This window comes from Thiogranum sp., from assembly GCF_058323355.1.
Genome location: NZ_JBTTIO010000059.1, coordinates 1 through 57,671 on the forward strand (window position 1 = coordinate 1; position 57,671 = coordinate 57,671).

The 57,671-nt window shown below is 58.2% G+C and carries 54 protein-coding genes and 1 other RNA gene (1 of these 55 running past the window's edge); 34 read left to right on the forward strand and 21 right to left on the reverse strand.

All coding sequences use genetic code 11. The annotated features are described in order from the left end of the window. Positions 1-20: 20 nt before the first annotated feature. A complete protein-coding gene (locus ACW81B_RS08295) occupies positions 21-122 on the forward strand; it encodes a VPLPA-CTERM sorting domain-containing protein (RefSeq protein ID WP_491579865.1) in 102 nt (33 codons plus the stop codon). 309 nt (positions 123-431) lie between these two features. On the opposite strand, the gene metE is transcribed toward ACW81B_RS08295, so the two are convergent. Continuing rightward, complete coding sequence (metE, locus tag ACW81B_RS08300; protein WP_491579752.1) at positions 432-2,714, reverse strand: 5-methyltetrahydropteroyltriglutamate--homocysteine S-methyltransferase; 2,283 nt, start codon at positions 2,712-2,714, stop codon at positions 432-434. A gap of 109 nt (positions 2,715-2,823) precedes the next feature. Here metE and ACW81B_RS08305 point away from each other — a divergent pair, with 109 nt between their 5' ends. The 3 genes from ACW81B_RS08305 (at position 2,824) to ACW81B_RS08315 (ending at position 6,306) form a co-directional block, all read left to right on the forward strand. Further along, entirely contained in the window at positions 2,824-3,735 is a 912-nt protein-coding gene (locus ACW81B_RS08305; RefSeq protein WP_491579753.1) for a LysR family transcriptional regulator, read from the forward strand. 172 nt (positions 3,736-3,907) lie between these two features. Beyond that, complete coding sequence (locus ACW81B_RS08310) at positions 3,908-5,515, forward strand: alkaline phosphatase family protein (protein ID WP_491579754.1); 1,608 nt, start codon at positions 3,908-3,910, stop codon at positions 5,513-5,515. Between the two features lie 92 nt (positions 5,516-5,607). Next, complete coding sequence (locus ACW81B_RS08315) at positions 5,608-6,306, forward strand: hypothetical protein (RefSeq protein WP_491579755.1); 699 nt, start codon at positions 5,608-5,610, stop codon at positions 6,304-6,306. Between the two features lie 51 nt (positions 6,307-6,357). Here ACW81B_RS08315 and ACW81B_RS08320 read toward each other — a convergent pair whose 3' ends face one another. After that, on the reverse strand, positions 6,358-7,620 hold the full coding sequence (locus ACW81B_RS08320) for a hypothetical protein (RefSeq protein ID WP_491579756.1): 1,263 nt from the start codon (positions 7,618-7,620) through the stop codon (positions 6,358-6,360). A 701-nt stretch (positions 7,621-8,321) separates the two neighbouring features. Here ACW81B_RS08320 and ACW81B_RS08325 point away from each other — a divergent pair. Together ACW81B_RS08325 and ACW81B_RS08330 are read left to right on the forward strand one after the other, a co-directional pair. Beyond that, positions 8,322-9,314, forward strand: coding sequence for a multicopper oxidase domain-containing protein (locus ACW81B_RS08325; protein WP_491579757.1), 993 nt, complete (start codon positions 8,322-8,324; stop codon positions 9,312-9,314). A 16-nt stretch (positions 9,315-9,330) separates the two neighbouring features. Next, the gene (locus tag ACW81B_RS08330) at positions 9,331-10,335 is read left to right on the forward strand and encodes a multicopper oxidase domain-containing protein (RefSeq protein ID WP_491579758.1); all 1,005 of its coding nucleotides are present in this window, start codon (positions 9,331-9,333) and stop codon (positions 10,333-10,335) included. A gap of 34 nt (positions 10,336-10,369) precedes the next feature. On the opposite strand, the gene ACW81B_RS08335 is transcribed toward ACW81B_RS08330, so the two are convergent. Next, entirely contained in the window at positions 10,370-10,663 is a 294-nt protein-coding gene (locus ACW81B_RS08335; protein ID WP_491579759.1) for a hypothetical protein, read from the reverse strand. Positions 10,664-11,119: 456 nt separating this feature from the next. Between ACW81B_RS08335 and ACW81B_RS08340 the strand changes: the two genes are divergently transcribed. Continuing rightward, on the forward strand, positions 11,120-11,764 hold the full coding sequence (locus ACW81B_RS08340; protein ID WP_491579760.1) for a hypothetical protein: 645 nt from the start codon (positions 11,120-11,122) through the stop codon (positions 11,762-11,764). Between the two features lie 68 nt (positions 11,765-11,832). Here ACW81B_RS08340 and ACW81B_RS08345 read toward each other — a convergent pair whose 3' ends face one another. From ACW81B_RS08345 to msrB, 3 genes are all read right to left on the reverse strand, one after another. Then, positions 11,833-12,672, reverse strand: coding sequence for a hypothetical protein (locus ACW81B_RS08345; protein WP_491579761.1), 840 nt, complete (start codon positions 12,670-12,672; stop codon positions 11,833-11,835). A 234-nt stretch (positions 12,673-12,906) separates the two neighbouring features. Next, positions 12,907-13,428, reverse strand: coding sequence for a peptide-methionine (S)-S-oxide reductase MsrA (gene msrA, locus ACW81B_RS08350; RefSeq protein WP_491579762.1), 522 nt, complete (start codon positions 13,426-13,428; stop codon positions 12,907-12,909). Further along, positions 13,425-13,880, reverse strand: coding sequence for a peptide-methionine (R)-S-oxide reductase MsrB (gene msrB / locus ACW81B_RS08355; RefSeq protein WP_491579763.1), 456 nt, complete (start codon positions 13,878-13,880; stop codon positions 13,425-13,427). The genes msrA and msrB overlap by 4 nt, the downstream gene beginning before the upstream one ends. 209 nt (positions 13,881-14,089) lie before the next feature. Here msrB and tadA point away from each other — a divergent pair, with 209 nt between their 5' ends. From tadA to ACW81B_RS08370, 3 genes are all read left to right on the forward strand, one after another. Then, the gene (gene tadA, locus ACW81B_RS08360; protein WP_491579764.1) at positions 14,090-14,551 is read left to right on the forward strand and encodes a tRNA adenosine(34) deaminase TadA; all 462 of its coding nucleotides are present in this window, start codon (positions 14,090-14,092) and stop codon (positions 14,549-14,551) included. A gap of 64 nt (positions 14,552-14,615) precedes the next feature. After that, positions 14,616-15,053: a DUF4124 domain-containing protein gene (locus ACW81B_RS08365; protein WP_491579765.1), complete on the forward strand. Its 438-nt coding sequence runs from the start codon at positions 14,616-14,618 to the stop codon at positions 15,051-15,053. 78 nt (positions 15,054-15,131) lie between these two features. Beyond that, positions 15,132-16,112, forward strand: coding sequence for an MBL fold metallo-hydrolase (locus tag ACW81B_RS08370; protein ID WP_491579766.1), 981 nt, complete (start codon positions 15,132-15,134; stop codon positions 16,110-16,112). Here the strand turns inward: ACW81B_RS08370 and ppc are convergent. Then, complete coding sequence (gene ppc, locus ACW81B_RS08375; protein ID WP_491579767.1) at positions 16,109-18,934, reverse strand: phosphoenolpyruvate carboxylase; 2,826 nt, start codon at positions 18,932-18,934, stop codon at positions 16,109-16,111. The two genes, ACW81B_RS08370 and ppc, sit on opposite strands and share 4 nt — an antisense overlap. Before the next feature lie 195 nt (positions 18,935-19,129). Here ppc and ACW81B_RS08380 point away from each other — a divergent pair, with 195 nt between their 5' ends. Beyond that, positions 19,130-20,023 (forward strand): class I SAM-dependent methyltransferase, encoded by an 894-nt coding sequence (locus tag ACW81B_RS08380; RefSeq protein WP_491579768.1) that lies wholly within the window; start codon positions 19,130-19,132, stop codon positions 20,021-20,023. On the opposite strand, the gene glgA is transcribed toward ACW81B_RS08380, so the two are convergent. Then, a complete protein-coding gene (glgA, locus tag ACW81B_RS08385; protein ID WP_491579769.1) occupies positions 19,981-21,447 on the reverse strand; it encodes a glycogen synthase GlgA in 1,467 nt (488 codons plus the stop codon). The two genes, ACW81B_RS08380 and glgA, sit on opposite strands and share 43 nt — an antisense overlap. 179 nt (positions 21,448-21,626) lie before the next feature. On the opposite strand from glgA, the gene zwf reads away from it, so the two are divergent. From zwf to lnt, 10 genes are all read left to right on the forward strand, one after another. Further along, on the forward strand, positions 21,627-23,129 hold the full coding sequence (gene zwf, locus ACW81B_RS08390) for a glucose-6-phosphate dehydrogenase (RefSeq protein ID WP_491579770.1): 1,503 nt from the start codon (positions 21,627-21,629) through the stop codon (positions 23,127-23,129). 42 nt (positions 23,130-23,171) lie between these two features. Next, entirely contained in the window at positions 23,172-24,818 is a 1,647-nt protein-coding gene (gene pgi, locus ACW81B_RS08395; RefSeq protein ID WP_491579866.1) for a glucose-6-phosphate isomerase, read from the forward strand. Between the two features lie 62 nt (positions 24,819-24,880). After that, entirely contained in the window at positions 24,881-25,366 is a 486-nt protein-coding gene (locus ACW81B_RS08400) for a hypothetical protein (RefSeq protein WP_491579771.1), read from the forward strand. Between the two features lie 36 nt (positions 25,367-25,402). Next, positions 25,403-26,110: a hypothetical protein gene (locus ACW81B_RS08405; RefSeq protein WP_491579772.1), complete on the forward strand. Its 708-nt coding sequence runs from the start codon at positions 25,403-25,405 to the stop codon at positions 26,108-26,110. Between the two features lie 63 nt (positions 26,111-26,173). Continuing rightward, positions 26,174-26,533: RNase P RNA component class A (gene rnpB, locus ACW81B_RS08410), an RNA gene on the forward strand. 29 nt (positions 26,534-26,562) lie between these two features. Continuing rightward, the gene (gene miaB, locus ACW81B_RS08415; protein WP_491579773.1) at positions 26,563-27,930 is read left to right on the forward strand and encodes a tRNA (N6-isopentenyl adenosine(37)-C2)-methylthiotransferase MiaB; all 1,368 of its coding nucleotides are present in this window, start codon (positions 26,563-26,565) and stop codon (positions 27,928-27,930) included. 23 nt (positions 27,931-27,953) lie between these two features. Next, positions 27,954-28,937 (forward strand): PhoH family protein, encoded by a 984-nt coding sequence (locus ACW81B_RS08420; RefSeq protein WP_491579774.1) that lies wholly within the window; start codon positions 27,954-27,956, stop codon positions 28,935-28,937. After that, a complete protein-coding gene (gene ybeY, locus ACW81B_RS08425; RefSeq protein WP_491579775.1) occupies positions 28,930-29,412 on the forward strand; it encodes an rRNA maturation RNase YbeY in 483 nt (160 codons plus the stop codon). The genes ACW81B_RS08420 and ybeY overlap by 8 nt, the downstream gene beginning before the upstream one ends. 3 nt (positions 29,413-29,415) lie before the next feature. Beyond that, the gene (locus tag ACW81B_RS08430; RefSeq protein WP_491579776.1) at positions 29,416-30,288 is read left to right on the forward strand and encodes a CorC family transporter; all 873 of its coding nucleotides are present in this window, start codon (positions 29,416-29,418) and stop codon (positions 30,286-30,288) included. Between the two features lie 5 nt (positions 30,289-30,293). Next, entirely contained in the window at positions 30,294-31,790 is a 1,497-nt protein-coding gene (gene lnt / locus ACW81B_RS08435) for an apolipoprotein N-acyltransferase (RefSeq protein ID WP_491579777.1), read from the forward strand. Here the strand turns inward: lnt and ACW81B_RS08440 are convergent. Then, positions 31,734-33,353, reverse strand: a complete 1,620-nt coding sequence (locus ACW81B_RS08440; protein ID WP_491579778.1) for a bifunctional aminoglycoside phosphotransferase/ATP-binding protein — start codon at positions 33,351-33,353, stop codon at positions 31,734-31,736. The genes lnt and ACW81B_RS08440 overlap by 57 nt on opposite strands. Before the next feature lie 180 nt (positions 33,354-33,533). On the opposite strand from ACW81B_RS08440, the gene leuS reads away from it, so the two are divergent. The 12 genes from leuS to ACW81B_RS08500 all read left to right on the forward strand — a co-directional run bounded on the left by leuS (position 33,534) and on the right by ACW81B_RS08500 (position 47,515). Beyond that, positions 33,534-35,993, forward strand: coding sequence for a leucine--tRNA ligase (leuS, locus tag ACW81B_RS08445; RefSeq protein WP_491579779.1), 2,460 nt, complete (start codon positions 33,534-33,536; stop codon positions 35,991-35,993). 5 nt (positions 35,994-35,998) lie between these two features. Then, positions 35,999-36,517 carry an LPS-assembly lipoprotein LptE gene (locus ACW81B_RS08450; protein ID WP_491579780.1) on the forward strand — a complete coding sequence of 173 codons (519 nt, stop codon included), beginning with the start codon at positions 35,999-36,001 and terminating at the stop codon, positions 36,515-36,517. Next, positions 36,498-37,541, forward strand: a complete 1,044-nt coding sequence (holA, locus tag ACW81B_RS08455; protein ID WP_491579781.1) for a DNA polymerase III subunit delta — start codon at positions 36,498-36,500, stop codon at positions 37,539-37,541. Before ACW81B_RS08450 ends, holA begins: the two co-directional genes overlap by 20 nt. Continuing rightward, complete coding sequence (locus ACW81B_RS08460) at positions 37,534-38,817, forward strand: glutamate-5-semialdehyde dehydrogenase (protein ID WP_491579782.1); 1,284 nt, start codon at positions 37,534-37,536, stop codon at positions 38,815-38,817. Before holA ends, ACW81B_RS08460 begins: the two co-directional genes overlap by 8 nt. A gap of 24 nt (positions 38,818-38,841) precedes the next feature. Next, positions 38,842-39,474, forward strand: coding sequence for a nicotinate-nucleotide adenylyltransferase (nadD, locus tag ACW81B_RS08465; protein WP_491579783.1), 633 nt, complete (start codon positions 38,842-38,844; stop codon positions 39,472-39,474). Beyond that, the gene (gene rsfS / locus ACW81B_RS08470; RefSeq protein WP_491579784.1) at positions 39,464-39,829 is read left to right on the forward strand and encodes a ribosome silencing factor; all 366 of its coding nucleotides are present in this window, start codon (positions 39,464-39,466) and stop codon (positions 39,827-39,829) included. Before nadD ends, rsfS begins: the two co-directional genes overlap by 11 nt. 56 nt (positions 39,830-39,885) lie before the next feature. After that, the gene (rlmH, locus tag ACW81B_RS08475) at positions 39,886-40,356 is read left to right on the forward strand and encodes a 23S rRNA (pseudouridine(1915)-N(3))-methyltransferase RlmH (RefSeq protein ID WP_491579785.1); all 471 of its coding nucleotides are present in this window, start codon (positions 39,886-39,888) and stop codon (positions 40,354-40,356) included. Further along, positions 40,328-40,948, forward strand: a complete 621-nt coding sequence (locus ACW81B_RS08480) for a Maf family protein (protein ID WP_491579786.1) — start codon at positions 40,328-40,330, stop codon at positions 40,946-40,948. The genes rlmH and ACW81B_RS08480 overlap by 29 nt, the downstream gene beginning before the upstream one ends. Continuing rightward, complete coding sequence (gene rng / locus ACW81B_RS08485; RefSeq protein ID WP_491579787.1) at positions 40,938-42,401, forward strand: ribonuclease G; 1,464 nt, start codon at positions 40,938-40,940, stop codon at positions 42,399-42,401. The genes ACW81B_RS08480 and rng overlap by 11 nt, the downstream gene beginning before the upstream one ends. 63 nt (positions 42,402-42,464) lie before the next feature. Beyond that, positions 42,465-46,298, forward strand: coding sequence for a YhdP family protein (locus ACW81B_RS08490; protein WP_491579788.1), 3,834 nt, complete (start codon positions 42,465-42,467; stop codon positions 46,296-46,298). A 49-nt stretch (positions 46,299-46,347) separates the two neighbouring features. Next, positions 46,348-46,686, forward strand: coding sequence for a hypothetical protein (locus ACW81B_RS08495; protein ID WP_491579789.1), 339 nt, complete (start codon positions 46,348-46,350; stop codon positions 46,684-46,686). Between the two features lie 7 nt (positions 46,687-46,693). Then, entirely contained in the window at positions 46,694-47,515 is an 822-nt protein-coding gene (locus ACW81B_RS08500; RefSeq protein WP_491579790.1) for a carbon-nitrogen hydrolase family protein, read from the forward strand. Between the two features lie 11 nt (positions 47,516-47,526). On the opposite strand, the gene yjgA is transcribed toward ACW81B_RS08500, so the two are convergent. Continuing rightward, on the reverse strand, positions 47,527-48,045 hold the full coding sequence (yjgA, locus tag ACW81B_RS08505) for a ribosome biogenesis factor YjgA (RefSeq protein WP_491579791.1): 519 nt from the start codon (positions 48,043-48,045) through the stop codon (positions 47,527-47,529). 59 nt (positions 48,046-48,104) lie between these two features. Here yjgA and ACW81B_RS08510 point away from each other — a divergent pair, with 59 nt between their 5' ends. After that, positions 48,105-48,665, forward strand: coding sequence for a 2OG-Fe(II) oxygenase (locus tag ACW81B_RS08510; protein ID WP_491579792.1), 561 nt, complete (start codon positions 48,105-48,107; stop codon positions 48,663-48,665). Between the two features lie 13 nt (positions 48,666-48,678). Here ACW81B_RS08510 and mgtE read toward each other — a convergent pair whose 3' ends face one another. The 11 genes from mgtE to lptA form a co-directional block, all read right to left on the reverse strand. Further along, positions 48,679-50,034 (reverse strand): magnesium transporter, encoded by a 1,356-nt coding sequence (mgtE, locus tag ACW81B_RS08515; protein WP_491579793.1) that lies wholly within the window; start codon positions 50,032-50,034, stop codon positions 48,679-48,681. Between the two features lie 105 nt (positions 50,035-50,139). Next, entirely contained in the window at positions 50,140-51,876 is a 1,737-nt protein-coding gene (gene ptsP / locus ACW81B_RS08520) for a phosphoenolpyruvate--protein phosphotransferase (RefSeq protein WP_491579794.1), read from the reverse strand. After that, on the reverse strand, positions 51,873-52,142 hold the full coding sequence (locus ACW81B_RS08525; RefSeq protein WP_491579795.1) for an HPr family phosphocarrier protein: 270 nt from the start codon (positions 52,140-52,142) through the stop codon (positions 51,873-51,875). Before ACW81B_RS08525 ends, ptsP begins: the two co-directional genes overlap by 4 nt. Next, positions 52,132-52,542, reverse strand: a complete 411-nt coding sequence (locus ACW81B_RS08530) for a PTS sugar transporter subunit IIA (RefSeq protein ID WP_491579796.1) — start codon at positions 52,540-52,542, stop codon at positions 52,132-52,134. The genes ACW81B_RS08525 and ACW81B_RS08530 overlap by 11 nt, the downstream gene beginning before the upstream one ends. Next, positions 52,539-53,393: an RNase adapter RapZ gene (rapZ, locus tag ACW81B_RS08535; protein ID WP_491579797.1), complete on the reverse strand. Its 855-nt coding sequence runs from the start codon at positions 53,391-53,393 to the stop codon at positions 52,539-52,541. The genes ACW81B_RS08530 and rapZ overlap by 4 nt, the downstream gene beginning before the upstream one ends. Next, positions 53,390-54,340, reverse strand: a complete 951-nt coding sequence (gene hprK, locus ACW81B_RS08540; RefSeq protein ID WP_491579798.1) for an HPr(Ser) kinase/phosphatase — start codon at positions 54,338-54,340, stop codon at positions 53,390-53,392. The genes rapZ and hprK overlap by 4 nt, the downstream gene beginning before the upstream one ends. Further along, the gene (locus ACW81B_RS08545; protein WP_491579799.1) at positions 54,337-54,810 is read right to left on the reverse strand and encodes a PTS sugar transporter subunit IIA; all 474 of its coding nucleotides are present in this window, start codon (positions 54,808-54,810) and stop codon (positions 54,337-54,339) included. Before ACW81B_RS08545 ends, hprK begins: the two co-directional genes overlap by 4 nt. 49 nt (positions 54,811-54,859) lie before the next feature. Continuing rightward, positions 54,860-55,186, reverse strand: a complete 327-nt coding sequence (gene hpf / locus ACW81B_RS08550) for a ribosome hibernation-promoting factor, HPF/YfiA family (RefSeq protein ID WP_491579800.1) — start codon at positions 55,184-55,186, stop codon at positions 54,860-54,862. A 23-nt stretch (positions 55,187-55,209) separates the two neighbouring features. Then, the gene (locus ACW81B_RS08555; protein ID WP_491579801.1) at positions 55,210-56,706 is read right to left on the reverse strand and encodes an RNA polymerase factor sigma-54; all 1,497 of its coding nucleotides are present in this window, start codon (positions 56,704-56,706) and stop codon (positions 55,210-55,212) included. Positions 56,707-56,825: 119 nt separating this feature from the next. Beyond that, positions 56,826-57,551, reverse strand: coding sequence for an LPS export ABC transporter ATP-binding protein (lptB, locus tag ACW81B_RS08560; RefSeq protein WP_491579802.1), 726 nt, complete (start codon positions 57,549-57,551; stop codon positions 56,826-56,828). Further along, positions 57,548-57,671, reverse strand: the 3' portion of a protein-coding gene (gene lptA / locus ACW81B_RS08565) for a lipopolysaccharide transport periplasmic protein LptA (protein WP_491579803.1). 395 nt of this gene lie beyond the right edge of the window; only the last 124 of its 519 coding nucleotides appear in the window; its start codon lies beyond the right edge, outside the window; it ends in the stop codon at positions 57,548-57,550. The genes lptB and lptA overlap by 4 nt, the downstream gene beginning before the upstream one ends.

Below are 57,671 nucleotides of genomic sequence, written 5' to 3' on the forward strand. Positions count from 1 at the left end.
ACCTCACCTCCCCGGATGCCGTGGCCTTCCGGCCCCTGGCGGCGGTTCCCTTGCCGGCCAGCCTGCCGCTGCTTCTGAGTGGTCTGCTGGGGTTGTGCGCCATCGCCAGTCGCCGTACCTGATTCTTCGACAAGTCTAGCAAGAGTCTCATGCGCATGTCTGGGCCGAAAGGGAATCTCCAGGCGAGTAATCTGTGAAAAAACCGGGCAGGTTGCTGTACGAATCGTGGAGCCCCAGGTACAGGCGGGTCGTATTGGTCGGGATATTGAACAGCTGGATGTCGCCGGAACCGGTGCCGATGATCCCGCGCCGACAACTTATCCAGTTGCACGAGACCCCCTGGACAATAAGGTGAACCGCCGCTGTTGGTTTCCCACAGTGCTGTGCAACAGTCCCCCTTGCCGTGGGGAACCGGGGAAAGTCCTGCGGTTTCAGGCAGAAGCCAGTTGTCTCAACGTCGAGGCCGCCTGAACCATGTTTCGGATCGCCTGTTCGACTTCCGGCCAGGCGCGTGTCTTGAGTCCGCAGTCCGGGTTGATCCACAATCGTTCGACGGGGATGCGCCGGGCGGCCTTGTGCATGAGGTCGACCATCTGCGCCACGTCCGGGATATTGGGTGAGTGGATGTCATAGACGCCCGGGCCAATCTCGTTCGGGTAGCTGAAATCGTCGAAGACATCCAGCAGTTCCATGTCGGAACGCGAGGTCTCAATGGTAATGACATCCGCGTCCATATGGGCGATGGCTTCGATGATGTCATTGAACTCGGAATAACACATATGGGTGTGTATCTGGGTTTCATCGCTAACCCCGTTGGCGGCGATACGAAAGGATTCCACTGCCCAGTCGAGGTAGTCCTGCCATTCGGATTTTCGCAGTGGCAGGCCTTCGCGCAGCGCGGCTTCATCGATCTGAATCACGTTCAGGCCGGCGGCCTCCAGATCCAGTACTTCCTGGCGCACAGCGAGAGCCAGTTGCAGGCAGGTTTCGCTGCGCGGCTGATCGTCGCGCACGAAGGACCAGTTGAGGATCGTCACCGGGCCGGTCAGCATGCCTTTCATCGGCTTGTCGGTGAGGGACTGGGCGTATTTTATCCACTCGACGGTCATGGGCCGGGGGCGGCTGATATCGCCGTACAGGATGGGTGGCTTGACGCAGCGTGAGCCGTAGGACTGCACCCAGCCAAACTGACTGAACGCGTAGCCGTCGAGTTGTTCGCCAAAGTATTCCACCATGTCGTTGCGCTCGGCCTCACCATGCACCAGCACGTCGAGTCCGAGTTTTTCCTGTTCACGCACGGCATGTTCAATCTCGGCCTTGATTTTCGACGTGTATTCGTCGGCGGAAATCTCCTGTTTTTTGAAGGCCAGGCGGGTATTGCGGATATCCGGTGTCTGCGGGAACGAGCCGATGGTGGTGGTCGGATACAACGGCAGATTCAGGCGGGTGCGTTGCCGGGTGTGCCGTTCAGCGTAGGGACGCTGGCGCTTGCCCATGTCGGGGGTAATATTTTTTACCGCGTCTTTCACTGCCGGATGATGAACGCGAGGGGAGTTGTTGCGGCTTTCGATGGCAGCCTTGTTGGCAGCGAGTTCGTCGGCCACGGTTGCCCGGCCTTCGTTGATGGCCTTGCCCAGCACCGCCAGTTCCGCCAGTTTCTGTTTGGCGAAGGCCAGCCAGTTCCGGATATCGGCGTCCAGTTGTTCTTCACTGTCCAGATCCACCGGCACATGCAGCAGCGAGCACGACGGCGCAATCCACAGACGCTCCCGCCGTTTCCTGGCGATCGGCTCCAGCCAGTCCAGAGTTACATTCAGATCGGTTTTCCAGATATTGCGTCCGTCGATGACACCGATTGACAGCACTTTGTGCGCAGGCAGCCAGTCCATGACCCTGCCGAGTTCCTCGCGGCCACGCACCGCATCCACGTGCAGACCCGCGACCGGCAGATTGCAGGCCAGTTGCAGGTTGTCCTGCAGGGTGCCGAAGTAGGTTGTCAGCAGCAACTTGACCCGGCTTCCCTTGAGTTCATGGTAGGCATGGTTGAAGGCACGCTGCCAGTCGGCATCCAGTTCGGTGACCAGGGCAGGTTCGTCAATCTGCATCCACTCAGCGCCGGCGCCGGCGATTGTCTCCAGCAGTTCCCGGTATACCGGTAACAGCCTGGCCAGCAGGTCCAGGCGGCTGGATGTGTCTTTTGCCTTGGACAACCACAGGTATGTCACGGGGCCGATAATGACAGGCCTGGCGTTGATACCGGCGTCCCGTGCTTCAGCCAGCTGATCCAGCAGGCGTTGCGCATTCAGCGAGAAGGTCGTATCCGCTGTCACCTCCGGTACGATGTAGTGGTAGTTGGTATCCAGCCACTTGGTCATTTCCGACGCGTGCACGCCGTTGTCATCCGTGTCATTCGAGGAACGGCCACGGGCGACGCGGAAGTAATTGTCCATCTCACTGCCTGCCAGGCGCGCGACCCGTGTCGGCAGGTTGCCGAGCGTGAAGCTCATGTCCAGCACGTGATCGTAGAGCGAGAAATCCCCGACAGGCACCTGGTCCAGTGCCTGCTGGGCCTGCCAGTTGAGGCTGCGGATGGCGCTGGCGCTGGCTTCTAATTCGGCTTCGGATATCTGGCCTTTCCAGAATGCTTCCAGCGCAAATTTAAGTTCACGTTTTGCGCCGATACGTGGAAAACCAAGGTTGTGAATCAATGCCATGTGAATGCCTCCTGGCCAAGCGATAGTGTGGAGGCATTCTGTGATGGATGATGCATGAATAAAAATGGTATTATTTCATTATTCGATGAATCTCATTCATGTATCTATAATGGCCATACTGGAACGCACCCATCTCGCAATCATCCGTGCCGTCGAGCGGCAAGGTTCCATGACGGCGGCGGCGGAGATGCTGCACCTCAGCCAGTCGGCGCTTAGCCACAGTATGCGAAAACTGGAGGACCAGCTCGGCGTCGCGATCTGGCGCCGTGAAGGCCGCCGCCTGCGCCTCACCCAGGCCGGGGAGTCCCTGTACAAACTGGCCGAACGGCTGCTGCCGCAGCTGGAACGGGCGGAGGATAATCTGCGCCAGATCGCCCGTGGCGAGCGCGGCACCCTGCGCATCGGCATGGAGTGTCACCCCTGCTACGAATGGCTGCGACGAATCGTCTCGCCCTATCTGGCCGCCTGGCCGGCGGTGGACGTGGACGTGAAGCAGCAATTCCAGTTTGGCGGTATCGCTGCGCTGTTTGCCTGGGAGATCGACCTGCTCGTGACCCCCGACCCCCTCTACAAGCCGGGTCTCGTGTTCGAACCGGTATTCGAATACGAGCAGGTACTGGTGGTCGGCCGCACGCATTCCCTGGCACGGCTCAAGCACGTCGAACCGGCGCAGTTGACCGACCAGGTGCTGATTACCTACCCGGTCGAAACGAACCGTCTGGACATCTTCAACCGGTTCCTGCAGCCGGCGGGTATCAGCCCGAAACGCCACAAGACCATCGAGACCACCGACATCATGCTGCAAATGGTCGCCAGTGGCCGCGGCGTGGCGGCATTGCCGCGCTGGCTGGTCGAGGAATACCGCAACAAGCTGGACGTGACGCCGGTCCGGCTGGGCGCACCGGGCATCACCAAACAGATTTTTCTCGGCGTGCGCGAGGCGGATAGCGGAACCGACTACCTGCGTGCTTTCATCGCGCTGGCGCGCGGGCATCGCGATCCGGAGTCCCCCGCTTTGTGAATCCCGGAAAGGGTAGCGAGAACAGAACACCGGGGTTCGTGTCAGCGTATTCCGGTGCGTTCGGCCTTGTCATAAATTCTTCAGATTGCTGTCATCGTCCCGACCCATAACCCGCCTACCGTGTGCGCCGGTTATCCGTTTTTTCTTCCAGGTCGCGCAGGAGTCATCCATTATGTCCCGTACAAAAAAAGTTGGTATGAACTACACACGTTTTTCCGTCTCGGCCATCTCCCTGGCCATTGGTCTGTCCCTGGGGGGCGTCGCGCAGGCGGAGTCACCGCAGCAGTGGTACCGTGAGGGTGCCCAGGCGGTGGAACAGGCCCAGAAGTTGCGTGCCGACCGGCACCGTGCCAAAAACGTCATCCTCTTCGTCGGTGATGGCATGGGCATTTCCACCGCGACCGCCGCTCGTATCCTTGAAGGCCAGCTGCGTGGTGAGAACGGTGAGGAGAATCGACTCGCCTTCGAGATGCTGCCCTACGTGGCGCTGTCGAAAACCTATAACACCAACCAGCAGACCCCCGACTCGGCCGGCACCATGACCGCCATGATGACCGGGGTGAAGTCGAAGGCCGGGGTGATCTCGGTCAACCAGAATGTTGAACGCGGCAACTGTGCCAGCTCCATCGGCAATGAACTGACCACCTTTCTGGAACAGGCCGAGATGGCCGGCATGGCGACCGGCGTGGTCACCACCGCCCGCATCACACACGCGACACCCGCCGCCACGTATGCCCATGTGCCGGAGCGCAACTGGGAGAGTGACGACAAGCTGACCGACGAGGCCCGGCAGAGTGGCTGCAAGGACATCGCCCGCCAGCTCATCGAATTCCCCTATGGCGACGGACTGGAAGTCGCGATGGGTGGCGGCCGTCGTCACTTCATCCCGAACAGCATGGTCGATGGCGAGGGCAAGAGCGGCAAGCGCAAGGATGGCCGCGACCTGACCGCCGAGTGGGTGGCCAACTACGACGATGCCGCCTATGTGTGGAACCGCGAGCAGTTCGAGGCCATCGATACCGATGAAGTGGACCACCTGCTTGGGCTGTTTGAAAGTTCGCACATGGAATACGAATTCGACCGCCCCACGGATGACGCCGGCGAACCCGGTCTGGCGGAGATGACGGTCAAGGCCATCGAGGTGCTGGACAACAATAAAAAGGGTTTCTTCCTGCACGTGGAAAGCGGCCGGATCGATCACGGTCATCACGCGGGCAACGCCTATCGCGCCCTGACCGATGCCATCGAGTTTTCCAATGCCGTCAAGGCCGCGATGGAAACGGTGGACATGGATGACACGCTGATCATTGTCACCGCTGATCACAGTCATGTGTTCACCATCGCCGGCTACCCGACGCGCGGCAACCCTATCCTTGGCAAGGTCGTGGGCAACGACAGCGCCGGCAACGCCAATCCCTATGCGCAACTGGCTGAGGACGGCATGCCCTACACCACCCTGGGCTATACCAACGGTCGCGGTTTCCATGACCTTGAGACCGGTGGCGATAGCGTCTACGGCGAGCCAGTCAATGCCGGCAGCCGCACGGATCTGGGTGCGCTGGATACCGAGGACCAGGGCTTCCACCAGGAGGCACTGGTACCACTGTCCTCCGAGACCCACGCCGGTGAGGACGTTGCCATCTATGCCGGAGGTCCGGGTGCGTACATGGTGCACGGTGTGCAGGAGCAGAACGTGATCTACCACGTGATGCGCGAGGCCACCCGCATGGATCGCAAGCTGAAGCGTGCAAGGCGCGAGAAGCGTGACCGCGACATCTGATCGGGGTCAAAGATGTGTTGGGGGGAGAGGGGGCCTGGTGCCCCTTCTTTTTTCAGACCTGTTTTTCCCGCAGCATTTTTGGAGATGAACTCATGAAAATCGGCATATCGATCATTCTGTTCGGCATCATGGCCGTTATCCTGCCGGGCGCCGTTGTACAGGCGTCGAACGAAGCTGGCAAGGTCAGTCCTGTGCTCGAAGCCCGGTTTGAGACCCGCAGCATACAACTGGCGCGGCGGCCACAGGCCAGCCGGCAGCCATGGCATCTGCTGCGCTCGCCGCGCCAGGTGGAGGTGTGGAATGACGCCGGGGAACAACGCCAGCACTGGCAACGCGGCGCCAATGGCAGCATCGAATACAGTCACATTTTCCTGCCACAGGGCAAGAGCGTGGATTACACCGCGGGCGATCTGCGGTCACTGGGCCGGTATCCCGACTGGACCCGTCTGGGGAGCGTGATTGATCCCGCCGTGCTGCGCCGGTTGACGCGCAGTGGTCGCGTCGAGGTGCTGGGGCGCAAGGCCGAGCGCTATCTGGGGCAGGTGAATGGCGTCGACCTGGAAATCCTGTGGCTGGCGGATCTCGAACTGCCGGCGCTGGTGCGTCGTGTCTATGGTGACCGCGAGGTCAGCATCCACCTGCTGGACCTGCGGACCGGTGAGGCCGTGTCAGCGTCTTTCATGGACACCGGCGACTATGACCACCTCGACTACGCCGATCTGGGCGATATGGAGGCCGATCCCTTCGTGCAGCAACTGCAGCTGGCCGAAGGGGGACACGCGCATCACTGACCGACGCCGGTGTTCACTATCATTGACGCCGCTGTATCCCGGCGCGAACGGCTAGCGCGCAGGCTGCACCTTGAGTGGCGCCAGTACGCGTGGCCGCTTGTCCTCCGCCTTGTCTGCCGTCCCGGACTGGCTGGCGGCGGGCAAGCGGCCCGGCGTCACCTGCACGGGTCGTGCAGCCGTGCTTCCCGGCTGTGTGCTGTTGGTGCCGGGCAGCACAGGCTTGGGCACCGTCTTCAAGGGTGTGGTCTTGAAGGGTGCTGGCTTGCCCGACGGCATGCGCCCCGGTTTATCCTGGCAAAAGATCTTGAAGGGGACTTTCGCGGATGTGATCGGACCCTTGTCCAGCAGAATTTCCACCGCCGCCCAGCCGACGTGATCCGGGCCGCTGGTATTGCCTTTGAGCGTTGTGATACCGCCCTTCTTTTTGCCGGCCATCCGGGTGATGGGGGGTAGATTCTGCGTGCCTGCCGTTACCTGCTTTTCTCTCACGGGACTTTTCCAGCCATCAATGATGTAGCGATAACGGACGGTGCCGGAACGCCAGGCAAAAATCTCGGCTGAGAAATTGACCGGAGTCGGACACACCGGCCTGTAGAGCGGAGCGATGGGTTTCATCTTGACCTTGTACGGCACGTTCGGTTTGGAGGAGGGAGGCGTTGCGGGTGGTTTCTTGCCCTTTTGTGTCGGCAGGCATGCGACATAGACGGGCGCTGTTGCCTGCTTATTCATTGTGTATTTTTCATACTTGCCCCAATTTGTCGGCGACAGGGTGTCCTTTAACACTGACTTGAGCGGCTTGCCGCACTCAGCCTTCAGCGTCGCCTGCAGTGCCCCGGGGTACTTGAGGACGAACCCCCAGAGTTGCTCCTCGGCGCGTGTCCGGCCGCTCTTGGTGGCCCGTGTTGCCAGTTCGGCGTTGCACGCCTGCACCGGGTCGGGTTGCATCTGGAACCTGGCGACGGGGACTTCCATCAGGCTTGTTTTTTTGTCATATCCGCGTGGCACGGACTTGTAATTCTTTCCTTCGAATACTGTCGTTTGGACGCCGTGGCTTTCGATCCAGGATTTCAGCATCGGTTGACCTGGACGGCAGTGGGCCTGGATATCCCAGGGCTGGTTCATCGACCCCGAAATATTGGCGATCCCCTCGTAGGTTCCATTTTGCCCGTATACTTCGATGATGGCGCCGCTGTTGGTCTCCGGGATCAGGTCGTTGGATCCGTAGTATTTTTTCATCTTTGCCAGAGTGCGGGAGATACTGATGCTCTCGCCGGGGTCCTTCGCTTGCGCGGCGCCGCCTGCCGTAATGAGCATGCAAGCCACCGTGACTGATGACAAAAACCGACATGTATTCATGAGTTGTCTCCTTATTTTCGCCAGGCGCCCACCGCGCCTCATGTCCCTGTGTCGTTGCGCAACCCGCAACGGTTCAAACGCCTGACAGGTGATGTCCGGTGCGGCAGGTATCTCGAAGGTGGCAGCACGCGTTCAACGCTGGCTTGCGGGCTTGTACCAACCTGCCAGTGCGAATGACAATCCGTTCTGTCCCGATCAGGTTATGCCGTGACTTGATTATTATGTACTATCCGGAAAATACCATGAATCCGCACGTTTGTACGGCAATCCAGCGTCATTGCTGCGCTGGAGGAAATGGAGGAACTGGGAAAAGAGTTTCAGGCAGCAGATGCCGGTGGAGCTATGCAGGAACAAAAAGGTCGTTATAAACCATGAATCCACTTAATGATGTTATCCGCAGCAAAATGCTGCGGCCTCATTGAAGTCTTTTCCGTTGTTTTCCCGATACCTGAACGTCCGAACCATACTGTATCGCTCTGTTGTGGTGTTGCATAAATTCAAACGGTTACACCGTGCTCGTGGGCACATTCTGTACCTGGGGCGGCTCCGCCATGGCTATTCATCCAGCGCTCGTTTACTATCGCATGACGTATGTGATTATGCATGTGAAACAGGAGGATGTACCTGAATACGACACAGTTCAACCAACGGGAGGAGTCATGAAAAGACGAACTTTTCTGCAAGGAAGCGCCATCGGTATCGCGAGCAGTCTGGGCGGTTATTTAACCTGGATTCCCAGAGCAAATGCCGCAACAATTAGAAAAACACTATATATAACCGACGGTTTTATCACGCAGCCGGATGGCGTCGATGTTTACTTTCACGGTTATAGCAGCGCACCAACGACGTTGAACATACCCGGGCCGCCCCTTATCGTTCAGGAGGGCGATACGGTCGAGATCAAGGTTATCAACACGCTGGGCAGCGACCACAGCTTCGTTATCGACGGTGTGGTCGATAGCGGGATAATTCCGGCCGGCATTTCAGCCACCGTAAGTTTCACGGCCGGCACTGCTGGATCCTATCTCTACTACGACAAGCTGAACGCACCCTTCAACCGCCTGGTCGGGTTGCACGGGGGTTTGGCGATCATGCCCAACGGCAGCAGTAACGAGCTCTATGCCGGCAGCCCTACGTTCGTACAGCAGTATGTCTGGATCATGAACGACATCGATCCGGCCTGGCACAGCGAACTCAGTCAGGGCCGCGTCCCGGCCAGCACCTTCAAACCTTACTATTTCACCATCAACGGCCGAAGCATGCGCGTGCCCGGGTCGTCCGATTACAGCAATCCCGATATTGATGCGGGCTATAACCCCGAGACCCGGCTTGAGGGTGGTATCGGTGACCGGGCACTGGTACGCATACTGAATGCCGGTATGGCCATGCACTCTGTGCACTTTCATGCAAACCACGTCGAATGGTTGGCCCGCAACGGTGAAATCAGACCTGACATCTGGAAAAAAGACACTCTCCTCCTGCCCAATAACCGTGGCAGCCTGGATGTTATCTACCCCTTCGAACCCCCGCCCGATGCCTGGCCACCCGTCACTACCGGTCATTTCCCCATGCACCTGCATGACGAAATGACGCAGACCGCCGGCGGTGCGCTGTACCAGTTTGGCACCGCCACCACCATCGCTTTCAAATAACCAGGGGGGAATGGATATGTTTAACGTACTAAAACCTGTACTGATGGGCATGAGAGGTTCCGGTGGAGGCGGTGGTGGCATGGGCAGTGCCTGCTATGTGTACCCCGATGCGCCCGCAACACCGGGCATCGTTACGCCGGACATACGGTTCAGACGCGGAATCTACATGAACGGATCAATCACCATGGACGATGGCGCCAGCGTCACCATCTGGGGCTTTACCGACCCGGACAACGGGATGATGAGCCGCCAGTTCCCGTCACCGGCGATTCGCGTCACGGAAGGTCAGGTCGTCCATACCGAACTGACGGTTGCCGGTAACATGTGGCTGCACACCATTCACCACCACGGCATAGAGCCGAGCACTGAAAACGACGGTGTCGGGCACTATTCTTTCGACGTGGACGGCAGCTACACCTATCAGTGGAAGGCAGCTCATGCCGGTACCTATTTCTACCACTGCCACACCAATACAGTCCTGCATGCCGAAATGGGTATGTACGGCGCCTTGATCATTGACCCGCCGGAAGGTCCCGGCACGCTGTACTCGAACGGACCGACCTATGATGTCGAAGCGGTCTGGGCCTGCGATGAAATAGATTCCAGCTGGCACAACAAGCGCTGGGATGCGGGCACCTGTGGCGGTGACGAAGGCTTTAATTCGTTGAATCCGGATTATTTCATCATTACCGGGGTGGATGGTGCGCAGTCAGCACTCACGGCACCGGGCGTTGCCGTCAACATGAATGTGGGGCAAACCCTGCTGGTGCGATACATTTGCGCAGGATACCTGCCCCAACGCATCAGCTTTGGCGGGTTGGCGGCAACTGTACATATGTCAGATGGTCGACCACTGCCAACTCCGTTCCAGGCAACATCACTCGAAGCATCGTCGGCTGAACGCTATGACTGTATCTTCAAACCGACGACGACCGGTGTCTACGATGTGGTGGTGGAATATCTGGACTGGGTCAGCGGAAATGTCGTGGGTACGGCGATGACACGTATTACGGTTAACTAGACGGGTGCACCGCCGTCCCGTTAACTTCATACCGTCATGCCGGATCTGTTCCGGCATCCAGGAAGTTATTGAAACCACTGGATTCCGGGCCAGGCCCGGAATGACGGGATGCGCCAGCAACGCGTCCAGACGTACCTGTCCCGGCTGACATGATCCAGACGTCAGCTTGGCTGGTCTGGATGGTCATCCTGACCAGATTCAGTGTATAGGGAAAGCCACCCCCCCCGTCGGCGCCAGTGAAATACAGTGTGTTGCTACCGGTGCCCCTGGGGATCATTGCGTCGATGAAGCCACCGCTGAAGATGCCTACCTGTGTCCAGGGTCCCATGTCCGGTACCTGAGCAGGTGTCCAGTAACGACAGGGTTCCAGACAAGGCAATCAGGCCATTGGGCGTGAAGGGGCACAGGTCATAGCGCTGGCTGCAGTCGTGGTGGTCGCAGAAATCCCGGTAGAAGCCCGCGCCTGTGGGCCCGGTCATGCCCGGTATCCACTGGCCGGCCGGGCAGTTACCTGGACGGAGGCAACCCATTAAGGTGTAAAGTACACCGAATTCTGTCGGTATGACTTACAGTTCTAGTGACTGCATATTTGCATAACTATATGAATAAATTATATTATAGTCTTTGGAATGCTTTGTGCATTGCCGGGATTATCTGTTTTCAAATATATTTAACTGTAAATAATAATGACGCATGAGGCAGGTTCTGGTTCGGTGGCGACCGTTGTGAAGATCTCTCTTCTGTCTTCCGGGACGAGGACCTGCAGCGTGGCAGGAGTAGCAGCATGAAAAAACTATTCGCACTGGTGTTGTGGCTGGCCAGTCTGCAGGCACACGCCGTTATCGTAAACGGTGGCACATTCATCACGGATACCGATCTGGGCATCCAGTTTCCGAGCAACTACGCCACGCTCGGGAATGAAGTTCTGGGTCTTTTCACGGTCGATGCCGACGGCACACCGGTCAATATCCTGTCGTTTGGCCAGTACATTGATCTGGTACGTACCATGAACCGTGACAACTATCTGGGGTTCAACGACTGGCGCGCGTTGAAGAGTCCGGATGAAGCGTATGTCTGGGGAAATCTCAATTTTGTCGGTGGTGAAGCCGAGGCATTGATTAACAACGGTCTCGTTCTTCCCATTCGCAGCCTGTGGGGCGGATTAAGAGAATACACTACCACAAATTTCCTCGGACAAACGATTTCCGTCGCGGCTGTCTATAATAGCTGGAATGGTCTCAATGGCTGGAGCGACTACTACAGGATGTATACGCTCAACTGGGGTGGCTGGGATACGGCAGTAGGCATCGGGCTCGTTGTGCGCGATGTTTCCGTGGCAGCAGTGCCGTTGCCCGGTGCCGCTTTGTTGTTCGGTAGCGGCCTGATCGCCTTGCTCGGCGCGCGGATCCGGCGGCCAGGAGCCGTGTAACAGCTTCAGCACCGGCTCGCACGTTCGGCCAGCCGGTGCTGAAGCGGGGGCGGGCGGGATGTCCGGGATCAGGGGACAGGAGGCGCCCAGCTTTTGTCTTCACAGCGCAGTTTGACCGTGACCGGGTAGCTGCGCATGACCTTGTTGGCCCAGCCGGTGCAGGCGCCCCGCACCTGTACCTGTTTCTTGAGGGTCCGGTAGGCGACGGGGGCATTGTTGTTGTGCTGCATGTTGCCGAGCCAGTCTTCCCCCAGGGCCACCCGACAGGCCTCGCCGTATTCCTGTGCCGTGAAAGGCTGGAACTGGATCTTCTTGCTGTATGCCGTGGTCTGGGTCGGGTTGGCGATGACCACGACGGCATTCTGTCCCTGAACCTGATACGAGAGCCAGGAGACTGCCTGGTTCTTGCCGCAGTTCATGGAAACCTTCGCCGACATGTTGGTTTTACCGTGCGAGGTCGCGAGCACATGGGTGGCTACCTCGTTGCCATTGACGACGTTCTTGCGTCCGTGTTTCATGGGGACGACAGCCTGGGTGCCACCGAGTTGCTGGAATGCCGGCGCCTGAGCAGGACCCGGTATTTTCGTCGTATGGATAGCATTCACCGTCGTCTGCGTGCCCTTGCGTTTGTTCAGGTTGCCGGCGACGGGTTTTTTGCCCTGGGCGGACGCGTTTTTCGAGCCGACGATCACGATCTCGCGGGGTTTGTGTCTCTTCGGCAAGGCGGCAGGGCCGGTATTGCGTACCTCGGCCAGCAGCGGGATACCGGTAGACAGCGGCCTCTCGGGTTGTCCGATAACAGGCGAAGCAGGTAACGGTGTGCTGGCTGTCGCGGCCTGTGCTGCGCCGCCTGCAAGCAGCAGAATGCCCAGCGTGTATGAAGCAGGGTGGAAAATTGTCCGGTACATGTTGGTCTCCTTTTTTGTGAGCAGTGGCTGCAGTCGTGCCTGGAGAGGCCGGCGTGCAGCGTATTGTTTCGGGATGTTCCGCTTGATGGGTCGCGGTAACGGGCGGGGCGGTTCAGAATTTTTTCCAGGCAGCGTCAGCCGCGATCAAATCGCGTAGTTACCGGCAGACGTTAATGCCGGCCGCTGCGGAAATTCGATGAAAGCGATGTGCGCAGTAATACGCGGGTTACAGTGTTACTTGCGTACGGTCTGGTTGGCGTTGTTCGCCGGCAATTTCCAGTCGGGCCGCGGGTAGTGGCAGGAGTAGCCGTTGGGGTTGCGTTCGAGGTAGTCCTGGTGTTCCGGTTCGGCTTCGTGGAAGTCACTGGCCGCGGTCACGCGGGTGACCAGCGGCCCTGGCCAGATGCCGGAGGCATCGATTTCCTCGATGAGATCCCGTGCGGTTGTTTGTTGCTGCTCGCTGGCAGGGAAGATCTCGGAGCGATAGGACGGACCGACATCGTTACCCTGTCGGTCGGGTGTGGTCGGGTCGTGGATCTGGAAGAAGAATTCCAGCAGTTCACGGTAGCTGATAACGGCATTGTCGAATTCGATTTCAATGGCTTCGGCGTGGCTGCCGTGGTTGAGGTAGGTGGGTTTGGGCACGTCGCCGCCGGTGTAACCGACGCGGGTTCTGAGCACGCCCGGTTGTTTGCGGATCAGGGCCTGCATGCCCCAGAAGCAGCCGCCGGCCAGAATGGCTTTCTCAATACTCATGCGTCGTCTCCCGTTTCCACCCGTGGAATATACTCCCCGTAACCCTGTGCTTCCATTTCCTCCAGCGGCACGAAGCGCAAGGCCGCCGAGTTGATGCAGTAGCGCAGGCCGCCGCGCTCGGCCGGGCCGTCAGGGAACACATGGCCCAGGTGACTGTCGCCGTGGGTCGAGCGCACTTCGGTTCGGATCATGCCGTGGCTGGTGTCACGCAATGTCGTGATGTAATCCGGATCGATGGGTTTGGTGAAACTCGGCCAGCCGCAGCCGGATTCATATTTGTCGGTGGAAGCGAACAGCGGCTCGCCCGAAACCACGTCTACATAGATGCCGGCTTCCTGGTTGTGCAGATACTCGCCGCTGCCCGGCGCTTCGGTGCCGTTTTGCCGGGTGACGCGGTACTGCTCGGGGCTGAGGCGGGCGATGGCGTCCGGGTCTTTATGGTAGGGTTTCATCGGGTTCTCTTTAGCTGTCACGTGAACTCGATATGAGTTTACACTAACGGGAATGCAAAACCGGACAGCTATTTGGTTCTTTTGCAAATCGACGTACTATACATACTCCCGGGTACCGGAAAATCCATTCCAGTATCGGGTTTCTGGTTTGTTAACTATCGGGCAGGTATAGCGCGGCCCGGGCGGCGGCATCTATCATCGGTCATCACATGGGCAAGGAAACTGACATACGCTGGATGCGCTATGCACTGACACTGGCGCACCAGGCGGCTGAACAGGACGAGGTACCGGTTGGTGCCGTTATTGTTCGTGATGATGTGGTGGTCGGCGAAGGCTGGAACTGCCCCATCTCAACCCATGATCCCACGGCACATGCTGAAATCGTTGCATTGCGTGATGCAGCCATCCGCAGTAATAACTACCGTCTGACCGGTACAACACTTTATGTCACGCTGGAACCCTGCCTGATGTGTGCGGGGGCAATGCTTCATGCGCGTGTCGAGCGGCTGGTGTTTGGTGCCAGCGACCCCAAACGTGGCGCCATCAACAGTACAGCACACGCTTTTGAGACACAGGGGCTGAATCATCGTATTGAAGTAGAAGGCGGGGTTTTGGCAGAGGAGAGTGCGGCTTTACTGAAGGAATTTTTCCGTGTGCGTCGCGGAGACTGAAATCACCGTTTGTCTCTGCTACGCTGTTGAAGAAGGTTGAGTCATCCGTTTCGTATATTGTTTCATGGAGGAAGCAATGCGTACCTTTCCCTGCCTTGTTGTAGTTGCCATTTTCCCTGCCGTAGCATTTTTTCTTCCACTGGCGCACGCTGCGATTTATCGCTGTGTGCAGCCGGACGGTCATATTAGTTACCAGCAGATACGCTGCCACGGTGAAGATAAGCCAATCATCCTTAAAGACAGGCGAAGTGGTGACTCTTCATTACGCCCCGGTGAACGGGCGCTGCTTGAGCAATACCGAAAAAGAGATGCGGCCAGATTTCACAAGCCATCGTCCGGCAGAAAGAAACCTCCCGAAGAGTCTCCGGCTTGCTGGAAGCAGCGAAAACAGCTTGAGGCGATTCGTGCAAAGTTGCGGCGCGGGTATAATCTGGGTGAAGGCGAGAAACTGCATCGAAAACGTGATAATCACAAGGATTATCTGCGACAATTTTGTTCCTGAGCGCACGCGACGGAGCTACTGGAACAATCTGCGGTGTTTTGCGTCACACTTCGCGTGCAATTAAAAACAGGAATATACATGTTTGAACATTTTCGCAAACTGCGTTTTGTCGTCCGCTTTCTGCTGCTCGCGCTTCCCGGGCTGTCAGCGCAGGCTGGCGAGGCGCCGTATGCCCCCAGCCAGGTCGATATGAAACTGCAGAAAGTCTCGGAGCACGTTTACTTTGTGCAGGGCAAGGCAGGCATTGCCACGGATAACGAAGGCTTTATCTCCAATGCCGGTGTCGTCATCACGGACGAGGGTATTGTTATCTTTGACAGCCTTGGCACGCCGTCACTGGCGTACAAGCTGCGGGGGCTGATTCGTGAAATCAGCGACCAGCCCGTGGTGCGGGTGATTACCAGCCACTACCATGCGGATCATATCTACGGGTTGCAGGTGTTTGAGGCAGAGGGTGCGGAAATCCAGGCGCCGGCCGGCGCCGAAAATTACCTGCGTTCCGGGAATGCCGCGGAACGGCTGGAGGAACGCCGCCTGTCGCTGGATCCCTGGGTTAACGATGACACCCACCTGGTAGAACCTGACCGTTATATTGATCGGCAGCAGGTATTTGAACTCGGGGGTGTGAAATTTACTGTGGTTCCAGTCGGCGCCGCGCATTCAGATGGTGATCTCACGCTCTATATCGAGCCGGATGGGGTGCTGTTTTCCGGGGATATTATATTCGAGGGTCGCATACCCTTTATGGGCGATGCCAATTCAAAACATTGGCTGGAAGTGCTGGAACGTATGGAGCAGCGCAAGCTGACAGCGCTGGTGCCGGGTCATGGTGCGTCGGCACGCGATCCGAACCGTGCCATTGCCGACATGCGTCGTTACCTGGCGTATTTGCGCGAGTCGATGGGTGCGGCAGTCGAGGAGATGATCCAGTTCGACGAGGTCTATGACACGATCGACTGGTCGCAGTATGAAAACCTGCCCGCTTTCCGCGAGGCCAACCGGCGTAATGCCCTGCAGGTCTACCTGTCGATGGAAGCCGAGTCCTTCGAGTCGGACTAGCCGGTGTTGCGCATACCGCTGGCGATGGCGTTGATGGAACGCAGCAGTGGTTCCATCCAGCGTTCCCGCTCTTCCTCATCGGCATTGTCGTTGCGTACACGGCCCAGCAGTTTGACCTGGATGTGGTTGAGCGGGTCCAGATAGGGGTCACGACGTGACAGGGACAGTGCCAGGGCGGGAATTTCTTCCAGCAGGCATTGAATACCGGACACCTTTTTCACCATCTCCAGCGTACGGTCGTGTTCTTCACGAATCTGCCGGTAGATTTCCTGTGCCTGCTGCGGGTGTTCGCTCAGTGTCACGTATTGTTTCGCTATGTCCATTTCCGCCTTGGCCAGCGACATCTGGGTATTGCCCAGCATGGCACGGAAGTAGGGCCAGTTGCGGTACAGGGTGGCCAGTTTCTCCAGGTTGGCTTCGTTCCGGTCGGCGAAGCCCTGCAAGGCGCTGCCAATGCCATACCAGGCCGGCAGCGTGTGGCGTGACTGCGCCCAGCCGAATACCCAGGGAATGGCGCGGATAGAACTCCTGGAGCGGTCCTGTTTCTTGCGGTGACTGGGGCGTGAACCGATGTTGAGCAGCCCGATTTCCGATACCGGTGTGCATTCGTAGAAATAATCCAGTAGCCCGTCGGTACGGTCAATCAGGTCGCGGTAGGCTTCTTCGCCATCACGTGCCAGTTGCGCCATGATGTCGGCATACACGTGGTCATCGGCCTGTTGCGGTTTCACCAGGTGGCGGCTGGCCTTGAGCAGGCCGGTGACACCCATCGACAGTTCGTAGACCGCGGTTTCCTCGTTACTGTATTTGTAGGACAGCACTTCACCCTGTTCGGTGAACTTGATCTGGCCGTGTACGGTGCCGGCCGGCTGCGACAGGATGGCGTCATGGGTCGGGCCGCCGCCGCGACCCAGTGTGCCGCCGCGGCCGTGGAACAGACGGCATTCCACACCGTGGCTGTCGGCGATACGGATGATTTTCTGTTGTGCCTTGTACAGGCTCCAGCCGGAAGCGAGGATGCCGCCATCCTTGCAGGAGTCGGAATAGCCAAGCATGATTTCCTGGCGGTTTCCTGAAGCCCTGAGCAAATCGATATACACCGGCTCATCGAACAGACGGGTCATCACCTCTTCGATATGGGTCAGGTCCTCGATGGTCTCGAACAGCGGGCTGATCTGGATATGGCAGAACCACTCGCCATTACGCCTGCCCGCCAGTCCGCACAGGACGGCCAGCCACATCAGTTCCAGCACATGACTGGCACAGTGGGTCATGGAAATGACGTATGTCCCGAACGCATTGGCGCTGACTTCGTCGCGCATACTGACCATCACATCGAGTACCTGCAGGGTTTCCTGTGTGGACTCGCTGAGTTTGTCACGGTCAATCGCGGCAGCAGGTTCGCTGATGAGTTTGCGCAGGTGGGCAATGCGTGCGTTTTCATCGAGTGCTGCATAATCGGTGCTTCCATCGAGCTGCGCACAGAGTTCTGCAACTGCCTCGCTGTGGCGGGTCGATTCCTGGCGGATATCGAGGTGCAGCAGGAAAAAGCCGAAGGTCTCCACCAGCCGGATCAGGTCCAGAAGATCCGTGCGGGCAATATTTTCATCACCGTGTGAAATCAGCGAGTCACGTATCAGGCACAGGTCAGCGAGAAATTCCTGTTCATCGGCATAACGCCAGGGATAGTCGTTCTCGTTGGCCTGCGCCGGGTCTTCGATGCGCGCCGTGGTGAGTTCCAGGTTGTGGCGCAGGCGATTATGGATGATGAACAGTTTGCGTCGGTAAGGTTCGTGCGAAAAACGGTTCGGGTGTTCACCGGAAATACCGGGCCAGCGTTGCAGGTCGTGTTCGATGCTGTCAATAAAGGCCGGGCTCAGTTCCACCAGCCGGCTGGAGTGCGTCAGTTTGCTGCGCAGGTCTTCCACGCGGCGCAGGTATTCACACAGTACTTCGCTCATATGCTGGCGCAGTGCGTATTCGGTCGTGTGAGGTTTGACGAAAGGGTTGCCATCGCGGTCGCCACCGATCCAGGAACCGAATTGCAGCAGGCTGGGCAGGCGCACGTTGGTTTTCTTGCCGTAGACGCGCTGGATTGACTGGTCCAGGTAGCGGTAGACGCGGGGTACGGCATGGAACAGACACTCGCGGAAATAGAACAGGCCGTTGCGGATTTCATCCTCGACGGTCGGTTTGTGCACGCGCACTTCATCGGTTTTCCATAACACCTGGATCTGGTTGCGCAGGTCGTCGATGACCTGTTCCCGCTCCATCTTGCCCATGCGCGGGCCGTCGAGTTTCTCGGCGGTCAGGAATATACCGCGCAGCGCGTGCATTACCGCACGGCGTTTGGATTCCGTCGGGTGCGCGGTAAATACCGGCAGGTAAAGTGTGCGGTCGAGCAGCGACTGAAGTGCTTCCGCACTGATGGCCTGTTCACTGAATTCACGCAGCGTATGATCGAATGAGCCGCGCCACAACGGGCCGCCCTGCCTGACGTGACGGCGGCGTTCCTTGTGCTGGAACGCTTCCTCGGCGATATTGACCAGGCTGAAGTACAGATTGAAAGCGCGCACCACATGGCTGAGTGTGTCGGGGTCGAGCTGGTCGATTTTCCTGGCCAGCCGGGCGCGCAGCGCCGGGTTGTCTTCCTTGCGCAGGCGGATGTAGCCCTTGCGCAGGGTTTCGACCGAGCCAAGCACGTTTTGTCCCGCCTGGGCGGCCAGCACCTCGCCGAGCAGGTTACCGAACAGGCGAACGCGCGAACGCAGTTCCTTGTCGCGCGGCGGGGGGGTGATCTGTGGCTGTGCTGGCATAGGCATACAACTTTGTTAAATAAGGGAAATATTCCCACCCTGATGGGGTGCGGCCCGCAAATGGGCGCGCCATTATACCCTGTTCCTGGCCGTTGCGAGCATGTCGATGATATTATATATAAAACAATCAGTTATACTGTTTTCCAGGCGGCCGGGGTGTGCCGGAATCAGCCGCGCTGAACAAGGTTGCGGAGTCGGGTTTTGAGTAAGGAAAAAATGTCCAGCCGGGAGCTGGGACTGGTATTGGCCCAGCAGCTGCTGGACGTGGACGATCTGCACTATGGTGTGTGGGATGACGATCTGCCGCTGACTTTCTCTAATCTGGCCGAGGCCCAGCAACGCTACACGAACATGATCCTTGATGCGCTACCGCCCGCGGATGAGAGCGGGACGAGGATTATCGATATCGGTTGCGGTACCGGCCATCTCCTTACCCGGCTGATGGAACGGGGCTACCGTGCGGATGGCCTGGTGCCGGCGCCAAAACTGGCGGAACAGGTGCGCAGGCGTCTGGCCGAACAGACTGCAAAAACAGCCCGATTGTTCGAAACAGGATTTGAGCAGTTTCCTGTGGATGACTATGTCGGGTATTACGACGTGGCCTTGTTCAGCGAGAGTTTCCAGTACATACCCATGTCGGCCTCGTTCCCGATCCTGAAGCAGATTGTCAGGCCCGGCGGGCAGGTTGTGATCTGCGATTTTTTCCAGACTGAACATGCCGGTGACGGTGGCCCGGGTGACAGGAGTTTCGGGGGTGGGCACCGGATGGAGACGTTTTATGCCGAGTTGGGCAAGCACCCTTTTACCCTGCTGAAAGATCTGGATATCACCGGCAAGGTCAGCCCGAATATTCGTTTACTGGATGAAACCCTGACCCGCAGGCTGTTACCAGCCGGACAAACGCTGGACCGTTACCTGTCGACAAACTACACCACCAGTTGGCGCATTATCCGGGCATTGTTCAGGACCATATTCCGGAACAAACTCGACAAGCAGAAATACAAATATTTTTCCGGTCACCGGACCCAGGCGGTGTTCGAGCGTTACAAGACCTACCGCTTGCTGGTGTTGAAACGCGATATCAGTTCGGCATAGAGATCCAGGTAAGCTGCCGCGCTGCGTGTCCAGGAAAAATCCTGCTGCATGCCGGTTTGCATCAGTTGCTTCCAGCGGTCCGGTTCGGCAAACAGGGCGAGTGCCCGGTCGATGGCGCCGAGCAGGGGTTTTGTTTCAGGCTCGCTGAATACAAAGCCGGTGGCGGTGCCGGCTTCGAGATTAGCTTCGCTGGCATCCACCACCGAGTCGGCGAGTCCGCCGGTATTGTTCACAATGGGCGGCGTGCCGTAACGCAGGCTGTAGAGCTGATTGAGTCCGCAGGGTTCAAAGCGCGATGGCATCAGGAAGGCGTCGGCGCCGGCTTCCAGTTGATGTGACAGGGCCTCGTCATATTCGATACGCACACCGATACGGTCAGGATGTTTCCGGCCGGCATCTCGCAGCGCGGTTTCCAGTTGCGCCTGGCCGGTACCCATAATGATCAGCTGTATGTGACGTTGCAGCAATTCGGGCAACAGATCCAGAATCAGGTCTATGCCTTTCTGATCAACCAGTCTGCCGACGTGGGCGAACAGGGGGACGAAAGGGTCATCGGGCAGGCCGAAGGCCGTTTGCAGCACGCGCTTGTTTTCCAGCTTCAGTCGCAGGGTGCGTGTCGTGTAGCGACGGGCAATCAGCGGATCGCGGCCCGGACTCCAGATGCTGTAGTCAACACCATTGAGGATGCCGCTGAGTTGCGATTTACGGTGTTCCAGCAGGCCTTCCAGCCCGCAACCGAATTCAGGGGTGCGGATTTCCTCGGCATAGCGTGGACTCACCGTGCTGATCCAGTCGGCGAATACCAGTCCGCCCTTGATAAAGGATAAGCGGCCGTGAAACTCCAGAGCGTCCAGTGACCACCAGTCGGCCGGCAGGTCGAGGCGCTGGAAGGTTTGCCAGTCGAACAGGCCCTGGTAGGCGAGATTGTGGATGGTAAACAGGGTAGCCGGGCGTGGTGTTTCCCGTGACAACAGTGCGGGTACCAGCCCGCTCTGCCAGTCGTTGCAATGTACCAGCTGCGGTTGCCAGTCCAGTCCGGCCCGGTTCATGGCGAGGGCAGACACGGCATGTGCGAACAGGGCAAAGCGATCCGCATTGTCCGGCCAGTCGGTTCCGTCCGGCTGGCTGTAAGGCCCACCTTTACGATCGAAATATTCCGGGCAGTCGACCAGGTACAGGCGAACCCGTGTGTGGGGCAGGCGCCCCTGCAGCAGGCGCACCGGTTTGCTGGTGCCGGGCAGATCGAGTGTGGCAACGACCTTTAAGGGGCCGGCACCTTTAACCGCTGCCGGGTAAGCGGGCAGAATCAGGCGTATTTCTTGCTTTGAATTACGGATGGCACGCGGCAGGCTGCCGGACACGTCGGCAAGACCACCGGTTTTGATCAGCGGGTGCGCTTCACTGCTGGCGAACAGGATATCCATGAATGCGGTGTCTGGCTTTGTTGCCGGGGCGTCGTATTCTAGCGCATGGCGCGGCGCGGGGGCAGTTGCAGTGTGTGGCCGCCGGTGTAACTATCCCTGGGGTGTGTTGTATGAATGGTTTTGCGGATAATGATTGCAACCACACGAATGGACACACGTTGGTGTTATAACACCCGGAAATGACGAGAAGTGAAGACATGGAAGACTGTACCTTTGTGATATTCGGTGCGACTGGCAACCTGTCGCGTATCAAACTGATCCCGGCGCTGTATCACCTCGATGCCGCCGGACGTTTGACGGAGGGCATGAAAGTCGTCGGTTTTGGTCGCAGGGACTGGGACGATAACGCCTGGCAGGCCCAGGTGCGCAGCTGGTTATCGGAAAAAAATACGCAGCCGGATGTACTGGAGCGCTTTCTGGCCCGCCTTCACTTCTGTCAGGGCGACCTGGCTGACGAGGCGGCCTACCCGCGCCTGAAGGACATGTTACTCGGTGACGGGCACTTCTCATCGAATATTATTTTCTACATGGCCATCCGTCCTGCCGATTTTGGCAAGGTCAGCCGGCGCCTGGGTGAGTGCGGACTGGCCGGTGAAAACACTGGCTGGCGTCGCCTGGTGATTGAAAAACCCTTTGGCTACGACCTGGAAAGTGCGGAAAGCCTGAACCACGGTCTGAACCGCGACTTCAGGGAATCACAGATTTTTCGCATCGACCATTATCTTGGCAAGGGCACCGTGCAGAATGTACTGGTGTTCCGTTTCGCCAACCTGATGCTTGAGCCGTTGTGGAACCGCAACTACATCGACCATGTGCAGATCACCCATTCCGAGTCACTGGGTACCGAGGGCCGCGCCGGTTATTACGATGGCGCCGGTGCGTTGCGCGACATGATCCAGAGCCACCTGTTGCAGGTGCTGACACTGGTGGCGATGGAGCCGCCGGCCAGTCTGGATGCCGAATCCCTGCGTGACGAGAAGGTGAAGGTGCTGCGTTCCATTCGCCCCATTCCGCAAAGCGCCGTCAATGCACATGCAGTACGCGGGCAATATACCGCCGGAACCGTCAACGGTGAAAAGGTGCCGGGGTATCTCGACGAGCCGGGTGTGCCGGAGCACAGCGTGACGGAAACCTATGCGGCGCTGAAACTGTTTATCGATAACTGGCGCTGGCGCAATGTGCCGTTCTTCCTGCGCACCGGCAAGCGCATGGCGAAGGGTAACTCGATGGTGGCGATACGCTTCAAGCATCCACCGCAGCAGTTATTCCGTGAGACGCAGATCGATCAGCTCGAACCCAACTGGATACTCATGAACCTGCAGCCGAACGAATGTATTCGCATGGAAATGCAGGTAAAACAGACTGGCCTGGAAATGCGTACCGAAACCACACGCCTTGACGCCAGTTACTGTGGGATCAATCCCGATCAGCTGGATGCCTACGAGGCATTGTTGCTGGATGTGATCGAAGGCGATCACTCGTTGTTTCTGCGTTATGACGAGGTCAGCTGGGCGTGGAAAGTCGTCGACCCCATTCTCAAGGTATGGTCGGTCGAACGTGATTATATTACAGGTTATAACGCGGGCAGCTGGGGCCCGCCGGAGGCAGACCGCCTGTTTTTGCGTCAGGACCAGTACTGGCGTAACACGCTGGATGGCGGTGATGACGAAGAAGGCCGTTGATTCAGCAAGCCGGTGTATTGACAGCAAGGGACAAAACAAAGCCTGATGACGAAACTGACTGAAAAACCCGCCTGGAAAGCGTTGCAGGCGCACTTTGACGAGATTGGCGAGCTGCACATGCGCCAGATGTTCGAGGAAGACCCGCAGCGTTTTGAGCGTTACACCCTGCAGTGCTGTGAGTTGCTGGTGGACTACTCAAAAAACCGCATGACTGACGAAACGATGCGGCTGTTGATCCGGCTGGCGGAAGAAAGCGATCTTCCCCGGTGGATTGAACGCATGTTCAACGGTGAGCGGATTAACTTCACGGAAGACCGCGCAGTGCTGCACACCGCGCTGCGCAATCGTTCCAACGCGCCGGTTTATGTTGATGGTAAGGATGTCATGCCGGATGTAAACCGGGTTCTGGCACAGATGCGTGAATTTACACAGTCAGTGCGCAGCGGTGAGTGGAAAGGTTTTAGCGGCAAGGCCATAACCGATATCGTCAATATCGGTATCGGTGGTTCCGACCTGGGGCCGGTTATGGCAACCGGGGCACTGAAACCCTACGCCGGGCCGTTGCGTGTCCATTTTGTTTCCAATGTAGACGGTAGCCAGATCAGCGATACACTGGCCGGGCTGGACCCGGAAACCACCCTGTTTCTGGTGGCATCCAAAACCTTTACCACCCAGGAAACACTGGTCAATGCTCACCAGGCGCGGCGTTGGCTGATGGAGCGCGCGGTGGACGATGCTGCCGTGGCGAAACATTTTGTCGCCATGTCTACCAACACCCGGGAAGTGACAGCCTTCGGTATCGATCCACAGAATATGTTCGTGTTCTGGGACTGGGTCGGCGGCCGCTATTCCCTCTGGTCTGCGATTGGTTTGTCTATCGCGCTCTACATTGGTATGGACGCCTTCGAGGATATGCTGGAAGGCGCCCACGAAATGGATAAACATTTCCGTTATGCGCCCCTGCGGGAGAATATTCCCGTGATACTCGCCATGCTGGGTCTCTGGTATCACAAGTTCTTTAATGCAGACAGTCACGCCATCTTTCCCTACGACGAACACCTGCACCGGCTGACGGCCTATCTGCAACAGTGTGATATGGAAAGTAACGGCAAGCGTATTACGCGCAACGGTGAAGTGGTGGACTACCGTACCGGGCCGATTATCTGGGGTGAACCGGGCACCAATGGTCAGCATGCCTTCTTTCAGTTGATTCATCAGGGGACTCTGCTGGTGCCGGCAGACTTTCTGACCGGGGCGAGCGCGCACCATACGCTGGATGAACAACAGAAAATTCTGTTCTCAAACTTTATCGCCCAGACTGAAGCCCTGATGCGTGGAAGAACGGAGCAAGAGGCGCGTGCTGAACTGGAAGCCCAGGGCCTGTCAGAAGATGAAATTACCAGGTTGTTGCCCCATAAAGTGTTTCCCGGTAACGAGCCGACCAACTCGATTATCTATCCGAAATTGACGCCGAGGGTGCTGGGCATGCTGGTCGCCATGTATGAGCACAAGGTATTCGTGCAGGGCATCGTGTGGCAGATCAACTCGTTTGACCAGTGGGGTGTGGAACTGGGCAAGCAACTCGCCCGGGTCATTCAGAAAGAACTGGATGCAGGCAGGGTTGCCGGTCACCACGACAGTTCCACGCGTGGCTTACTGGATTTTTATCTGCATCGGGAGCAGGATTAGCGTGTTAAACAAAGTCTGGCGAAGGAATCGCCGGTATCAAAATCTGACAAGGAGGATATGCGATGGGGACGTTATCCATGCAACTGACGCGGGAGCGCCGTGCGCGCGAAGAATATGATCTTGGTCTTGCGCTGTTCAAAAAGAAGCAGTTTCGCAGTGCCATGCGACATTTTTCCCAGGCGGAACATAAATGCAGTCGCGATGATGTTCACCTGCAGTGTTACAAATCCTGGCACGGCCTGGCGCTGGTCTACAGTGGTGATATCAGCGGGCTGAACCTGTGCCGTCATGCGGCGTCAAACGAACACATCGATGCCACGGTATTCCAGAACCTGGCGCTCGCAGAATTGAAGTTGCGTCATCGCAGGCGTGCCTGTGCAGCCGTAAAACGTGGTCTCTCTGTGGACCCGAAGCATCGAGGTTTACTCAAGTTGCGAAGAACCATGGGTACACGTCGCCAGCCCTGCCTGGTGTTTCTGGATCGCAACAACCCCCTGAACAAATGGCTGGGCAAGATGACCTACCGGCGTGCCGGTATCCGGCGCTGACAAGGCGGCCTTTTACCCTGGAGGGAGATTGAAATCATGCATAAGCCTGTATCACGAATGTCTTTTGCGCTGCTGGTGTTTGCGTTGCTGGCGCAGGCTGCGCTGGCCGATGGCATGGCGGTATTTTCCGGTAAAACCGGCGCCCCTGGTGGCAAGGGGGAAATGCGGGTCAGCTGGTCCGGCAAGGACAAGGTGCGCATGGATACCTCGCCCCACGGCGGTGGCTACACCGTGCTTGCCGGGGGGCGGGTCTACAGCGTGATGTCAGGCGGATCGCGGCCGGAAGTTTACGATCTGACGGCCATGATGGCGCAGATGAGCGGCATGATGCCTTCACCCAAAGGCCAGTCCGGGCCAATGGAGAGCACGATCAGCAATGTCCGCAATACCGGGCGCAAGGAAAAGGTCGCCGGTTATGTGGGTGAGGTGTATAAGGTCACAACACAGACCAACGGCCAGCGGGAAACAATCGAACTGGTCATCAGCCAGGATGCTGCGGTGGTGGAAGCCACACAGGCCTGGCTGCGGCTGGTCAGTCAGCTGGCTGGAAAAGACGCAGGCGCGCTGACCGGGCCGAACAGCATCGGTGCCTTGCTTGGCCGCAAGCGTGCCGGCCTGTTGCGGGCCGGGAATGATTTCCGTCTGAAGTCGTTGTCGGTGGCCGCTGTTGACCCGGGCCTGTTCAGGTTGCCGGCAAAGCCCACCGCTCTGCCGTCATTTGGCGGTATGCCGGGCGGTCGCTAGCCTTTCCGTTGTAATTGCCCGGTTTTTCCTGCGTATTTTGCCCATATCCCCTATAATCGTCCCGAAGCCGGCTGGACAACCGCTGTGGCGTTTCGCCAGGGAGGAAAGTCCGGGCTCCACAGGGCAGGGTGCCAGGTAACGCCTGGGAGGTGTGAGCCTACGGAAAGTGCCGCAGAAAACATACCGCCGATGGCCCCGTTCTCGTAACGGGTGTACAGGTAAGGGTGAAAAGGTGCGGTAAGAGCGCACCGCGCCGCTGGTAACAGCGGTGGCAGGGTAAACCCCACCCGGAGCAAGACCAAATAGGGGAACATTGGCGTGGCCCGCGTCGTTCCCGGGTAGGTCGCTAGAGGCGCACGGTGACGTGCGACCCAGATGAATGGTTGTCCTCGACAGAACCCGGCTTACAGGCCGGCTTCATTTGAATTTTTGGGTATTGAAACAACGAGCGTATGAGCGGAAAGGTATTTATCAAAACCCACGGGTGCCAGATGAACGAGTACGACTCCGCGAAAATGGCGGACGTGCTGGCGGATGCCCATGGCCTGCAACAGGTGCAGTCGGCCGAGGAGGCCGACGTGCTGTTGCTGAATACCTGCTCCATCCGCGAGAAGGCGCAGGAAAAGGTGTTCTCGCAGCTTGGCCAGTGGCGCGAGTTGAAACAGCGGCGCCCCGGTATCCTGATTGGTGTGGGTGGTTGTGTGGCCAGTCAGGAAGGTGAAGCCATACGCAAGCGCGCACCGTTTGTCGACCTGGTGTTCGGCCCGCAGACCCTGCATCGCCTGCCGGCCATGATCGACGAAGTGCGGGCAAGGCAGGCGGCTGTGGTGGACGTGTCGTTCCCGGAAATCGAGAAGTTCGATTGCCTGCCGGAACCGCGTGCCGATGGCCCGACCGCCTTCCTGTCGATTATGGAAGGCTGCAGCAAGTATTGCACCTTCTGTGTCGTACCCTACACCCGTGGAGAAGAAGTCAGCCGCCCGTTCGATGACATCATTGCCGAGGCAGTGGCGCTGGCAACCAGGGGTGTGCGCGAAATCAACCTGCTGGGGCAGAATGTCAATGCCTATCGTGGTGCGATGGACGACGGCTCGGTAGCTGACCTGGCCCTGCTGATCACCTATATTGCCGCTATCGAGGGGATAGAGCGTATTCGCTATACCACGTCACATCCGCAGGAAATGAGTGACAGCCTGATTGCCGTGTACGGCGAAGTGCCGGAACTGGTCAGCCACCTTCACCTGCCGGTACAGAGTGGCTCAGACCGTGTACTTGCCGCCATGAAGCGCAACCACACGGCGCTGGAATACAAATCGAAAATCCGCCGGCTGCGCGAAGTACGCCCGGACATCAGCCTGTCGTCGGACTTTATCATTGGTTTCCCCGGCGAGAGCGATGCTGATTTTGAGGCCACCATGAATCTTATCGCCGAAATCGGCTTCGATAATTCATACAGCTTTATTTACAGCCGGCGCCCCGGCACCCTGGCCGCCGGGTTCCCCGATGATGTGCCGCACGAGGTCAAGAAACAGCGTCTGGCGCGTCTTCAGGCACGTATTGCGGGCATGACCGCCGATATCAGCGCCGCCATGGTCGGCACGGAACAGCGCATCCTGGTAGAAGGCCTGTCGCGCAAGAACCCCGCACAGATGGCCGGTCGCACCGAGAACAACCGGGTGGTGAATTTTGACGGGGGCCGTGAACTGATCGGCCGTTTTGTACGTGTCCGCATCGTCGAGGCGTTGCCCAATTCCCTGCGCGGTGAATTTCTGGCTGTGGATGACCCGCTCACGGCTGATAATCTGGTTAACTGGGGCTGAAGCCTCGCAACATACGACGACTCTTGGACCCCGAATCCGCTTCCTGTGTGCTCACGCTCGAACCCGCTGACAATCAGCGGCTGGCCTCCCTGTGCGGCCAGTTTGACGAGCACCTGCGCCAGCTCGAACGTCGTTTGCACGTCGAGATCAGCAACCGTGGTAACCGCTTTCATATTGTCGGTGCCGACCAGGCACCGCAACTTGCCGGCGATGTACTGCAGGATCTTTATGATGCTACACGCGAAATGCCGCTGACACCGGAGCGTGTACATCTCTACCTGCAGCAGGCCGGACTCGATGTACGTGATGTTTCGTCAGATAACGATGAGCCACAGGACCTGCTGATCCATACCCGCCGCTGCACTATCAAGCCACGCGGCGGCCACCAGCAGGACTACATCCGCAATATTTTCCAGCTTGACGTGAATTTCGGCATTGGCCCGGCCGGTACCGGCAAGACCTATCTTGCCGTGGCCTGTGCCGTGCAGGCGCTGGAGCGTGAGTCGGTACGCCGCCTGGTGCTGGTGCGCCCGGCCGTGGAAGCCGGTGAACGGCTGGGTTTTCTGCCTGGAGATCTGACACAGAAAGTCGACCCCTATCTGCGCCCGCTCTACGATGCACTGTATGAAATGCTGGGGTTCGAGCGTGTGGCCAAACTTATCGAACGTAATATTATCGAGATTGCCCCGTTGGCGTTCATGCGCGGACGTACCCTCAACGATGCCTTTGTCATTCTCGACGAGGCGCAGAATACGACTACCCAGCAAATGAAGATGTTCCTGACCCGTATCGGTTTCGGTTCCACGGCGGTGATTACCGGTGACGTGACACAGGTTGATTTGCCCGGGCATGTGAAATCCGGTCTGCGCCATGCCAGCGAAGTACTGGAGGGGGTTGCAGGTATTGGTTTTACGCGGTTCGATACCCGTGACGTGGTACGTCACCCACTGGTTCAGAAGATACTCAATGCCTACCACAGTTTTGAAGAGGCGTCGGACAATGACTGAATCGCCTGTTGTGCTGGAAATCCAGAACGCCAGCGATGTAATGTCCCTGCCTGTGACGGATGATTTCGAGCGCTGGGTGCGGGCAGCGCTGGACGATGTCGGAAAACCGGTGGAAATCGTCATCCGTATCGTGGATGAAGACGAGGGGCGTGAATTAAATCACCGCTACCGCGGCAAGGATAAACCGACTAATGTATTGTCCTTTCCCTTTGAGCTGCCGCCTGAAGTTGAGAGCGACCACCTGGGCGACCTGCTGATCTGTGCGCCGGTTGTGGCGCGTGAGGCGAAGGAACAGGGCAAGGCGCCGAACGATCACTGGGCGCACCTGGTGGTACACGGCGTACTGCACCTGCGTGGCTATGATCACCAGACAGAACATGAAGCAGAATTGATGGAATCTCGTGAAAAAAGTATTTTACAGGGGTTGGGTATTGAAGACCCGTATCGCAGGACTGATGGAGTGGCACAGGGATAGGCCATGAACGACAAGTCAACAAACGGGAAAAAGCTTACCTGGTTCGAGCGCATCGGGCAGGCACTGAAAGGTGAGCCGAAGGACCGCGACCAGCTGATACAGTTATTGCGCGAGGCACAGGCACGCGGTCTGTTCGATGCCGATGCGGAAAGCATGATAGAAGGTGTGCTGGCCGTATCCGATATGCAGGTGCGCGACATTCTTATTCCACGCTCGCAAATGGTTGTCGTCAACCGCAACGACAGTCCGGAGGATATTATTCCTGTTGCTGTCGAGTCCGGGCACTCGCGCTTCCCTGTTATTGGCGACGATCGTGACGATGTGATCGGGGTGCTTCTTGCCAAGGACCTGCTGCGCTATACCTCAAAGAACGGCAGTGAGCAGTTTTCCCTTCGCGATATCCTGCGCAAGCCGGTGTTCGTGCCGGAGAGCAAGCGCCTGAATGTTTTGCTCAAGGAGTTTCGCGCCAGCCGCAACCACCTGGCCATAGTGGTCGACGAGTACGGCAGTGTTGCCGGCATGGTAACGATTGAAGACGTGCTGGAACAGATCGTTGGTGAAATCGAGGATGAACACGACATCGATGAAGACACCTTCATCCGCAAGCACAGCGATGTCAGCTACACGGTCAAGGCGCTGACCCCGGTCGACGACTTCAATGAATATTTCGGTACCAGTTTGAGTGACGAAGAGTTTGACACCATTGGCGGTCTGATTACACACGAATTCGGGCATCTGCCCAAGCGTGGTGAAACCATTATCCTGGGCAACCAGAGTTTCCAGGTGACCAACGCCGACAACCGGCGAATTAACCTGCTCAAGGTCACCTTGTTACTCAATCCCAACGCAACCGGCTCAGTATCCTCCGCCGACTGATGGCGATGGCAGCGAAACTCCGGGTGGTGCTCGCCGCATTTCTGTGCGGTGCAGTGATGCCGCTGGGGTTTGCGCCCTATGGTCTGTATTTTGTACCGATCCTCGCACTGGCTGCGTTTGCGTTATTACTCTTTCCCTTGCGTCCAGGAGCGGCATTACTGGCTGGCTGGAGCTTTGGCCTGGGCCAGTTCGGTACCGGTGTTTCCTGGGTGTATATCAGTATCTACCTCTATGGCAACGCCGGTCTGCCGTTGTCGATCGCCGTGATGCTGTTGCTGGTGGCGTTTCTGGCCACCTACCCGGCACTCATGGCCTGGTTACTGGCCAGGACACGTGCGGGTTCGCCGGCGATGTTCTACATCGGTCTGTTTCCGGCTGCCTGGGTACTGTTCGAGTGGCTGCGATCCTGGCTGTTGACAGGCTTTCCCTGGCTGAATCTGGGTTATAGCCAGATCGACAGCCTGCTGGCCGGCTTTGCGCCCCTGTTCGGCGTCTACGGTGTGGGCTGGATAACAGCGCTGTTTGCCGGCTTGCTGGCGGCGCTGTTGCGGGCGCCGGGCTGGCCACGGTTTGTCACGATTCCCTCGATGGTCCTGATAGCGGCCAGTGGCTGGGGGCTGAACCAGCTGGTATGGACAGATCTTGGCACCGAAACACTGCGGGTCACCCTGGTGCAGGGCAACATCCCCCAGGATATGAAATGGAAGCCCGAACAACAGGCGGCAACGCTGGAAACCTACGTCGACCTGACCCGCGCACACTACGACAGTGACCTGGTGGTGTGGCCTGAAACTGCCATCCCTGCCTTTTACGATGAGGTGGCAGACAGCTTCATCAAGCCGTTGTCGGAACAGCTGCGCGCCAATAACGTGTCACTGATTACCGGCATTCCTGTGCTGGATCGGGAACACTGGAAGTATTATAACGCTGTGCTCAGCCTGGATGAGCCGGAGCGCTTTTATTACAAGATCCACCTGGTGCCGTTTGGTGAATACCTGCCTCTACGCAACTGGCTGGCCGGAATACTCGGGTTTCTGCCTGTCCCGGAGTCCGATTTCAGTGCGGGCAGCCTGAATCAACGACCGCTACAGGCCGCCGGTGTCCCGGTGGGGGTTTCCATCTGTTATGAAATCGCTTTCGGAGAACAGTTGATCAGGGCGTTGCCGGAAGCTGCTGTGCTGGTCAATGTCAGTAATGATGCCTGGTTTGGTGATTCGCTGGCGCCACACCAGCATCTTGAAATGGCGCGCATGCGCGCGCGTGAAATGGAGCGCTATGTATTGCGCGCAACCAACACCGGGATATCCGCCATTATCGCACCGGACGGAAAACTGAAGGCGCGCAGCCGTCAGTTCGAAACCGAAACCATCAGTGCAGAGATTGAACCACGGCATGGTGCAACACCCTATGTACGCTGGGGTAACTGGCCGGTGGTCAGTGGTGCGCTAGTTGTGATCGGGGTGTTGTTGTGGCGGATCAGGATTATCAACAAGCGGCGCTGAATACCCTTTTGCCTGTAGAAATTTCAGCAACCGGTTAGTCGATGACGTATCACTGTGTGTAACAAGCACTTCTGCCCCGGCGACGGAGGTTCCCGGTGGCTGATAGTTGTGTAGTTGTTTTTCAAGTACCTGAATGCCTGCCTCGGATGCATCGTGCTGTTCACGCTTACGTGCTGCAATACGCTTGCGCAGTTCGCCCTCCGGCGCCTGGCAGTCGATAATAAAACAGTGTGCCGATCGGGTCTTCGCCAACTCTACGAATGATGCAAGCCGGGACTGTTCAAGAAAGGTGGCGTCGACAATAACAGTGTGAGCGGCGTCCAGCAGTGTGCCTGCCAGCGACCTGAGGTGCTGATAAGTGCGTTCACTGGCATCATGACTATAAATACCCTGTTCAATGCCCGAGTCGGTCTGTGCATCAACCGCCAGTCCATACAGGCGTTTACGTTCGATATCGGAGCGCAGGCGAATGGCGGGCAGGCCTTCCAGCAGTGACTGACTGACATGGGTCTTGCCGGATCCCGACAGGCCATGCATCAGCAGCAACAGCGGTGGAGGGGGAGTGGTGTAGCGCTCCGCCAGTGCAAGATAGGCCAGGTATTCCTTGCGGATGGCTTCCTGTGTTGCAGCATCGATGTCTGCCTGGTGTGCACGCAGGCAATCAACCTTGGCACGTACCATGGCGCGGTACACCCGGTAATAGCGTAATAATGAAACCCCGGCATAGTCCCCGTTTTGCTCCAGCCAGACATTCAGAAAGCGGCTTGCCAGACCGGGTTGCCCGCGGTGGTCGAGATCCATCACCATGAAAGCCACTTCGCTGATGACGTCGATCCAGCGCAGGTTGTCGTTGAACTCGATGCAATCAAATGCGACCGGGGTGTTGTCCACCAGGGCGATGTTGCGCAGGTGCAGGTCGCCGTGGCATTCACGAATAAATCCATCCTCCTTGCGGGCCCTGAGACTGGCCTGCAACTTGCGGAATGTTTCATCTGTCCAGTTTCGAAGTTGTTCCAGACGTGACTGCTCCGGTGATTCGTGCGTGCAGTCCAGGATCTGGCTGAAATTTTCATCGACCGGCTCCTGTATGGCCTGTGGGGTGCCATAGGGCGAGTCCGCGCCGGCTACTGCCGCGGTTGCATGAAATCCGGCAATACGCAGGCCCAGGGCGTCAATGTGTGAGGGGGCAAGCTGTCCGGCATCCAGCATGCGATCGAACTGCGAGGATTGCTCAAACTCGCGCATGCGCACGCTGTACTCAATGATCTCGCCATCACCACCGTCCAGTTTCGGCCCCTCACAGACGGGTACGACTTCAAGATACAACTCCGGTGCCAGACGGCGGTTAAGGCGTAGTTCCTCTTCACAGAAATGCTTGCGTCTGGCCAGCGTGGAAAAATCCAGGAAACCGAAATTGACCGGTTTCTTGAATTTGTAGGCATACGACCCGGTCAGCAGGACGATTGAGATATGGGTTTCGATGACCTCGAAACGTGTCACAGGGTGCGGGAACAGCGAGGGTTGTTGCAGCGCCTCGACAAGACGATGCAGGGTATCGGTCATCCTGATGAACTCCTTATGTACGGGGTGATGCCCCTGACGACAAGTCTAGACGGCCTTTGCTGCTGTGTTTATGACCGGGGTCAAGCGAATATATCGGGTCAGGAGTGGCTTGTCGTGTTGTTTGCCAACAGCCGGGTACGGTATTCTTCCCGCCTTTGAAGCTCAAGACAGGCACGCCGGATGGACGAAAGTTACAAACCCCAGGAAATCGAGACGCGGATCCAGCAGGGCTGGGAGCAGCAAGGCACCTTCCGCGCGCTGGAAGACGACTCCCGGGAGAAATACTACTGCCTGTCCATGTTCCCCTATCCCAGCGGCCGCCTGCACATGGGGCATGTGCGTAACTACACGATCGGCGACGTAATTTCGCGTTACCAGCGCATGCAGGGCAAGAACGTGCTGCAGCCGATGGGCTGGGATGCGTTTGGCCTGCCGGCCGAGAATGCGGCCATCAAGAACAAGGTGCCACCGGCCAAATGGACGCTGGAAAACATCGATTATATGCGTGGCCAGCTCAAGCGCCTGGGCTTTGGTTACGACTGGCAACGCGAGCTGGCGACCTGCGACCCTGACTATTACCGCTGGGAGCAGTGGATTTTCACCAAACTGTATGAAAAAGGCCTGGTCTACAAGAAGACCGCCGTGGTCAACTGGGACCCGGTCGACCAGACGGTGCTGGCCAATGAGCAGGTCATCGACGGCAAGGGCTGGCGTTCCGGCGCACCGGTGGAGCGCCGCGAGATCCCGCAGTGGTTCCTGAAGATTACCGACTATGCCCAGCAGTTACTCGATGACCTCGATCAGCTGGACGGCTGGCCCGAGCAGGTGCGTACCATGCAGCGCAACTGGATCGGCCGTTCCGAAGGCGTGGAGCTGCAGTTCGGGGTCGAAGGCGAGGATGAGCCGCTGACCGTTTATACCACGCGCCCCGATACCCTGATGGGCGTGAGTTATGTGGGTGTCGCCGCGCAACACCCACTGGCCAGCAAGGCCGCCCGGAACAATCCTGCCCTGCAGGCGTTCATCGACGAATGTGCCCACACCAAAGTGGCCGAGGCCGATATGGCCACGCTGGAAAAGAAAGGCGTGGATACCGGCCTGAAAGCCATCCACCCGGTTACCGGTGAAAGCGTACCGGTGTGGACAGCCAATTTTGTGCTGATGGAATACGGTTCCGGTGCAGTGATGGCGGTACCGGCCCATGATCAGCGTGACTGGGAGTTTGCGCAGCAATATGGCCTGCCCGTAAAGCAGGTTATTTTTCCGAAGGACAACAGCGTCGAGGCGGACGTCAGCAAGATGGCTTTTACCGATAAGGGTGTGCTTCAGCACTCGGGCGAGTTTGACGGGTTGACGTCGGAGCAGGCGTTTGACGCCATTGCTGCCTGGCTGGAAAAACACGACAAGGGACGCAGGACGGTCAACTTCCGGCTGCGTGACTGGGGTGTATCGCGGCAGCGTTACTGGGGCTGTCCCATTCCCATGATCAACTGCCCGTCCTGTGGTTCGGTGCCGGTGCCGGAAGACCAGCTGCCGGTTGAGTTGCCGCGCGACGTGGTCATTGAAGGCAGTGGTTCGCCACTGAAATCGGACCGTAACTTTATTGACGTGGACTGCCCGAAGTGCGGCGGCAAGGCAGAACGCGAGACAGACACCTTCGATACCTTCTTCGAGTCCTCCTGGTACTACGCCCGCTATACCTGCCCGGATGCGAAAGACAGCATGCTGGATGCGCGTGTGGATTACTGGTCGCCGGTCGACCAGTACGTCGGCGGTATCGAACATGCCGTTCTGCACCTGCTCTATGCACGTTTCTTCAACAAACTGATGCGCGACCTCGGCCTGGTCAAACACGATGAGCCTTTCAAGCGCCTGCTGACCCAGGGCATGGTCAACAAGGACGGTTCAAAAATGTCCAAGTCGAAGGGCAACACGGTGGATCCGCAGTCGCTCATCGACCAGTACGGTGCAGATACTGTGCGCCTGTTCATGATGTTTGCCGCACCACCCGAGCAGTCGCTGGAGTGGTCGGATTCCGGTGTGGAAGGTGCGTCGCGTTTCCTTAACCGCTTGTGGAAGGCCGTGCACAAACATGTGTCTGCCGGTGCCGTGACAGTGCTGGATAGCGGTGCGCTGGATGACAAACAAAAAGCCTTCCGTTGCAAACTGCACGAAACCATCAAAAAAGTCAGTGATGATGTGGGGCGTCGCTACACGTTCAATACGGCGATTGCAGCCAACATGGAATTACTCAACGAGATCGGTAAATTCAGTGATGATTCCGAAACTGGTCGTGCCCTGGTACGGGAAGCGCTGGAAGCTGCTGTGCTGATGCTGTCGCCTGTTGTGCCGCACATTGCACAGGTATTGTGGGAATCGCTGGGGCATCAGGATATACAGGTCATTGATGCCCGCTGGCCACAGGCCGATGAAAGCGCGCTGGTACGGGACAGTGTGCAGCTTGTTGTCCAGGTCAACGGTAAAATGCGCGGCAAGATCCACGTGGCGGCCGATGCCGACAATGACAGCATTGTGGCTATTGCCATGGCCGAACCCAATGTGCAGCGCTTTGTGGAAGGCAAGACGATACGCAAGCAGATTGTTGTGCCGGGCCGCCTGGTTAACCTGGTGGTGGGATAGTGGTGATGTTCCCTCGCCGTCTGCTGCCAGTCACTGTTGTTATACTTGCCCTGCTGTCATCCTGCGGCTTCCAGTTGCGCGGCAGTGCTGAACTGCCGCCCCTGCTTCGCGTGACGCTATTACAGGCCAGGGATCCCTGGGAAGGGGTGGCTGCTGCGCTACGTATTGAGCTGGAATCCGCCGGTGCGCGTATTACCACAAACAGCGCTGATGCCACGGCTGTTCTGAGCCTGGTGAACGAGCGCTCACAGCGGCGTGTGTTATCCGTCGGGCGTGGCGGCAAGGCCAGTGAGTACGAGTTGTTCGAGGAAGTCACCTTCACGCTGCATGACAGTGCAGGGCGTGAACTGCTCAAGCGGCAAACCCTGCGCCAGACCCGTGACCTGGTGTTCGATGAAAACCAGTTGCTCGGCAAGGTGTCGGAGATCGACGAGCTACGCGCCCGGATGCGCCGCTCGCTGGCACGCCAGATTATTACCCGTATCCGTACAGCGCTGCAGGCACATGAGCCAGCTGCGTCCTGAACAGTTACAGGGGCAGCTCGAAAAGGGGCTGGCACCGGTTTACTTCATCTACGGCGATGAAACGCTGCTGGTCAATGAATGCGCCGATGTCGTGCGTGCCGCAACGCGGGCGCAGGGGTTTTCCGACCGTCAGGTGTTCAGCGTGGAAGCCGGTTTTGACTGGGACAGTCTGCTGGCGGCTTCTGACAGTCTTTCCCTGTTTTCCGAACAGCGTTTGATGGAATTGCGTCTGCCCACCGGAAAGCCCGGCCGGCAGGGTGCCCAGGTGTTGCGTGACTATGCTGAAAGGCCACCGCAAGATACCGTGTTGCTGATAGTCTCGGGCAAGCTGGAAACTGCTGCACGCCGCAGTAAATGGGTGCAGGCGCTGGAGAAGACCGGGGTCAGCGTGCCGGTGTGGCCGGTCGGTCTGCGCGAGTTGCCGGGCTGGATCGATGCGCGTATGCGTCGCCATGACATGCGTGCCGGGCGTGAGGCCTTGCAATTGCTGGCAGACCGGGTGGAAGGCAACCTGCTGGCTGCCGACCAGGAAATCGAAAAACTGTTCCTGTTGCATGGCCCCGGCGAAGTATCGCTGGAGGACATCGAGTCGCTGGTTACCGACAGCGCCCGTTACGATATCTACGGGCTGGTGGATATGGCGCTGGCTGGTGATGCGGCCCATACCCGGCGCATGCTCGGCGGGCTGCGTGCCGAGGGCGTGGACCCGGTGCTGGTGTTGTGGGCGTTGACACGTGAAATCCGCTCGCTGGCCGGTATGGCGCGCGATATCCAGACCGGCACACCCGCTGGACAGGCGATGGCGGCACGGCGTGTGTGGGACAAGCGAAAACCCCTTGTCAGCGGGGTCTTGCAGCGGATTCGTGGCCGTCAGTGGTGGGTGATGCTACAGCGTTGCGCGCAGATCGATCGCATTATCAAGGGGCGCGCGGCGGGCAACAGCTGGGATGAACTGTTACAATTAACCCTTCGACTGGCGGGTCGGGCGCCGATCCGCGCAACAGGGATTCCGGGTTATGACTGAAACTGCGCAGACAGGACAATTTGATATCGGTGCCTACATGCAAACGCTGGGCGAGCAGGCGCGTGCCGCGGCGCGTGTGTTGAGCCGTGCGGAAACCGGTGCGCGGAATACCGCCCTGCATGCCATTGCGGATGCCGTGCTGGCCGATCGCGAGCAGCTCAGGCATGAAAACCTCAGGGACATGGCGTCCGGGCGCAAGCACGGGCTGGATGCCGCACTGCTGGATCGTCTGGAGCTCACGGAGGCCCGTATCGATGCCATGGCTGAAGGCCTGCGCCAGGTTGCCTCGTTGCCGGACCCGGTAGGTGCCATCAGCGATCTTGAGTACCGTCCCAGTGGTATCCAGGTTGGCCGCATGCGCGTGCCGCTGGGTGTGATTGGCATTATTTATGAGTCCCGTCCCAATGTTACGGCCGATGCGGCGGCTCTGTGCCTGAAGGCGGGTAATGCCTGCATCCTGCGCGGTGGTTCCGAGGCGCTGCATTCCAACCAGGCCATCGCGCGGTGTATCGAGCAGGGGCTGGAGCAGGCCGGACTGCCGGCTACCACCGTGCAGGTGGTCGCAACCACAGACCGGGCTGCGGTGGGTGAATTGTTGCGGCTGGAAGGCAGTGTGGATGTCATCGTACCGCGTGGCGGCAAGGGGCTTATCGAACGGGTGACGAAGGAATCGCGTATTCCCGTCATCAAGCATTTGCACGGCGTCTGCCATACCTACATTGACGACCAGGCGGACATCGACAAGGCCGTCAAGGTGGCCTTCAACGCCAAGACCCAGCGCTACGGCACCTGCAATACCATGGAAACCCTGCTGGTGGCCGAAGCTATTGCCGAGCGGGTGTTGCCGGTACTGGGCAAGCTGTACCGGGACGAGGGTGTGGAACTGCGCGGTTGTGAAAAGACCCGCGCGATTCTAGAAGGTATCAAGGCAGCGACCGAAGCTGACTGGGAAGAAGAGTATCTCGCGCCCATCCTGGCAATCCGCGTAGTTGCCGACATGGATGCCGCGATGGATCATATCGACCGCTATGGGTCGCAGCATACCGATGTCATTATTACCGAGAACGTGACGCGTGCGCGCCGTTTCCTGCGCGAGGTGGATTCCAGCTCGGTGATGGTCAATGCCTCGTCGCGCTTCGCCGACGGTTTTGAATATGGTCTGGGCGCCGAAATCGGCATCAGTACCGACAAGCTGCACGCACGTGGTCCGGTCGGGCTGGAAGGGCTGACAACACTCAAGTTCATTGTGTTCGGTGATGGCCACATCCGCACATAACACAATGCGCGCTCAGCGCAGACCATGATCTGCATTCTTGGCGGTACCTTTGACCCCGTTCATTTCGGTCACCTGCGAACGGCGCTGGATGTGCAGCAGGCGCTGGCCATCCCCCGGCTCCACCTGGTGCCCTGTCGAGTACCGCCGCATCGGCCGGAGCCACGGTTGCCCGCCGCTGCACGGCTGGAACTCCTGGAGCTGGCTGTGCAGAACGAACCGGCGTTGCAGATCGACACGCGTGAGCTGCAACGCGAAGGCCCTTCCTGGATGGTCGATACGCTGCAATCGCTGCGTGATGACATTGGCGCTGACAAGCCGCTGTGCCTGGCGTTGGGGATGGACGCACTGGCAGGGCTGGCCGACTGGCACCGTTGGCGCGATATTCCTTCGCTCTGTCACCTGGTGGTGATGCAGCGTCCCGGCAACGACTGGCCGGCCGAAGGCGCAGTGGCAGACTGGCTGGGTAGCGCGCGTGTGGGCGATGTTGCCGCGCTGCACGATGCACCGGCAGGCCGGGTCACAGCCGTTGCGGTGAGACAACTGGACATTTCTTCAACCGACATCCGCCGCTTGCTGGCGGCCGGAAAAAATGCACGCTACCTGCTGCCGGAGGTCGTGCTGGAACGTATTGGGCAAGAGAACTGGTATGCAAACTGAAGCACTGAAAAAGACTGCGCTCAAGGCGCTGGAAGATCTCAAGGGTGTTGATATCACGGAATTCGATGTGCGTGACCTGACGTCTGTTACGGATGTCATGATCATTGCCAGCGGGACATCCGACCGGCATGTGAAATCGCTTGCCGATGCGGTTGTGATGGCCTGTAAGGAAGCGGGTGTGGCACCGCTCGGTGTGGAAGGTGAACGTGAGGGTGAATGGGTGCTGGTGGACCTTGGTGATGTGGTTGTCCATGTTATGCAGCCACGTATCCGTGAATTCTATGCGCTGGAAAAACTCTGGTCGGTGACAGAGGAGAATCGTGAACGCGAGAGCGGGGGACAGGATTCCCTGTAAAACCCTCCATTCTGCAACAACTTGGCAATAAACCCGCCACGTTATACGATCTTTCCATGCAAATTCATCTCATTGCCGTTGGCACCCGTATGCCGGGCTGGGTCAGTGACGGCTATTCTGAATACGCCCGCCGGTTACCCCGCGAATGCAGCCTGAACCTCACTGAAATCCCGCTGGCGCAGCGCAGCAAGTCGCAACCGGTCTCGCGTGCTGTCGAGGAGGAGGGCAGGCGTATGCACGCGGCTATCGGGAACAATCACCAGGTGATTGCCCTGGACGTCAAGGGTAAGCCCTGGTCGACAGAACAGCTTGCCGTGCAACTGAACGACTGGATGCAGGATGGCCGGGATATCAGCCTGCTGGTGGGCGGGCCGGACGGGCTGGCCGAAAACTGCCTGCAGGCGGCGTCCCGGCACTGGTCATTGTCGCCCCTGACCCTGCCGCACCCGCTGGTACGGGTGATGGTTGCCGAGCAGCTGTATCGCGCCTGGTCACTGAATGCCGGCCACCCTTACCACCGGGCCTGACATGGGGAAAATCATTCTCGCCTCCGCCTCCCCGCGCCGACAGGAACTTTTACACCAGATTGGCGTTCAGTTTGATCAGCAGGTCTCAGAAATCGATGAAATACCACGGGAAAATGAACCTGCCGGTGGCTACGTGGTACGCCTCGCGCTGGAGAAAGCCCGTGCGGTTCAGGCCCGATTGGGCGATGATGAAGTCCCGGTGCTGGGTGCCGACACAGCGGTTGTGGTCGATAATGAAATTCTCGGCAAGCCGCGTGACGAGGCTCATGCGGCTGCCATGCTGCGGCAGCTGTCAGGGCGTGAGCACCGGGTGCTCAGCGCTGTCGCGCTGGTGGGGTGGCACGAGGCGTACCGGCTCAGTGAGAGCCGGGTGCGTTTGCGTGCGCTGACAGACGAGGAGATCGCCGCCTACTGGCGTACCGGCGAGCCGGCTGACAAGGCCGGCGGTTACGCGATACAGGGCGCAGGCGCAATATTTATCGAGCAGTTGCACGGCAGTTATTCCGGTGTGATGGGCCTGCCGGTGTTTGAGACGGCGCAGCTGTTACAGGAATTTGGGATTCAGCTTCCAGGAAATCAGTATGACAGTTGAACTGTTGGTCAACGTGACGCCGCAGGAAACACGGGTGGCGGTCGTCGAGAATGGCATGTTGCAGGAAGTCTTCATCGAGCGTGCGCGGCGGCGCGGACTGGTGGGTAACATATACAAGGGTGTCGTCAGCCGGGTACTGCCCGGCATGCAGGCCGCGTTTGTGGATATCGGCCTGGACAGGGCGGCCTTCCTGCATGCCTCGGATATTGCGAGCGCGGATGACGACGAGAAGTCTGAGCAGAATGGTGAGGACAATATTGCCAGGCTGCTGCAGGAAGGCCAGGAAATTATCGTCCAGGTGATCAAGGATCCGCTCGGTACCAAGGGGGCGCGCCTGACCACGCACGTCACCATTCCTTCACGCTATCTGGTGTTCATGCCCGGCGCCCGCAATGTCGGCGTTTCCCAGCGTATCGAGAATGAGGAAGAACGTCAGCGGCTGCGTGATGCAGTACTGCAGGCCCGCGCTGAGCAGGGTGGCGGTTTTATCCTGCGTACAGCAGCAGAGGAGGCTCCCTCCGAAGCCATTGCCTCTGACCTGGAATTCCTCCAGCGTTTGTGGTCTTCCATACAGGAAAATATCAGCAGGGCCGGACCCGGTGGCGTGGTTCACGAGGACCTGCCGCTGGCGTTGCGCGTGCTGCGTGATATCTCCGATTCCGAGGTCGAAAAGATGCGCATTGATTCGCGTGAGACGTTCCAGCGCGTGGAAAGTTTTGTCGAGCAGTTCACGCCGGCATTGAAAGGCAAACTCGAATACTACCCGGGTGAACGGCCGATCTTTGACCTGTACGGTGTCGATGATGAAATCCAGAAGGCACTGGAACGCAAGGTCCAGCTCAAGTCCGGTGGGCACCTGGTCATTGACCAGACCGAGGCCATGACGACCATCGATGTCAATACCGGTGCCTATGTCGGTCACCGGAACCTGGAAGAAACCATCTTCAAGACCAACCTGGAGGCGGCGCAGGCTATCGTGCGCCAGCTTCGGTTACGCAACCTCGGTGGCATTATCATTGTCGATTTTATCGATATGCAGAACGAGGATCATAAGCGCCAGGTCATTCGCGCGCTGGAAAAACACATAGAACGGGATCACGCCAACTGCCATATCAGCGAGATTTCCAGTCTCGGGCTGGTGCAGATGACGCGCAAGCGTACCCGCGAAAGTCTCGAACATATACTCTGTGAAACCTGCCCGACCTGTGGTGGACGCGCATCGATCAAGTCGGCCGAGACCGTCTGTTACGAGATCTTCCGGGAAATATTGCGTGAAGCGAGGCAGTTCGATGCAGAACAGCTGCTGGTGCTGGCATCGCAGGAAGTCGTCGACCTGCTGCTGGACGAAGAGTCCACCAGTCTGGCCGAACTGGAAGCCTTTATCGGCAAGCCGATCAAGTTCCAGGTTGAGGCGCTTTACACGCAGGAGCTGTTCGACGTTGTCCTGCTCTAGGCAAATGCTGTCTGTCTTTTCTTCTGTCAGCACGATGTCCGCAAGGCGGCGGGGACGCGACTGATGGTTTTGCGCCGGCTGGGAAATACCTTGTGGTGGCTGGTTGCAACGCTGGTTGTCGGACTGGCACTTGCACTGAGTGCGGCGCGGTTGCTGCTGCCCGGCATGGCCGAGTACCGTGAACAGGTAGAAGTGCTGGTTGAGGACGTTCTGGACAGACCGGTAGAAATCGGTTCCATGGATGCCGCCTGGTACCGGTTGTCGCCGGTATTGAGGTTGCAGCAGGTGGTTATCCACGATGCGGCTTTCCCGAACGGAAAACTGGAAGTCGGTGAGGTGCAGGTCGGCCTGAACATTATCGACTCATTGTGGCGGCAAAAATGGCTGACGTCGGGTATCCGTATTATTGGTGCGCGGCTGGCCCTGCGCACTGACCTTTCGGGAACACAGGCCAATGCTGCGGGGATGGAAGCCTTTTACTGGTTGATGCGCCAGGAAAGCGTGTCGCTGGAACAGGTCACACTCGATTGGCAGGATCCGGGTCTACTTGATCAACCTGTCCATTTCACAGACCTGTCTGCACAGCTGAAAAGCAATGGCTGGCGTCACCAGCTGCTGATTCAGACCGATGTGAACGCGTACTACGGGAAACAGATCGAACTGGCAGCGGATATGTCGGGACCACTGCGCAGGCCGCAGGACTGGCGTGGCAGAATTTATCTCAGAACCGAGGGCCTTCATCTGTCGGCAATAGCGGGACTGTCGGAACCGCTGGGCTACACGGCTGCCGGGGATGTTGATGTTGAAATGTGGGCCAGTGTCCGGGACAGGAAACTCAGCTGGAGTGCCGGTTCGGTTAATATGACACAACCACAGCTGTCACGGCCTGACAAACCAGACGTTTCGTTTGCTGCCGATGTGCTTTCCAGTCGTTTCAGTCTGCGTGCGGTAGACGGTGGCTGGTCACTGGAGTTGCAGAAATTCAGACTGCAACGTGAGCAGGCGGAGGTGTGGCCGGAAACCCGAATGCGTGCCACGCTCAGGAATGGCGAGTCGTTGTCAGTGCAGGGGCGTATCAGCCATGTGGTGATTTCGGAAGTTGCTGACATATTGCCCTTGTTGCCGGGCATTGGCACAAAGATACTTCACCAGGTTGAACACCTGCAGCCGCGCGGCGCGCTGAAAGATACAGAGTTCGAGCTATACCTCCATGACAATGCGCCACCGGACATGTCACTGCGGTCGCGTTTTGAACACCTCGGTGTCCAGGCTGCCAATGGTCTGCCCGGCGTCACAGGGCTTTCCGGCAGGCTTGAAGGTAATCTTCAGGTCGGAAGTATCGATTTCGACAGCCAGGCTGTCAGTTTGCAATTACCGGAATTCTTTTCCGAAACACCCGCTATATCCCGCCTTTCCGGACGCCTGTACTGGCAACGCCTGGCTGACCGTTTCCGGGTGACCTCCGACCAGCTGTTATTGTCATCCGCTTCACTCAATACGCGAACGCGCCTGCAACTCGACTGGTTGCCGGGACAGGTTGTGCCGTGGATTGATATGCAGCTGGAGGCAGATGAGTTCCCCGTGACGGAGGTGAAACGCTACCTGCCGGACAAGGTGATGCGGCCAAAGGCGCTGAAGTGGTTGCGTAACGCCTTTCAGCGCGGCAATGCGCAAAATATACGTTTTCTGTTGCAGGGGCCCCTGAATCATGTGCCGTTCGACCAGCGGGACGGTCGACTGGAAGTACGCTTCGATTTCGATGATGTTCTGCTGGACTATCATCCACAATGGGGGCAGCTGGACGCATTACAGGGTTCAGCCCGGTTTGTTGGCCGGTCCATGCGTGTTACCGGTACCTCGGCAACGATTCTGGATGCCAGTGTCGAGCGTGCTGTTACGGTGATCGATGATTTCTCCAGGCCGGTTCTGGCTATTAACGGTACGGTGAGTGGAACGCTGGAAAGTTTGCTGGCATATATCAACTACAGCCCGCTACGGGATCGTTTCGGGCAACTGGTGGATCGAACCACAACCCGTGGGGACGCGGTGCTGCAACTGGGGTTGCGTATCCCGTTACGAAAGGATCTGGGAAAACTGCAGGTTGAAGGTCAGGTCGCTTTGCGTGGCAACACGTTGAAGGCCGTCGACAGCGACATTTCACTTGAAGATGTAAATGGCGTGCTGAATTTCACCGGCCAGGGCGTCACGGCAAAGGATGTCAGTGCCAGGTTGCTTGATCATCCCGTGAAGGTTTCCGTCTACCCGCAGGGCTCCGCAGGGTTACGGCGTACCGTTGTCGATGCCGAGGGAAATCTTGAACTGGTCAGTCTGCTTGAGAAGGCATTCCCGCGCATGGCACCCTACATGGACGGGGCCACCTACTGGCACGTCCTGCTGAAAATTCCGGCAGGCACAAATACTGCCGGGCGCCCGGTAATGCTTGAGCTGCGCTCTGACCTGAAAGGCGTAACAACAGAATTGCCTCCTCCTTTTGCCAAGTCGGCTGAGGATGTCAGGCCAGTATCAATTGGCTGGGTACCCGGCCAGTTATCGGTTGAGCCAGTCGTGGTAAGGCTTGGGAAGGTCGCCTCATTACAGTTATTGTTGCGCGAGGGAAACGCTGGCTTGCGCAAGGCGGGCGTCCACTTTGGCGAAGGTGAGGCCAGTCTTCCTCCTTCAGAGGCAATATCCGTCGATGGCTGGCTGGACGTACTTGATCTCGATGCATGGATCGACCTGTTGCGTGACGTTGCCGGCAGAGGTGCGCCGGCTGCGGGCACGATCCCGCCGGTTTCCACGGATCTGAATATACGCCAGGCCTCATTGCTCGGGTTTACGGCGCAGGCGCTGAACGTTTCCAGTCGTACGCAGGATCCCTGGCGTTTTACGATCGCTGGCCGTGATATGGCAGGTCAGGCCAACTGGACACCCGCGATTGATGCTGCTGCCCCGCTGCTCACACTGCGACTGGATCACCTGACTGCCGTAAAGATGCAGAAAAGTCCGTCGGATGAATCACGTGTTGTGCTGACGCCGGAACGTTTACCCAACCTGGATGTGAAGATTGGCCGGTTGCAGCTGGGACCATACGACCTTGGCAGAATTGCTGTTCGTGGTGAACGTGTGGGTGAGGGGATGGTGTTCCCGCAACTCCTGGTTGACGCCGAAGCTATTGTGTTCCGGGGAGAGGGGGCCTGGCTGCAGCAGGGCGGGAAACAGAGTACCCGTCTTCGTGCCGATATCACTGGCGGGGAACTTGGCAAGCTGGTCAAGCTGTTTGGCGATCGTGGCTCGATAAAGGGTGGGAAAATGCAGGGCCGCGCATCGCTCGACTGGCCGGGGAGCCCGGCCGATTTCACGCTTTCGGTGCTTGAAGGCGAGATCAAACTTGAAACAGGAAAGGGACGCCTGGTCGAGGTCAGGGAAGGTGCCGGCAAGCTGCTCAACCTGTTCAGCCTTAATTCATTGCAGCGACGTCTTGCGCTGGATTTTACCGACCTGACAAAAGAAGGTTTCAGCTTCGACAAAATGAAGGGAACATTTATCCTGAGCGATGGAAACGCCTATACGGAAGACTTTGTGATACAGGGGTCGTCAGCCATTATCGAAATATCAGGTCGTACCGGACTGGCAGCGCGTGACTACGATCAACTGGTCAAGGTGACGCCGCAGGTGAGTTCCAGTCTGCCACTGGCCGGTGCTATTGCGGGTGGGCCGGCTGTCGGTGCGGCAGTGTTTCTTGCGGAACGGCTGGTGGGCAAGAAATTTAACCGTATGGCACAGGTGCGTTACAAGGTCACCGGCAGCTGGGAAAACCCCGTCTATGTGCGCCTGAAACCGGAACCGGAAAAGCCACAGGCAGAGTCACATCAACCCGCCGTAGAAGACACCCCGTGACGGTCGGCAGTGTGGCGGGCGCGGCGCGGCCTTGTGTTATGCTTCGCGGATGAATGTCCTGCCAGTCATTATTGTAGCAGCGCTGAGCAGTGTCGCCGGCCAGCTATCTGCCGCCGGTCGTGTCTGGTTGCTCGGTGCCGATGAATGGGCGCGCCCGCGGGACGGTGCCGTCATGGTGCAGATGTCACCCCTGCCGGAAGTGGTCGAGGCCTGGGAACGCCAGCCAGGCCGGCGCCTGATTGTGCGTTACCCGGGTGGAGAGGAAGGGTTGCTGTGGGCCAACGAGTTACGTTCCTGGCTGGTGGCGCTGGGGGTCCCTTCAGGCCAGCAGGAACTGGTGGCGGGCAGCCGCCAGCCGGATCAGATTGAACTGGAATTAACGAGGTAATAGAGCCGTGACAATCGCAGCCTGTATTCAGATGGCCTCCGGGCCTAATGTTGGCGCCAATCTTCTCGAGGCCGAGCGGCTTATCGGCATGGCGGCTGAAAAAGACGCCAGGCTGGTGGTGCTGCCGGAGAACTTCGCCATTATGGGCAAGGAAGAGGCCGACAAGCTTGCGGTACGTGAATCGGATGAAGGCGGGCCGATACAGGAGTTCCTTTCCCAGCAGGCGGCGAAGCACGGTATCTGGCTGGTGGGTGGAACCGTGCCCATGCAGGCCTCAGCCGATGACAGGATCCGTGCCGCCTGCCTGCTGTACGATGACAGGGGAAACCGGGTTGCACGCTACGACAAGATCCACCTGTTCGATGTTTCGGTGATGGATAATGGCGAGCGTTACACAGAGTCAGATACCATTGAAGCCGGTGATGAAGCGGTGGTTGTGGATACCCCGTTTGGCCGTCTGGGTCTGGCGGTCTGTTATGACCTGCGCTTCCCTGAACTGTTTCGTACCATGCTGGATCAGGGGATGGACATTATTGCACTGCCTTCCGCCTTTACCGCTATTACCGGCAAGGCGCACTGGGAAACGCTGGTGCGTGCCCGTGCCATCGAAAACCTGTGTTTCGTACTGGCTGCCGGGCAGGGCGGGTACCACGTCAATGGTCGCGAGACCCACGGCCACAGTATGATTGTTGACCCCTGGGGTAACATCATGAACGAACTGGCCAACGGCTCGGGACTGGTGTGCGCCGATATGGATCTCGAACGCCTGAACAGCATACGCCGCAGTTTTCCCTGCCTGGATCATCGCAACATCACCTGTCGCGTCTGACACCGCAGGTGTTATTCCGCCATTTCCCGGAGATAGCGAAACAGGGCACGCGATGATTTTGGCGGTTTATTCTGATCACGTTCCTTGCGCGCCTGGCGTACCAGCTGGCGCAGGTGCTGACGGTCAGCGTTGCCATGCTCCTGCAAATACGCCTCGATCACAGCGTCATCTTCCCCGATCATACGATCACGCCATTGTTCCAGTGCGTGATGCGCCTGCACCTGCTGGCGGGTTTTCTGGCGCAGTTGCTCGAAGTGCTGCTGAATGGGCTCCGGGTCGACATCCCGCATCAGACGCCCGATGAACTGCCGCTGGCGTTTGAGGGCGCTGCGTGAGTGGATGCGTTTCATTTCCCGCAGGGCATCAATCAGGGATTCGGGCAAGGCCAGCCTGGTCCAGTCGGCTTCCGGCAATTCAAGCAGATCCGTGCCGAGTTGTTGTAGCGCGTCGGCATCCTTTTTTCGCCGGGTCTTGCTCGGCGGCAGGTCGGCGGGGTCAAATTCGTCTTCTTCCACAATCGGCTCGATCATCAGCTCGTCATATTCAGGGTGTATTATGGAGCAGGGTAACTCAACTGGCTAATTCATTTATGAGCAAGAGACAGGATTTCAGCATTCATTACCGTATTCTACAGCTGGCGGACAGCGAGCAATTGAACGATGCCATTCGGGTACAGTACGGCATGCTGGTGGATCAGGGTTCCGCGGAGATCACCCGCAGCCATTACTTTGAAGGACGCTACGAGAATACCTGGGTGCCGGCCTCGGTACTGACAACGATACAGCCTGTACTGGATGTGGCGTGTCGCGAGGCGGCGGCCTGGCTGCAAAGCGATGATCTGCCAAAGGTCGGTTTCTGGCTGAACGAAATGGAACCCGGCCACGTCACGCTGGCGCACCGCCATGATGACGATGATGAGTGCCTGTCAGGAGTGTATTACATCAACGTACCGGAAAATTCCGGTGACCTGGTGCTGGAGCAGGGGAATGCCAGCACATGTATTCGTCCGCAAGCCGGTATGCTGGTGCTGTTTCCGCCCGATGTACTGCACCACGTGACGCAGAATCTTGGCGAGGGAACCCGCCTGTCCGTCGGCATGAACTTCGGCATGCGGGAGCACGCTCCCACTACGCTCGCTCCGATTGCCTGAATCCGGCAGGCTCCTAGGTCAGGTACCAGGTGCCAAGGCCAAGGAAGGCAACAAAGCCGACCACGTCGGTTACCGTGGTGAGCAGTACGGTGCCGGCCAGCGCAGGATCGATACCCGCACGTTTCAGTAGCAGCGGAATGGCAAAGCCCGCCACAGCGGCGAAAATCAGGTTGATGATCAGTGCGGCACCGATAATCAGGCCGATATTGGTGCTCTGAAACCACGCCATCGCAATGACAGCAACCACCAGCGACCAGATCAGGCCGTTCATGACGCTGACCTGGATCTCCTTGATCATCAGTGTACGTGCATTACTGGATCCTACCTGACCCAGCGCCAGGCCGCGGATCATGATGGTCAGTGTCTGGCTGCCGGCAATACCTCCCATGCTGGCGACAATCGGCATCAGAACAGCCAGCGCCACCACTTTGTCCAGCGTGGTTTCGAACAGGCCGATCACCCAGGAGGCGAGGAAGGCGGTGGCAAGGTTGACGCCCAGCCACACCGCGCGGCGGCGTGCGCTGGTCAGGGCGGGTGCAAAAATATCGTCCTCTTCGTCGAGGCCCGCCATGCTCATGATGTTGTGGTCGCCCTCGTCACGGATAACGTCGACGACGTCGTCGACGGTGATACGGCCGAGCAGTTTGTTGTTGTCATCAATGACCGGTGCGGAGACGAGGTTGCGATCCTGGAACAGGCGCGCCACATCGGCACTTTTCATGGTTGCCGGGATGCCTTCTATGTCCCGTTCCATGACTTCCGCCACACTGGCATCGGGGTCCCGGGTCAGCAGCGTACTGAGTGGCAACAGACCCTGGAAGTGGTCGAAACGGTTGACCACGAACAGGCTGTCGGTCAGCTCCGGTATTTCACCGCGCAGGCGCAGGTAGCGCAGCACCACGTCCAGCGACACGTTGGCGCGCACAGTGACCACATCGAGATCCATGAGGCCGCCGGCGGTATCCTCCGGGTAGGACAGCGCGGCTTCCAGCCGCTGGCGGTTCTGCTTGTCCATGGACAGCAGCAGTTCATGGATAACCGCGCCCGGCAGGTCGTGCAGCAGGTCGGCGAGGTCATCGGTGTCCAGCCCGCCGGTAGCCTGTACCAGTTCGTGGGTTTCCATTTCATCAATCAGGCCGGAGCGTACCTCGTCGTTGACTTCGACAAGGACTTCACCCTGTTCTTCGCTGGGAACCAGTTCCCAGAGCAGTTCACGCGGGCCGTGTGGCAGCGATTCGAGCAGGTCACCGATTTCCGCCGGGTGCAGATCCGAGAGCAACTGGCGAACCCGGTCGGCCGCACCGCTGTGCAGGGCATCCGTGAGCGCTTCCAGGCGTTGTTGGGTGTTTTGCTGTTCTGCGGAATCCACGCGTAATGCCTCGCAAGCGGTTCAACGAATAATCGCTGCGCAGTGTAACAGGCTGCCTGCCGGCACAAAACCGCGGGTGCGGATTTGTGCCGGCGAATGGCGGTTTTAACGGAGTGCGTTCAGGGCGTCGACGGTGGCATGGATATGCTGCGGGTCGTCGCTGGCAAGGACTTCATCAACGAGCCTGGAGAGGATTGTCGTATCACACTGGCGGATCGCATCCTTGACCTCGAATAACGATGTGGGGGGTACCGAGAACTGGCGCAGTCCCATGGCGAGCAGCAGGCGGGTATAGCGCGGGTCGCCCGCCATTTCGCCACACATGGCAACCGGCGTGCCGTACCGGTGTCCGGCTTCGATTACCATGCGCACGAGTTTCAGTACACCGGGATGCAGTGGGTCGTACAGATAGGTGACACTGTCATCGATACGGTCAATGGCGAGTGTATACTGGATCAGATCATTGGTACCGATGGACAGGAAGTCGAGTTTGCGTGCAAACAGGCCGGCTGAAAGTGCGGCGGCCGGTACCTCGATCATGCCGCCGACGGGCATATCAGCGTCAAACGCCAGTCCATCGTCGTGGAGCTGCTGCCTGGTTTCCTCGACCAGTTCCAGTACACGCGTGAGTTCACTGGCGCTGGACAGCATGGGGATCATCATCTGGACCGGCCCCTTCGCCGAGGCACGCAGGATAGCACGCAGCTGTGGGCGGAACAGTTCGAGGTTGTTGAGGCACAGACGGATAGCGCGCAGTCCCAGTGCCGGGTTGGGGCAGTTGTGATTGTCCAGTGCGCCACATTCCTTGTCGGCGCCGAGGTCCAGGGTGCGGATGGTGACCGGCAGGCCTTTCATGGACCTGATCAATGTCAGGTAATGCCCCAGCTGCTCTTCCTCGCCGGGGATATCCGAACGGTTCATGAACAGGAACTCGGTGCGGTACAGGCCGATACCGTCGGCGCCGAACAGGCGTGCGGCGCGAATGTCTTCCAGCAGTTCCACATTGGCCAGCAGGTTGACAGTGATATCGTCGAGGGTGACGGCGGGTTCTTTCTTCAGCCGTTTCAGCTCGGTCTGGCGCTTTTTCTGTTGCCGTTGCTGACGGCGATAGTCTTTCAGTGTCGCGTCATCGACATCGGCCAGCAGCAGTCCGCGAATACCATCGAGAATGACGGTGTCACCATCACGAACCTGTTGCGGCGTGACATGAGTGCCGACAATGGCCGGCATGCCCAGGCTGCGCGCCAGGATAGCCGTGTGTGACAGTGGGCCGCCCGATTCTGTGACAAAGCCTGCTATACCCTGGTGCTGCAGCAGGGCGGCCTCGGCAGGTGTGAGGTCATGGGCGAGAATGATGGCACCCTGCAGCGCATGTTGACTGTCAAGGCGGGTGTTGGACTTTTCCCCGATCAGAATACGCTGAATACGTGTGACAACGTGGTCGATATCATCCTTGCGGGTGCGCAGGTAAGGATCATCCATTTCATCGAAGACCCTCGCCAGTTCATCGCGTTGTGATTTGAGCGCCCACTCGGCGCTGCATTGTTCACGACGAATCCGCTCAATCGGGGCAGCGGTCAGCATACTGTCTTCCATCATTAACAGATGGGTGTCGATGAAATCCGTGATATCCGCGGAGGTGTGTTCGGGGATGCTGTTACGAATTTCCTTGAGTTGCTGACGAGCGGTTTGCACGGCACGTTGAAAGCGTGCCACCTCATCATCGACCAGTTCTTTTGGTATGGCGGCTTCGTAAATCTCCGGTTCGTCATCATCCAGCCGCTGTGCGCGGCCTATGGCAATGCCGCGTGAAATACCCGTGCCGGTGATGGTAAGGGTCATTGTTCCTCGCCAAAGCGGTTTTCGATCAGCTCGGTCAGCTTCTCGATAGCCTCGTGTTCATCTTCACCGTCGGCAATGATACGTATCTCGGTACCTTTCGAGGCAGCCAGCATCATCACGCCCATGATGCTTTTCCCGTTAACTTCCTGCCCGTTGCGGGCAAGTTTTACATCGCTGGCGAATGACGATGCGAGGGTAACCAGCTTTGCGGCGGCGCGTGCATGCAGCCCGAGTTTGTTGATGATGGTGATTTTTTTATCCAGCATGCAGGGGGCCTTCAACATTACAGGTCAGAACACCGTCGCGGCCACCGGTGACCGCCTTGTGAGTGAGTTCGTCAAGGTCCATGTCGGGGTAGTTGAGTACCCGTATCAGCATGGGCAGGTTGACCCCGGACACAACACGAACAGTATGCTGCTCGTGCAGGCGGCAGGCAATATTGCTGGGTGTAGAGCCGTACAGGTCTGTCAGTACCAGAACGCCGTCGCCACTATCGAGCCGGTTTGCCAGAATAATGGCCTCTTTCAGTATCCGCTCGGGATCGCAGTCTGTCGGGGCAGACAGGGTGGAGGTTTGCAGCGGGCAGACACCGAGTACGTCAATCGCGGTTTGCAACAGCACTGCGCCGATGTTGCCGTGGGTAATGATCAGGATGCCGACGTTCACGGTAACTCCCGGTGGCGGGTGGTGACGCCGGGGTAGCTTTTTTCAAAGTACCTGGCCAGCCGCTCGACGAGATAGACGGAACGATGCTGGCCACCGGTGCAACCAATGGCAATTGTCAGATAGCTGCGATTATCCGCTTCGAAGGCCGGTATCCAGGTGTCGAGAAAACCGGTCAGATTGTCGACCATCGCAGCAACCTGGGCCTCGCCAGCAAGATATTGTGCAACAGGCTCGTCGCGCCCGGTGAGCGGTCGCAGTTCGGGATGCCAGTGCGGATTGGGCAGACAGCGTGCGTCGAATACGAAATCCGCGTCGCTGGGTATGCCGTGCTTGAAACCAAATGACTGGAACATCAGGGACAGGTGGCTTTCCTCCCGGCAGTCTACGCGTTGCTGGACCATGTCGCGTAACTGGTGAATGGTCGTCTGGCTGGTGTCGATGAACAGGTCGGCACGCCTGGCGATGGGTTCGAGCAGCTGGCGTTCCAGCTCAACGGCTTCGGCCAGCGAGACATGCTCGTTGCTCAGGGGGTGGCGGCGGCGGGTTTCGCTGAAGCGCTTGATGAGTGTGGCCGGGTCGCAGGTGATGAACAGGATTTCATTGCTGATGCCCTGTGCCTTCAGTTTGTCGAGGATTTCACTGAACTGGTTCAGCGACTGCGGGAGATTTCGTGCATCGATACCGACAGCCACTTTCTCGACGGGTTTGGCGGCCTGTTTCAGTTCGAGCGCAAGCGCGCCCAGCAACCCGGCTGGCAGGTTGTCGATGCAGTAGTAGCCGAGGTCTTCAAGCGTATGCAGGGCAACGCTTTTCCCCGAGCCGGAGAGGCCGCTGACAATGATCAGTTTCACGAAGGGTTATTGTCCATGAAACGCGTCTGGCGTTCCACAAACAACTGCGCTGAATCGAATCCTTTTAGCAACAGGGTGTGATTGCGTGCGGCGGCCTCGGCGAGTACGGCGAGGTTTCTGCCGGGTGCTACCGGCAGGGTGATTTCAGGTACCTCGACGCCGAGGATCGTCTGCGTGGAGCGGGCGCCGTACAGCCGGTCAATGGTGTGCATCTGTTCCTCGCTCATCGATACCAGTCGCAGGATGAGGCGCAGGTTGCGACTTTGCTTGATCGCACTGTCACCGAACATGGCGCGTATATTGAGGATGCCGATACCGCGCACTTCAAGGAAATCCCGCAGGACTTCGGGGCAGCGTCCGTTGAGCGTGTCAGGCGAGGTGCGGGCAAACTCGGGGGCGTCATCGGCCACCAGGCGGTGCCCGCGGGCGACCAGTTCCAGTGCCAGTTCACTTTTGCCGACGCTCGGGTCACCGGTAATCAGCAGGCCGAGGCTGAAGACTTCCATAAACACCCCGTGCAGGGTGATTTTCTCGGCAAACAGGTTGGTCAGGTAATACTGCAGGTGGTTGACCAGTTGTGCTGTCGGGCGCGTCGAAGTGAACAGCGGCGTGGAGGTGGCTGCTGCATGTTGCTTGATGTCTGCCGGCACGGCCTGCCCGTTGCCGATGACAACCAGGTCGGTGTTGCCACCGAAAAGCTGGTCAATGAGGTCACGCCGCGAATTTTCCGTGAGCCGGTCCAGGTACTGAATCTCGGTGGCCCCGAGCACCTGTATGCGGTTGGGATGTATCAGGTTGAGGTGACCGACAAGGGCGGTCTTGGCGTTGTCCGGCTCGATATTCTGGATATTACGGTTTTCGCCCTGCCGATTACCCACCCATTCCAGCTCCAGTCTGTCACACAGTGTGTCAAACAGGGTGCCGATCGAGGTGTCAGAACCTTTCATGCAGAGAGTTGCTGGTTTGCATTCCAGTGGGCGATGAGGTCAAGACAGGCCTGTGCGTCGCGGTTGTTACGGAGCTTTGAACAGAAGTCAGCATTACTGAACATTTCTGCAAGCTGCGCAAGTATCTGCAGGTGTTCGTCGGTGGACTCCCCGGGCACCAGCAGGGCGAACAACACGTCGACCGGCTGGTTGTCGATGGCGTCATAATCCACGCCCTGTTCCAGCGTCAGCAGGGCCGCCACGGGGGCATCCAGGCCGCCCATGCGTCCGTGTGGCAGTGCAACACCCTTGCCCAGGCCAGTGCTGCCAAGCCGTTCCCTCCCGATCAGGCTGTCGAAGATTTCTCCGTCGGTAAAGTCAGGCAGTTTGCTGGCCAGCAGCTTGCTGAGGGTTTCCAGTGCGCGTTTCTTGCTGGAACTACCCTGTTGGCAGGCAATACGGCTTGGATCAAGGAGTTTGGCAATTTGCATGTCATCAGCTCCGGGAAACGCCCCATGCGTTTCCCGTGTATGGGTCTGTTTAAAGCGCCTGCTTCTTGGTTTCGGCGCCTTCCGAACGGTGATGGTCGGTGAGCTTTTCCTTGTGTTTCTTGATCTGGCGGTCCAGCTTGTCGGTCAGGCCATCGATGGCGGCGTACATGTTTTCTTCCGTATCGTCGGCAAACAGCTTGCCGCCTGAAATGTGGATGGTCGCTTCGGCCGTATGACGCAGTTTTTCGACGCTGAGCACTACGTGTACATCGGTGACGTGGTCGAAATGGCGTTCCAGCCGCTGGAACTTTTCTGCAACATAGGACCGCATGGGTTCAGTGATGTCTACGTGGCGTCCGGTAACATCTATTTGCATGGAGGTACTCCTCGTCCATGGCCTCAAGCGAGGCGTTTACGTTCATTGGAAGGTGGTATGTTCATCGCCTCCCGATACTTGGCGATCGTGCGTCGTGCAACCTTGATGCCCTGGTCAGCGAGCAGCGCGGCAATCTTGCTGTCACTGAGGGGCTTGTTGGGCTTTTCCGCCGCAACCAGTTTTTTAATGATGGCGCGTATGGCGGTGGCCGAACATTCTCCGCCGTCGTCGGTGCCGACGTGGCTGGAGAAGAAATACTTGAATTCGAAGATGCCACGCGGGGTGTGCATGTATTTCTGCGTGGTGACACGGGAGATGGTGGATTCGTGCATCTCCACGGTTTCTGCAATATCGCGCAGTACCAGCGGCTTCATGGCCTCATCGCCGTACTCGAAGAAATTGCGTTGCCGTTCGACAATGCAGCGGGCGACCTTGAGCAGGGTTTCGTGACGGCTTTGCAGGCTCTTGAGGAACCAGCGTGCTTCCTGCAGGTGATTGCGCAGGTAGGTATTGTCATCGCTGTTGTCAGCACGCCGTACCAGGCCGGCGTACTGGCTGTTGATGCGTAGTTTGGGTGTTGCTTCTATGTTCAGGTCCACCTGCCACTTGCCCTTTTTTTTGGTAACGAATACATCGGGGACCACATACTGCGGGGTAGCGCTGGTGATCTGGGAGCCGGGCCGCGGGTTGAGCGACTGGACCAGTTTGAGCACTTCCTGAAGCTCGGATTCGGTGAGCTTCATGCGCCGCATAATCTGATTATAGTCCCGATTTCCGAGCAGGGTGACGTGTTCCTGCACCAGAATCAGTGCCTGTTTGCGCCAGGGTGTCTCGGGTTCCAGTGCCAGCAACTGGATCAGCAGGCATTCTGCCGGGTCACGGGCGCCTACACCCACCGGGTCGAAGTGCTGGATACGCCGCAGTACGGCCTGGATTTCCTCGACACCGATTTCCAGTTCCGGTGCCATGTCGAGGCTTTCAAACAGTTCTTCGAGCGAGACACTCAGGTAACCGTCATCATTGATCGAGTCGATGATGGCTTCGGCAATCTCACGGTCAACATCGCTGAACGGTGTCAGGTCGAGTTGCCAGGAAAGGTGTTCGTGCAGGCTCTCGCTGCTGCCTACGTGTGTTTCAAAGAAGTCCCGGTCATTGTCGCCAGCGGGTGTACTGAGGCTGGTGGCGCCCATGTCATAGGTGTCTTCCCAGCTGGTGTCGCCGGGCAGTTCGTCGGGCATGGTGTCAGCATTGCTGGAAACCTCGGCATCGACACCTTCTGTTTTTGCTGCGACCGGCTCTGCGTCCGGGGCGGCCGCCTGGTCAGGTGCGGCTTCTGCTGCCGTCTCGACTTTGGTTTCCTGTTCGTTCTCGTCGCGTTCCAGCATCAGGTTGGATTCGAGAACAGTTTGTACTTCGAGTTGCAGTTCGAGTGTGGAGAGTTGCAGCAGGCGAATCGCCTGTTGTAACTGGGGCGTCATCGTAAGGTGTTGGCCAAGCCGTAGCTGGATGGACTGCTTCATAAGGTTACGTGTCACCGGTCTCTGTTATGCCGCGGCTGAAAGGGAAACAGCCGGTTACAGAGGGATATTCTACTGCATTTATTGTGCCATTGAAGGTTTTAGTGAAAATATTTTTCCGCTTACATACGGAAGTGGTCGCCGAGGTATACATCACGAACTTCCTGATTTTGAAGAATATCATCCGGCGAGCCTTCGGCCAGCGTGTGGCCGTTGCCAATAATGTAGGCGCGTGAACAAATGCCCAGTGTTTCACGCACGTTATGGTCGGTAATGAGGATTCCAATGTTCCGCTCGGTCAGGTGTTCCACAATACGCTGGATGTCGATGACCGAAATCGGGTCGACGCCGGCAAAGGGTTCGTCCAGCAGGATGAAACGTGGCTCCATGGCCAGTGCGCGGGCAATTTCCACGCGCCTGCGTTCACCACCGGACAGGCTCATGCCTTTCTGGTTCCGCAGGTGTTCTATGTGCAGTTCCTGCAGCAGATTTTCCATTTTATCGGCACGTTCGCGACGACTTAAATCTTTTCGCAGTTCCAGCACGGCAAGCAGGTTGTCCGCCACACTGAGCTTGCGGAACACAGACGCTTCCTGGGGCAGGTAGCCGACTCCCTTGCGGGCGCGAATATGCATGGGGAAGGGGGTCAGATCCTGGTCGTCGAGCCAGACACTGCCGCCGTCACTGGGCACCAGGCCAACAATCATGTAAAAGCAGGTGGTTTTGCCGGCGCCGTTGGGACCGAGCAGTCCCACCACTTCACCGCTGTCGACGTGTAACGAGACCGACTCGATAACCTTGCGGCCCGAATAGCTCTTGCTGAGTTCGCGGGCTTCCAGTCGACTCATGGTGCAGGACTGGCCTTGTTGTCTTTTTTCGGTTTGGGCTGAATGGTGATAATGACCCGGTCATTGGGCTGGTCGGTGCCGGCGTTGACCTGATCCTTTGCCACGTCATAGACGATACGT

Excerpts from the sequence above, each read along its gene's own strand:
- ACW81B_RS08325 (WP_491579757.1), top strand. The coding sequence starts at position 8,322 with ATGAAAAGACGAACTTTTCTGCAAGGAAGCGCCATCGGTATCGCGAGC.
- ptsP (WP_491579794.1), bottom strand. The coding sequence starts at position 51,876 with ATGACCCTTACCATCACCGGCACGGGTATTTCACGCGGCATTGCCATA.
- msrB (WP_491579763.1), bottom strand. The coding sequence starts at position 13,880 with ATGAAACCCTACCATAAAGACCCGGACGCCATCGCCCGCCTCAGCCCC.
- ACW81B_RS08510 (WP_491579792.1), top strand. The coding sequence starts at position 48,105 with ATGAGCAAGAGACAGGATTTCAGCATTCATTACCGTATTCTACAGCTG.
- ACW81B_RS08555 (WP_491579801.1), bottom strand. The coding sequence starts at position 56,706 with ATGAAGCAGTCCATCCAGCTACGGCTTGGCCAACACCTTACGATGACG.
- rlmH (WP_491579785.1), top strand. The coding sequence starts at position 39,886 with ATGCAAATTCATCTCATTGCCGTTGGCACCCGTATGCCGGGCTGGGTC.
- rng (WP_491579787.1), top strand. The coding sequence starts at position 40,938 with ATGACAGTTGAACTGTTGGTCAACGTGACGCCGCAGGAAACACGGGTG.
- ACW81B_RS08365 (WP_491579765.1), top strand. The coding sequence starts at position 14,616 with ATGGAGGAAGCAATGCGTACCTTTCCCTGCCTTGTTGTAGTTGCCATT.
- ACW81B_RS08305 (WP_491579753.1), top strand. The coding sequence starts at position 2,824 with ATGGCCATACTGGAACGCACCCATCTCGCAATCATCCGTGCCGTCGAG.
- nadD (WP_491579783.1), top strand. The coding sequence starts at position 38,842 with ATGATCTGCATTCTTGGCGGTACCTTTGACCCCGTTCATTTCGGTCAC.
- miaB (WP_491579773.1), top strand. The coding sequence starts at position 26,563 with ATGAGCGGAAAGGTATTTATCAAAACCCACGGGTGCCAGATGAACGAG.
- ACW81B_RS08480 (WP_491579786.1), top strand. The coding sequence starts at position 40,328 with ATGCCGGCCACCCTTACCACCGGGCCTGACATGGGGAAAATCATTCTC.
- hprK (WP_491579798.1), bottom strand. The coding sequence starts at position 54,340 with ATGAAAGGTTCTGACACCTCGATCGGCACCCTGTTTGACACACTGTGT.
- ACW81B_RS08400 (WP_491579771.1), top strand. The coding sequence starts at position 24,881 with ATGGGGACGTTATCCATGCAACTGACGCGGGAGCGCCGTGCGCGCGAA.
- ACW81B_RS08545 (WP_491579799.1), bottom strand. The coding sequence starts at position 54,810 with ATGCAAATTGCCAAACTCCTTGATCCAAGCCGTATTGCCTGCCAACAG.
- ACW81B_RS08370 (WP_491579766.1), top strand. The coding sequence starts at position 15,132 with ATGTTTGAACATTTTCGCAAACTGCGTTTTGTCGTCCGCTTTCTGCTG.
- ppc (WP_491579767.1), bottom strand. The coding sequence starts at position 18,934 with ATGCCTATGCCAGCACAGCCACAGATCACCCCCCCGCCGCGCGACAAG.
- tadA (WP_491579764.1), top strand. The coding sequence starts at position 14,090 with ATGGGCAAGGAAACTGACATACGCTGGATGCGCTATGCACTGACACTG.
- glgA (WP_491579769.1), bottom strand. The coding sequence starts at position 21,447 with ATGGATATCCTGTTCGCCAGCAGTGAAGCGCACCCGCTGATCAAAACC.
- rsfS (WP_491579784.1), top strand. The coding sequence starts at position 39,464 with ATGCAAACTGAAGCACTGAAAAAGACTGCGCTCAAGGCGCTGGAAGAT.
- leuS (WP_491579779.1), top strand. The coding sequence starts at position 33,534 with ATGGACGAAAGTTACAAACCCCAGGAAATCGAGACGCGGATCCAGCAG.
- ACW81B_RS08460 (WP_491579782.1), top strand. The coding sequence starts at position 37,534 with ATGACTGAAACTGCGCAGACAGGACAATTTGATATCGGTGCCTACATG.
- lptB (WP_491579802.1), bottom strand. The coding sequence starts at position 57,551 with ATGAGTCGACTGGAAGCCCGCGAACTCAGCAAGAGCTATTCGGGCCGC.
- ACW81B_RS08525 (WP_491579795.1), bottom strand. The coding sequence starts at position 52,142 with ATGCTGGATAAAAAAATCACCATCATCAACAAACTCGGGCTGCATGCA.
- ACW81B_RS08345 (WP_491579761.1), bottom strand. The coding sequence starts at position 12,672 with ATGTACCGGACAATTTTCCACCCTGCTTCATACACGCTGGGCATTCTG.
- ACW81B_RS08440 (WP_491579778.1), bottom strand. The coding sequence starts at position 33,353 with ATGACCGATACCCTGCATCGTCTTGTCGAGGCGCTGCAACAACCCTCG.
- ACW81B_RS08310 (WP_491579754.1), top strand. The coding sequence starts at position 3,908 with ATGTCCCGTACAAAAAAAGTTGGTATGAACTACACACGTTTTTCCGTC.
- ACW81B_RS08315 (WP_491579755.1), top strand. The coding sequence starts at position 5,608 with ATGAAAATCGGCATATCGATCATTCTGTTCGGCATCATGGCCGTTATC.
- ybeY (WP_491579775.1), top strand. The coding sequence starts at position 28,930 with ATGACTGAATCGCCTGTTGTGCTGGAAATCCAGAACGCCAGCGATGTA.
- ACW81B_RS08335 (WP_491579759.1), bottom strand. The coding sequence starts at position 10,663 with ATGGGACCCTGGACACAGGTAGGCATCTTCAGCGGTGGCTTCATCGAC.
- ACW81B_RS08340 (WP_491579760.1), top strand. The coding sequence starts at position 11,120 with ATGAAAAAACTATTCGCACTGGTGTTGTGGCTGGCCAGTCTGCAGGCA.
- ACW81B_RS08495 (WP_491579789.1), top strand. The coding sequence starts at position 46,348 with ATGAATGTCCTGCCAGTCATTATTGTAGCAGCGCTGAGCAGTGTCGCC.
- ACW81B_RS08405 (WP_491579772.1), top strand. The coding sequence starts at position 25,403 with ATGCATAAGCCTGTATCACGAATGTCTTTTGCGCTGCTGGTGTTTGCG.
- hpf (WP_491579800.1), bottom strand. The coding sequence starts at position 55,186 with ATGCAAATAGATGTTACCGGACGCCACGTAGACATCACTGAACCCATG.
- ACW81B_RS08450 (WP_491579780.1), top strand. The coding sequence starts at position 35,999 with ATGTTCCCTCGCCGTCTGCTGCCAGTCACTGTTGTTATACTTGCCCTG.
- ACW81B_RS08330 (WP_491579758.1), top strand. The coding sequence starts at position 9,331 with ATGTTTAACGTACTAAAACCTGTACTGATGGGCATGAGAGGTTCCGGT.
- zwf (WP_491579770.1), top strand. The coding sequence starts at position 21,627 with ATGACGAGAAGTGAAGACATGGAAGACTGTACCTTTGTGATATTCGGT.
- ACW81B_RS08320 (WP_491579756.1), bottom strand. The coding sequence starts at position 7,620 with ATGCTCATTACGGCAGGCGGCGCCGCGCAAGCGAAGGACCCCGGCGAG.
- ACW81B_RS08490 (WP_491579788.1), top strand. The coding sequence starts at position 42,465 with ATGGTTTTGCGCCGGCTGGGAAATACCTTGTGGTGGCTGGTTGCAACG.
- ACW81B_RS08430 (WP_491579776.1), top strand. The coding sequence starts at position 29,416 with ATGAACGACAAGTCAACAAACGGGAAAAAGCTTACCTGGTTCGAGCGC.
- msrA (WP_491579762.1), bottom strand. The coding sequence starts at position 13,428 with ATGAGTATTGAGAAAGCCATTCTGGCCGGCGGCTGCTTCTGGGGCATG.
- metE (WP_491579752.1), bottom strand. The coding sequence starts at position 2,714 with ATGGCATTGATTCACAACCTTGGTTTTCCACGTATCGGCGCAAAACGT.
- yjgA (WP_491579791.1), bottom strand. The coding sequence starts at position 48,045 with ATGATCGAGCCGATTGTGGAAGAAGACGAATTTGACCCCGCCGACCTG.
- lnt (WP_491579777.1), top strand. The coding sequence starts at position 30,294 with ATGGCAGCGAAACTCCGGGTGGTGCTCGCCGCATTTCTGTGCGGTGCA.
- holA (WP_491579781.1), top strand. The coding sequence starts at position 36,498 with ATGAGCCAGCTGCGTCCTGAACAGTTACAGGGGCAGCTCGAAAAGGGG.